The organism is Nostoc sp. UIC 10890, assembly GCF_054786515.1.
In genome coordinates this window covers 7,163,444-7,214,152 of the sequence record NZ_JBSGKF010000001.1, presented here as the reverse complement: position 1 = coordinate 7,214,152, position 50,709 = coordinate 7,163,444, and the positions used below count along the sequence as shown (strand labels likewise).

The window sequence follows — 50,709 nt, the reverse complement described above, 5'->3', positions numbered from 1 at the left end:
GGCTACGGTGTACACACATCTTTGCTATAAAACCAAAATTGTTGTAGATCCCCCTAAATCCCCCTTAAAAAGGGGGACTTTGAGAGCTTTTTGCCCCCCTTTTTAAGGGGGGTTGGGGGGATCAAAAGGCTGTGGCGCAACTCTAGAAGACTTGTGTATACACCGTAGCTCCCTCATCTACCCCCTGCTCCCTGTTGTGCTGTTAAGATTTCTTACCAAATTACGAATTACGAATTACGAATTACGAATTACCTTAAAGCATTTGCTGTAAATATTGCTCATAGCCTAGTTGTTCTAGTTTTGCTTGCTTTGCAATTACTGATTCACATAGGGTTTGACGATATTGTTGCACTTTTTCTAACAATTCTGGTTGGTGAGTTGCGAGGATTTGTACTGCTAAAAGTCCGGCATTTTTGGCATTACCGATCGCCACTGTTGCCACAGGAATACCAGCAGGCATCTGTAAAATAGAATACAAAGAATCTACACCTTGTAAATTCCGGGTGGGTACAGGAACACCGATCACAGGAAGGGGAGTTAAAGACGCTACCATTCCAGGGAGATGGGCAGCACCACCAGCGCCAGCAATAATTACCTTAATACCGCGTTGGTGTGCAAGTTGAGCATATTGCACCATGCGTTCTGGGGTACGATGAGCCGAAACGATCGCCACTTCGCTCTCTACGCCAAATTCTTCACAAACTGCGATCGCATCTTTCATAGTGGGCAAATCGGAATCGCTGCCCATGATAATACCAACTAAGGGAGTCATAATAATTCAAAATTTAAAATTCAAAATTCAAAATTATTTGAGCTAGCTTATGGAAGCTAGATAATGCCAATAATCATCTCATCTATTGGCGTTGTTTGAATTGATTTATTGATATTGGTTGCATTTAAAATCAGATTTAGCTATCTTCTCGTCAGTGTGATGACCCAAGCAACACAAAATCCTGTAGATATTATCAATGCTAGAGTGCCTGGTTACAAAGATTTGCAGATGCTCTTGGTCAATCAAGAAGGCATAATTGAGCAAATCTTGCCAATGGGTACGGTAGGAATACACGGATGTGTGTCCCTACTAAATGTAGGAGGTGACTGGATTTCTCTAGGCGGCGTTGATTTGCAAATTAACGGTGCTTTGGGATTGGCATTTCCTGATTTGACGGCTGAAAATGCTCATATACTCCAGAAAATAACGAAATTTTTGTGGGATGTCGGGGTAGATGGATTTTTGCCGACACTTGTAACAACTTCAGTAGAAAAGATTCAGCGATCGCTTGGAGTCATTGCTGATATTATCCCTAGTCAACAAGCAGGTGCCAAGATTCTCGGAGTACATCTAGAAGGCCCATTTTTGAATTTTCAAAAGCGCGGCGCACACCCGGCAGAGTACTTGTTACCCTTAACAATTGACGAGGTAAAGCGGGTTTTGGGAGATTATGCCCACATTGTAAAAGTTATCACCTTAGCGCCGGAATTAGATCCCACAGGCGAAGTAATTCCATATTTGCGTTCTTTGGGGATTACCGTTAGTTTAGGACATTCTCAGGCAACATTTGCCCAAGCGCAACTTGCTTTTGAACTCGGTGCAACGATGGTAACTCATGCTTTCAATGCCATGCCACCATTACATCACCGCGAACCAGGATTATTAGGGGCAGCAATTACCCATCCTAATGTGATGTGTGGCTTTATTGCTGATGGTGAACACGTTTCGCCGACGATGCTGCAAATTTTGCTTCGCGCTAGCTATCAAGATAAAGGGCTGTTTCTTGTGAGTGATGCCCTTTCACCTCTGGGGCTACCCGATGGGGTATATCCTTGGGACAGTCGGGAAATTGAAGTTAAAAACGGTACGGCGCGACTGGCTGATGGCACTTTATCGGGGACGACTTTACCCTTATTAGTGGGAGTGCAGAATTTGGTTAAGTGGGGGATTTGTGACGTAGAAACAGCCATTTTATTGGCTACCAATGCACCTAGACAAGCGATTGGTTTGCCTGAAATTGTCAAGAATCAACCCGCTAATTTATTGCGCTGGCATTGGGATGAAGCGACACAAGAACTAACTTGGCAACGATTATTGGGGTAAATTCAACAGCAGTAGAACCCACTACTTCTCGGTTAATCACTTTTAACTCTGAATCTGGTTTGGGGAAAAGGTTAAAGGTTAAGGGGTAAAGGTTTTTTCTTTTCCCTTTCCCATTCCCCTTTCCCCCAAAACCCGACAAGTATTGCAGTAGAACCAGCCCTTTCAAGAGACCTCTTGCAAAAATATGTTTTTGCACTCTTAGGGAAAAGGGTAAAGGTTAAAGGGAAAGGATTTTGAGTTTCTTTACCCTTTACCCCTTACCCTTTACCCCGACTTTTGCAAGAAGTCTAAGGTGTCTGTTTTTAGGTATTATTTTTGGGATAGAATTTTAGCTGTAGAAACATGGGGTAGTCTGGAAGGACGAGCAGCCACCGCTGCCCCAAAAACCTTAGAATAAGTAGGGTGTATTTAAATCTGTAACAAATATTTATGCCTCCTCGTTGGCCTCGCAAACCCGATCGCAAAGACCCTGATTACCGCAAGATCGATGACCGGATGAATTTTGCCGTGCATGTAGCGATCGCTGCTACTGTTAATTCTGGGTTATGGTTTTTCCACATCTTGAAAGGCACCACCTGGGAGTGGCTGCCGTTGTTGACTGCAAGTTGGACAGGAATAGTTTTGGTGCATCTGATTTATATTAGTGCGATCGCTAACTACAGCGAAACTCCACCCAAATCCACCTGAAGACGGACAGCTGATGCTGGGGTTATTGTAACCTGTGGTAGTAGAATCAGCCTTTTAAGTGAGCGATAATGTAAAAAAGCCTGAGATTTCGCACACTTTCTTAATGTAGGGTTATTTTTATGGCTAAGACTAACACCACGGAATTACTAGAAGCCCTAGCAGCTGAAATTGGCGAAAATGTCTACATAGACATTGCCAAATGGCATCTTTATTTATCTAATGCCAAACTGCATACCCTTGTTGCTGAACAGTTGTATCCTTTAATTACTTCCAACAATGTAAATGAAGACCAAGTTATCAAAGTCTTAGAATCAATTCCAGTAAAAATTGGCGGCGGTAGAAGTGAACTTCCTTTAATCGATTTCCTGCCACTGCAATGCCAAGTCACTCTAGTAGATATTTTGGAAAAATATCAACGCGAAATCTAATCTCTAAAACCAAGATTATTTGAATTAAACAATTTTCTCGGTCAGCATTCCCTAATTAGATTTAGAGTGCTAAATTGAGAATTTGTTTGCTGTGTCAATTTTATAAAAATAAAAACCACAGATACACATAAATGGATCTCGTGTCATTTGTGTGTGGATATCTGGTAAAAATTTCCTTTAACGATTAAGGAATCTCAACGTTCTAAATCGGTTGAGAGGTGAGTGAGTTTATTTTGAAACTCGCTTCCAATTTTCATGCAAACTTATTGAGGCAATTTCGATGCTTTTACAAATCAAAAATTCTGGCGAATTGGTAAAAATTCTGGAAATTCAAGAACTGCTTGACCCGAATAGCGATGTTGTTCACGGACGAGAACAAGAAGGTGAAGAAGAACAGCCACCTGATACTTTTAAAAAAGAAAATCTTGTTTTTCCTTCTGGTGAAGTTCTACCACGCTGTTGGTTAGATGCCGACTATAGACACGACAACAGTTAATGATTTTCAAATTAGGTAATAGGTAATGGTAGTAAATTATTGCCTATTATTACCTAATATGATTAGGGGCGCAATACTTGTCGGGTTTTGGGGAAAAGGGTAAGGGGTAAGGGGAAAGAAAAAACCTTTAACCTTTACCCTTTAACCTTTTCCCAAAACCCAATTCCGAGTTCAAAATGCTGATCCCAGAAGTATTGAGTAGGGGCGCACAGATGTGCGCCTCTAATACTATGTGCCAGGTGATGATACTTCTTGTTCTGCTACTGTCGCCGTTTCATTCTGCTGAAATTTGGGAAAAAATGTCTTAGTAATCCAGTCAGTCAAGATGTGAGATAGTAATCCTAAAGGCCCAGCAAACAAACACAAAGCCAGGGAGTGAATTGTCCAAGTACCTGTTTTCTGCCCTTCCCAATAAATCCACCGACCGACAAATAAATCCATCACTAAAAAATGAATCCAACCCGTTGCAGCGACTTTTTCATCTGCAAAAAGTCGGGCAACATCAGCTAATTGTATATTCGAGAAATCTTGGGCATTTTCTGGCGTAATGCTGTTGACAAATAAATACACATAGGCTCCAGCTAACAGCAAAAAGGGTAGATATGATGACATTATCTGTCGTGTAACTTTCCAGTTTGGCAATAAAATCATCAATGCCCAAAATGGCAATACGAAAAGATTAGCAATGTTAAATAGTTGAGAGATTGTCATATTTTTGTAAAGTAATTTTTTTCGCGCCACTTGCGGGCAAGGTTTGAAACCAATATTCATTACCCAGTCGTACAGAATTCAATTCTGAATTCTGACTCCTGAGTTCTGAATTCTTCTTATAAAGCTACAAGTTGTGATTCAATTTCTGAAGACTTCAAATCACGACCGATGAAAACTAAGCGCGTTTGTCTGGCTTCTTCTGGTTTCCAGGGGCGATCGTAAAATTTCTCAAATCGGGTTCCCACGCCCTGCATCACTAAGCGCATGGATTTATTTGGCACTGCCACAAAGCCTTTAATCCGGTAAATTTCTTGTTGTTGTGCCAATGTTTGCAACTGCTGTTGCAGCTTTTCTGGGTCAAAGGTACGATCCAAAATTAAATTAGCTGAGGTAATTTCTTCATCGTGGTTGTGATCTTCTTCGGTGTCGTGATGACTGGGACGAGAATCTAAATTGTCTTCCACTGCGGCTTGAAATCCTAATAAAATAGATGCATCGAGTTGAGAACAATCGCTCTCGACAATCTTCACCACTCTGGGCAACTCTTGCTTAATCAATTCCTCAACTCTGGCTTTTGTCTCGGCATCTACCAAGTCAATTTTATTCAACACCACCAAGTCTGCACAAGCAAGTTGGTCTTCAAACAGTTCTTGCAAGGGTGTTTCATGTTCTAGATTATCATCTGCTTGCCGCTGGGCTGCGATCGCTTCTGGATCGCTAGCAAATGTCCCCGCTGCTACCGCCGCACAATCTACCACGGTAATCACCGCATCCACAGTGGCGGCGTTGCGAATTTCTTGCCAGCGAAAAGCCTTCACCAATGGTTTTGGTAAGGCTAAACCAGAGGTTTCAATCAAAATGCAGTCGATGCTGTCTCGCCGCTTGATTAACTCTTGCATCATCGGGTAAAACTCTTCCTGCACCGTACAGCATAAGCAGCCGTTGGTTAATTCAAAGATATTAGTGTCACCCTCGCCATCTTCCGGGCAAATTTGACAGGATTTCAATAATTCGCCATCAATACCGAGTTCGCCAAATTCATTGACTACAACGGCAATGCGGCGTCCTTGGTTGTTTTGTAGTAGGTGGCGAATTAGGCTGGTTTTTCCACTACCTAAGAAGCCTGTGATCACTGTGACAGGAATTTTCGTAGCCATATTTTTGCCTGATTTACTCAGTATGGTAAGTTTTACGGGTTACAAACTTAAATACTGAGATTAAGCTTGGTTTGAAGATTTACTTAGTTATTTTAAGCTGAAAGTCTATGAGAAGCCTGAAAATATTGCCGTTGGTGTTGAGTTTAGGTTTGGCGTTGGCTCCTCAAATCAGTGTGGCACAAACAGTGGAGGAGTTGGAACAAAAAGCGACATCTGCCGAAGAAGTGAAAAATTATGAAGAAGCCGCTAATATTTGGCGGAGTTTCATTCAGAAGGATGCCAAAAACAGTTACGCTTACGTCAAGCTGGCAGATGTTTTGTCTTCCCAAGGCAAGATTGCAGAGACGATCGCTACTTATCGCCAAGCGTTGCAATTAACTCCCGATTCGGCAATTTACCTCAAATTAGGGAATTTCCTGGTAGAGAAAGGACGAACCACAGAAGCGATCGCAGCTTACCGTCAAGCCATCAAACTTGATCCTAAAAATGATAGCAACTACATTATTTTAGCCAGGAATTTGCAGCAAGTTGGCAGCACAGAGGAAGCATTAGTAGCTTACCGTCAAGCAGTTAAACTGAGTCCTGATTCCAGTAATTACTACTATTTAGCCGAGACTCTATTCAAAATAGGCAAACGAGAAGAAGCGATCGCAGCTTACCGCGAAGCCATTAAACTCGATGAGAGTGGTTATCTTTGGTCTGACAACGCTTATGATAAGTTGGGTGAAATCTTGGAATATTCAGAAGCAGTAGCTATCTATCGCCAATTAACTAAAGATGACCCCAATAGCAAGGTTTTTTATAAAAAGTTGGCTGAACTTTCATTAAAGCGCGGCTTTGTGAACGAAGCGATCGCAGCCTACCGCCAACAAATTAAAATCGAGCCTGACGCTTCAACATATACAGAACTGGCCGATGTGCTGATGACACAAGAAAAACACCAAGAAGCGATCGCTCTTTACCGCCAAGCTGTTACCAAAGAACCTACAGATTATTATTACAGTCAACTAACCGAAGCACTAGCTCAACAAGAGAATCTAGATGAAGCTCTGGCAATTTGCCAAAATGTGGTAAAAACTGGTGAAGGCAGTTATGAAACCTGCTCCAATATAAATTTGCCACTTTACAAGCAAAAAGGCTTTACTGCTGTCATGGCTTTTTATCAGCCACTAGCGAATATGATTCCACGTCGCAAAATGGCTGAACTTTACATCAAACTTGGCCGAGATATTTCCTATGGTGAATCTGGTGATGGCTCAAAACAAGAGGCGGCGGCAGTTTTTCGGGAAGCGCTGCAAATAGATCCAGAAAACACTGATGCTAAAGATGCTCTCAAGAATTTAATCGCTAATTAAACATAATTGAGGGGCAATTTCCCCATGCTTGCTTTCACAAATAAAAAGCAGTCACAAGGCTATTGCCCCTAAATATTTTGAGCGTTGTTCGCTCTTTCTCCAGAAACATCTATGAATTATCCTTCATTAGGCTGTCTGGACTGATGATTCCACACACCATACTCCGCACTCATTACTCAGCACTTATTACTCAGCAGTGACAAGTTCAGTACTACCGCGTGTACGACGCCGTGTGAGGCTGTTGAACAGCATTACACCGATTGCTTTGATTAAATTACCTTCCAATTCTTGGAACATTTTCATGTTCGTACCAAAGGCGGCGTTAGCTTCATCAACGATGCGATCGGTTGTCGCTTCGTCAAGAGGTAATTCATCCAAATTTTGGCGATATTTCGCTTTGAATGCCTTCTCGTCAGGAATCTCTGGAAACTCATAAAAAGCTGTTCCTTGCCCTTCCGATAAATTCATTGCCGTTACAGCAATATTTTTGAGAATTTGTCCCCCCGATAAGTCGCCCAAGTAACGAGTGTATGAATGAGCGATTAACAATTCCGGTTCTGTGGCAGATATTTCTCGGATGCGCTGTACATAAGCTTCACCTGCGGGAGATAGTTTAATTTGCTCTCTCCAATTAGCACCAAAGTAATAAGCTAGGTCTTGCTCTAAGGTATACTTGCGGTTTAGCTGGGGAAAGTTAATTTTAGAAAGAATTGGGTGCTGGCTATGCTTTTCCATTTCTTCTTCCATCGCTGAGTAGACGAAGTAGAAGTTAGCAACTAGTTTCCGGTAAGAGTTTTTCTCGACGACTCCTCTTAAAAAGCACTTGACAAAACCTACATTTTCTGCCATTGTGTGGGCTTTCTTAGTGCCTACACGTAATTTGGTTGCTAAATTGCTGCTCATATCTAAAATTCTCAACTTTAAAAAGTTAACTGCCGGAGTTTTGATTCACTAACGGCTAAAAAAGCCATTAAAAGGTTACCTTAAAACTATTTGATGAGAATTTATATTAAAATTTTTTAAGCCGCGATGATTTTGTAGTTTTTTACACAGCAACAAGGCTATGAAAATAGAACTTTAGATTTTGGTTTTTGGTTCTTATTAGCTTAATTTTGCTTTCATTCTCAGCTTTCCTGAAAAAAGCTTGTGATGAAATTAGGGTAATATTTATTACATATTTTTTTGGTTATTAAGATTGCCAAGTGTAAACTAATACAGATAAAAATCAAGACTAAAGTTGAGGGCATAAAGGGAATAATTAGCTAAAATGTGGAAACTTTGTTAATAATGTAAAAACCAATACTGACTTTATGAAAGATTTACATTTCAAGAGGCAAAGCTTAAGTATTATTACGTAAGCTAGCCGAATCTAGAATGAATTTCTTAAAGAGAAAAAGCATGTCGAAATTGCTGAATAAAGTCTTAAGTGCTATTTTCCAGTGTGATTGTGTGGAGTGTTTAAAAATATGGTTTCATCTATAACTCGGACATCGGGCATTTCTGGGGGTTCTGCTTCTGAAAGTGAGGGATTGGGGAAAGGGATTGAGAGCAGTTTTGGGCTGAATTTAATCCCACTACCAGCAAATCCGTTATTTGGTACAGATGGGATTCGCGGACGAGTCGGAGAATTACTGAGTGCGCCCCTAGCATTGCAAGTTGGTTTTTGGACGGGGATTGTTTTACGTAACCATGCTACTCAAGTAGGGCCAGTCATTCTCGGACAGGATTCTAGAAACTCCAGCGATATGCTGGCAATGGCTTTGAGTGCAGGGTTAACAGCAGCAGGGTTAGAGGTTTGGTATTTGGGATTGTGTCCCACTCCTTGCGTTGCCTATCTCACCAGCATTACTGATGCCATCGGCGGAGTGATGATTTCTGCCAGTCACAATCCCCCAGAAGACAATGGCATTAAAGTTTTTAGTGCCAATGGTGGGAAGTTACCGCAAATATTGCAGGCAGAAATAGAAGCGGGACTGCGTGGGAAGATATCACCGATTGCTAGAGTCAGTAATTGCGGACGGCATCACTCACGTTTTGAGTTAGTGGGGCATTATAGCTCGGCGTTGAAAAAACCCTTGAACAGTGCCTTAAATCTTCAGGGAATGAAGATTGTTTTAGACTTGGCGTGGGGAGCAGCAGTCGGGTTAGCACCATCAGTATTTACAGAAATGGGGGCAGAGGTAATCTGCTTGCATAATGAAGCAGATGGCGATCGCATTAATGTCAACTGCGGCTCTACCCATTTAGATATTCTTGCAGCCACCGTACAAGAACACAACGCCAATATCGGCTTTGCCTTTGATGGCGATGCCGATCGCGTCTTAGCAGTAGACAATACAGGAAGGCAAGTTAACGGCGATTACATTCTCTACCTGTGGGGACGCCACTTACAACAAAACCAACAATTACCAGACAACCTGATTGTATCTACAGTCATGGCCAACTTAGGCTTTGAGAAAGCTTGGCAGCAAATTGGTGGTAACTTAATTCGTACCGCAGTTGGTGACCAATATGTGCAAGCCGAAATGTTGCGGACTGGGGGAATGCTAGGCGGAGAACAATCTGGTCATATTCTTTGCCGTCATTATGCTGTGACTGGAGATGGCTTGCTAACAGCATTACATATCGCAGCTTTGGTGAAAGAAGCGGGTGTTTCCTTGAGCGAATTAGTAGATCAAAGTTTCCAGACCTATCCACAATTATTGCGGAACGTGCGAGTTGTCGATCGCGATCGCCGTTTAGGATGGCAAGATTGCGAACCAGTACAAAAAGCGATCGCTCTTGCTGAAGCCGCAATGGGTGATTCTGGCAGAATTTTGGTTCGCGCCTCTGGTACAGAACCAGTCATCAGAGTAATGGTGGAAGCAGCCAATGCCGAACTCGCCAACCACTGGACAAATGAATTAGTCTCGCAAGTCCAACAACATCTTATGGACTAAATTAGCTGAACATCTCAGCTTTTAAAAAACGTCAAATCTTATCACAGCTTCTACAAATTAACCAGCCTGGGTTATGTGTAGAAGCTGTGACATTTGTATCTGCATAGTCATACAAGAGTGTTATACCAATTCTGTATGAAGATGCACATCATAATACCCCCCTGTAGTCCCCCCAAGGCATCGGGGGGACGGCGATAGCCGGGGGGTGAATTATATGCAGCTTCACAAAGAAACGGTATTAGTTATAACATCAGTCTGAATATGTTATTATTTGCTTCGAGATTATTAGTTATTTCTTCTGACAAAACACAGTGCTTGTTTTTGTGATTCCACTCAAAAGTGCAAAAGTTTCCAATTCCTGGGAACGTGTCACACAATTATTTGAAAGATGCATTAAATCAGTTTGCAATCAAACCTCACCTAACTTTCACGTTATTGTTGTTTGTCACGAAAAGCCCAAAATAGAATTCACTCATCCTCATATTACATACATTACAGTTGATTTCTCTCCTCCAAATGAGACTAACCCTGTAGCAAAAGGAGACACAGATAAAGGGCGTAAAATATTCAAAGGATTGATTTATGCTCGTCAATTTTCTCCCACCCACACTATGACTGTTGATGCTGACGATTGTGTTAGTAAAAAGTTAGCCAAATTTGTTCAACAACACCCAGATTCTAATGGATGGTTTATAAATAAAGGTTATAAATATCAGGAAGGCAGTAATTATATATATATTAAAAGAAATAATTTTTATAAGATGTGCGGCAGTTGTAACATCATTCGATATGATTTGAATTATTTGCCCGAAACAGCAGAATATAATCGTGGCTATGGATACTATAGATATTATATAGACCATGCCAAAGTCAGAGAGATTTTAAACAACAAAGCAAAAGCTATTAAATCATTACCATTTCCAGGCGCAGTTTATATTTTAGAAACAGGAGAAAATCTTTTTAATAATTCCAAAAGATTAAGATTTAGCATTTTTAATCGCAAATTATTAAATCAATCAGTTAAAGATGAATTCGGATTGTACTACTTACAGCAATCCAAAGAAATTTGTCAACTATAATAGATTCTCCGAGGCTGATAGACGACAGCACCACTATGCCAAAACTAAAGTCAAAATCTAAGCAATCTAAAAACTCGAAAAAACAGACTAAAAATGGAAATTCTGCCCTTAACCTCAAAGAACAGTTAGCCCAAAAGCGCAAAACAGCCCAAGCACGTAAAGAACTCACTAGCTTACTCACCACCGCCACCTTTAGCGGTGTTTTTGTTGGCATTCTGCTTTTTTTCGTAGCTGGAATTAAAGTAGCAGTCCCAGGAGTCTTGGGAATAATAGTCATATCCCTTTCCTACAAATACCCACGCCAAGCGCTATATGCCTTCATCATTTATGTACCTATTGGGGGTACTATCACCTACTACTTGGGCAATAGTCCCGTACTTCAATTAGCTAAAGATGCTTTTTATGTTCCAGCCCTAATTGGACTTTGGCAGACTTGCCGTAAACAGGGGCTACCCTTAATTATCCCCCAAGGTATTAAAATCCCACTTTATATTGTTTTGGGTTGTAGTCTGCTAACGCTGTTATTTGTTAATGGTGGACAGCAGTTTAACCCGCCTAGCGTCGGACTATTAGAAAAAGCAGCCAAAGAACTACCTTTAGGTATGGGCATTCTGGGACTGAAAGTATTTTTAGGCTATGTCCCTTTGATTGGTTGTGCCTACTATCTAATTCGCGATAAGCGGGATTTTCTATTTTTATCGCGCCTCCAGATTGTCCTGATACTGATTTGCTGTGTGCTGGGATGTATTCAATATCTGTTACTACTAACTGGTATATGTCAAGGCACTAGAGGTCTGGAAGGAAATGCCCTATTTGTCACATCACTAGAAGCTCGGTGTTATTTTGGTGGAGCGCTCTTATATAGTCCTGAAGAAGGGGTTATTCGCTTACCAGGGACATTTGTAGCCCCTTGGCAGTGGGCATGGTTCTTAATTTCCAGCACCTTTTTTACCTTTGCTACCGGCTTCACCGACCCTTCCATAGTATGGCGGGTAATCGGTTTAAGTTCTTTAGTGACAGTCTTTATCAATGCTGTAATTTCTGGACAGAGAATTGCCCTAGCTTTAGTACCAATCTGCTTCGGGATTTTGCTATTGCTCACTGGACAACTTGGCAACCTTAAACGATTTATCCCTATAGGGATAGGACTTGCTCTAGTTCTGGGAATTGCGATGGTGAGCAACCCTGCTGTCGTGCAAGAGAGAACCGAGAGTTTTACCAGTCGTTGGGAAGCTTCACCACCTCAAGATTTTATCGTCCAGCAATTTGAAGAAAATTGGAAAAACGTAGACGGCCCATTGGGAAGTGGCTTAGGACGAGCAACTAACTCTGCCCGTGCGATGGGTAAAACTAAGCTTGTGGAAACTTATTACCCCAAAGTACTTTTTGAGGTTGGAATTCTTGGGGTACTAGCCTTTCTGGGCTTGGTAACAAGTTTAACAATTATTAGCTTTAAAACCTATCGCTCCATAAAAAACCGTAATTTCCGCAGTTACGGAGCAGCTTTATGGGTGTTTATATTGTTTATTAGCTACAACACCTACTACTATCCTCTGGATGTTGATCCTGTTGCTGTCTATTATTGGTTTTTTGCGGGAGTTCTTTTTAAATTGCCAGAATTGGAGAAACAAGATAAAGAAGATGCCAACCCTCAGCTAAAAAACAAGAAAAAACGTCTCAAAACAATTTAAATGAAATAAAAATGGCAAAAGTTATCATAGGAGGTCAAAAACACCTCAGCATTCCCAACCTACCTCGAAATTCTCGGCATACACTCATCCGCCCTAAACCTTTTCCCGCAGGCAGATATCCGATAGAAAAAATTTGGTATCCTTTAGCTAGCTTTATTGCGTGGCAACCTGTATGGGAAAGATACCAAGCAATTCATTCTTTCAACAGAATTTTATATACAAATAAACCTTGGTTTCTCACCTTTGAGGATCATCGTGTTTTATATAGAAATCCTCAAAATCAAGCTGAAGCTGCAATTTATGAGTTATTAAATAATCGATTAGCACTAGAAAATTGCCAAAAAATTATCGCCATTTCAGATTACGCCAAGTTGAGATTAATTAAGCGGATAGAAGGTTGGAAGATAGAAGCAAAGATAAGTAAGAAAGTGGATGTAGTCCATCCCAACTTTCCGGTCAGAGTTAACCAATCAAAACTTTATCAGGAACAGCAAAATCTTCAGCTTGTATTTATTGGCAATCATATTGCCCGCAAAGGCGGAGTTGTTGCTTTAAGACTTGCAAAAAAAGCTGAAAAATTAGGTTTGCCTATTACTGTACATATAATTTCGGGACTGGAACATGGTTCAGGAGTTCCGACAGATTTTCCAGAACGCAGCAAATATGTAGAAGATTTAAAGTTACTTAATCTAAATAACGTTGTCTTTCATAAAAATATTCCTAATGACAAAGTTATTGAGCTATTATCGCAAAGTCATTTTCAACTAATGGCGACATTACATGATACTTATGGCTATAGTATCATCGAAGGATTTTCTGTTGCCACCCCTGCAATTACGACAAATATATGTGCATTACCAGAGTTTGTCCGTCATGGTGAAAATGGCTATCTTTTAGAATTACCAATTAATGAAATTAGGCACTGGAGTAATTGGCAGCACGGTGAAAAAACCAAAACTAATGAATATTGGGAAATTCTGAATAGTACTTACGATTATTTGGCAGAGCAAGCATTGCAACAAATAATCCAATTTCTTGATAGGAATGATAAACGAGAACATTATGAATTTTTAAGTGCAGGAGCATTAGCTCAAGCGCAAATTGTGCATAACTCCGAAAAGCAAAATGAGTTCTTTGATAATCTCTATGCAGCAGCACTATAGACCTCTTGCAAAAGTGCTTTTTGCAAGAGGGGAAAAGGGTAAAGGTTAAAGGGGAAGGGGGCAATACAGAACTTTTTCCCTTTCCCCTTTTCCCGACTTATGCAAGAAGTCTTATGAAGAGTGCTAAGTTCCGTTAGCTGGGCGTTGAGCAAGTGCTGAGTTTAGTAAACAATTGATTGAATGTGATTGAAAAATAATTCATAACTCAGAATTATTTTTCGATAAAAGCAATGGTAGCTTACTGAATTTCATGAAAATTAATTTTTACAAGGCTAATATAGAAGTAGTAAAATTACTGAATAGGAATCATGAATAATTGGCCATTAATTACTGTAGTAATCCCGACCTACGGACGGGAGGAAGCACTACGAGATAGCATTGTGGATGTCTTAAAACAGGACTATCCAAATTTTGAAGTTTTAGTTGTAGACCAAACCGCAAAACACCAACCAGAAATTCAAGCTTACTTAGAAGAGATGGCGGAGGCAGGTAAAATTAAATGGTTGCGTTTAGATTGGGCGAGTTTGCCAGGGGCGCGAAATTATGCTGTCCGGCGGTCATCTGGTGAAATAATATTATTTATTGATGATGACGTTCAGCTAACCCCTGGATTGTTAGCAGCCCATGCGAAAAATTATTTCCAAAATCCCGAAGTGGGGGCTGTCGCTGGTCGAGTATTTGACAGAATGAAATTGGGTGATTCTGGCGGAGATTTAGAGATTGAATATCTGCCTCCCCAAGCTATGGACCCAGGAATTGCTTGGTATCATATTGATTTAGTACATACCATCAAACCCCAGCAAGTGCTGACAGCGAGGGGTTGCAATATGTCTTTTCGCAGCGAAATTTTTACTAAGTATGGGCTGAGGTTTGATGAGAGGTTTCGCGGTAGTGCAGTACGCGAAGAGTCAGATTTTTGTTTGCGGGTGAGGCAAACAGGATATAAGATTTGGTACGACCCAGAAGCCCATTTGGTGCATTTAGGCGAAGAAACAGGTGGTTGTCATGATATTAGTATGCGATCGCTCCAATATCAACTCACCTTCTACCACAACCATTTCTTACTAGGGCTGAAAAACCTTACCGTGACTCAAGCCTTACGTTTATACGGCCGTTTATTCGACTGTCACGTACTGGGACGCCCACCTTGTAATAAAAGCGGTTCCCCCATCAAAATTGCCACTCGCGCTATTTTCTACACTTTGGGTTTTTTCAAAGCCTTGGGTACTGTCATCCAATCAATATGGAACGATGGTCAAATTTACAGTCGATTGGATAAACAAGTTTAGTCATTGGTAATTTGTCAATAACAAAGAATAAATTAAAAATGAAAATTTTAGTTGCTAGTCACACTTATATCGTAGACCTCAACTGTGAAAAATTACGTGCTTTATCTCAACTAGAACCCGATATTGAAGTGACAGTTGTAGTCCCAAAGCGCTGGAAACCAGGTGGTGTGCAAAATAGAATTATTGAAACTGAATACCGCGATGAAGGCACATTTAGAATAGTTCCAGTTTCTAATTTTAGCCAAAATCACCAGGGACTCCTTACCTTTGGTGCTGATTTGATATCTTTACTAAAACAATTTCGTCCCCAAATCATTCAGGTAGAACAAGGGTCTAGAGCCTTGGCTTATACTCAAATGATTACCTTAAATAAGCTATTAGGACTCAAGGCAAAAAATTTATTTTTTACCTGGTGGAATCTTCCATATAATCTGAAACCACCAATTGCTTTATTAGAAAAATATAACCTCAACCACAGCCACGGCATTATTTCTGGCAATCAGGATGGAGCGGAAGTTTTGCGACAACGAGGATATCAAGGTGCAATTAAAGTCATGCCGCAACTGGGTGTAGATGAAAGTCTATTCACGCCCAAAGCCCAACCAGAATTAGCAGCTAAATTAGGCATTGAGAAAGAAGATTTTGTGGTAGGTTTTGTTGGGCGATTTGTGCAGGAAAAGGGGTTGTTAACACTTTTAGAAGCCTTAATCAGTTTGAAAAATAAATCTTGGAAGTTACTGCTTCTGGGACGGGGAGAGCTACAAACTGAATTAATCAAAATAGCGTCAGAAAATAATATTAAAGAACGGTTGATTTTGGTAGAAAGTGTTCCTCATGACGAGGTTACAAACTATATTAATTTAATGAGTACTTTGGTACTGCCTTCAGAAACAACTTACAAGTTTAAAACCTTAACTTCTGCTGGCTGGAAAGAACAATTTGGTCATGTGCTAATTGAAGCAATGGCTTGCCAAGTGCCCGTGATTGGTTCTGATTCTGGTGAAATTCCCCATGTAATTGGCAATGCTGGTTTAGTATTTCCCGAAGGTGATGCTCAAGCCCTTGCTAATTGCTTAGTTCAATTAATAGATAAACCATATTTTGCTCACAGTCTGGGTGAAATGGGTTATCAAAAGGCATTGATTAAATACACAAATAAAGCTTTAGCGAAACAGCAATTAGAGTTTTATCAAGAATTGGTTAATAGTCATTAGTCATTGGTCATTAGTCATTGGTCATTGGTCATTGGTCATTGGTCATTGGTTATTAGTGAATAACAAAGGACAAAGGACAAATAACAAAGGACAAAGGACAAATAACAAAGGACAAAGGACAAATAACAAAGGACAAATAACAAATGACAAATCAGAAATGACAAAAAAATGAAAATATTACAAATTGTCCCCTCAATTTCTCTGATTTACGGCGGCCCTAGCCAAATGGTACTAGGATTAGCTCCTGCGTTGGTAAAAGAGGGAGTAGAAGTTACAATTCTCACAACTGATAGTAATGGCGATAATGGTCAGACACCTCTTGATGTTCCTTTAAATCGCCCAATTAAACAAGATGGCTATGAAATAATTTATTTTCGTTGTGCGCCGTTTCGTCGCTACAAATTTTCTCTAGATTTATTAAAATGGCTAAAACGTCATGCTCATGAGTTTGACATAGCACATATTCATGCTTTATTCTCGCCAATAATTAGTGCTGCTGCGATTGTGTGTCGTCAGCAAAAGCTACCTTATATTTTCCGTCCTTTGGGTACTCTCGATCCGGCTGATTTAAAGAAAAAAAAGCTATTAAAACAGCTTTATGTCGCAATTATAGAACGTCAAAACTTAGCGGGTGCGGCAGCAATTCATTTTACCAGCGATCAAGAAGCTAAAATATCAGAACGGTTTGGAGTATCTACACCAGATTTGGTGATTCCCTTGGGTGTAATTCCCCCTCAATCTTCTTTTAAAAATATATGTAGTCAGTTAGAAATACCAAAAGATGTGCCTTTAGTGCTGTTTATGTCACGAATTGATCCGAAAAAAGGGTTAAATTTGTTGATTCCGGCGCTAGAGAATCTATTAGGGATTGGTTATAAGTTTCATTTTGTCTTAGCTGGTACTAATCCTCAAGATCCAGATTACGAACAAAAGATAATATCCCAAATTCAAAATTCACCACTGCGATCGCACACTACAATTACTGGCTTTGTCACTGGTGAACTCAAAGTCAGTTTACTACAAGCTGCTGATTTATTTGTCTTGCCTTCCTACTATGAAAATTTTGGGATTGCTGTAGCTGAAGCGATGGTAGCAGGTGTACCCGTTGTCATTTCTGATCAAGTGCATATTTGTCAACAAATTCGTGATAGTGAGTCGGGTTGGGTGGGTGCAACAGATGTCCAAGCATTAGTAGAGTTACTGCAAGAAGCTTTGCAAAATCCCGCAGAACGCCAACGACGGGGATTAAACGCCCAAAAATATGCCTTGGAAAATTTTAGCTGGGATGCGATCGCAAGGCAAACAATCCAAACCTACCAGGAAATTCTGGCGAACAAATTAATTTAATAAGAGAGTGGGCGGAGTTTCAATACTTGTCGGGTTTTGGGGAAAAGGGGAAAGGGAAAGGGGAAAGAAAAAACCTTTAACCTTTTCCCCAAACCCAATTCCGAGTTAAAAATGCACAAAGCGTGCAGTATTGGGTGGAGTTTTTCATTAGTTTGCGATTTCTGCGTCATTCAAACCGACTAGTACAACACGGCGGAAATAAACCAATCATTCCAAATCAACGAAACCCTTATGCTGTATTCATTTTTAATTTTTAATTCCGCCTTGCGGTACTAGACCTTTTGCTGTTTTTGCTCAAATAACTCAATCATGAACCGTACCATCAGGCATATTTGCTCCCTGGAGATCGGTATTTGTGAGAATTGCCCCTGTTAAGTCCGCACCTTGCAGATTTGCTTTTCGCAGAATGGCACTATCTAGATTTGCATAACTCAAGTCTGCACCTTGCAAACTAGCCTCACTTAAATCCGCCGCTAAGTTACCCCACTGTATTGTTTTAGATAGATTAGCGCGACATAATTTTGCTTTATCTAAGTTGGCGTGATGCATGGAAACGGCTCTGAGATCGGCATAACTCAAATCTGCCCAACTCAAAACCACATATCCCAAATCTGTACGCTGGTCAGAACTGGGGCGTAAGTCTGCTTGAAATAACAGAGAACGAGATAAGTTTGCACCATGCAAATTAGCACCACATAAACTAGCTTTGATTAAATTTGTTTCTTCTAAGCGTGTCTTGATTAATTTTGCCCCCGTTAAATCAGCTTCTCGGAGAACAGCACGATATAAGTCTGCTTCACTCAAATCTATGCCCCAAAGAATAGATTCACTCAAGTCTGCTTCGTGTAAGCAAGCTCGGCTAAGATTAGTTCTACCAAGTCGTGTTTGACGTAAATCAGCATAGCTAAAATCTGCGCCTATGAGGTTGGCATTTGTTAATTCTGCTTCTTGCAGATTTAGTCTTTGAAAGTTTCTTGCTCCAGCAGCATAAGATTTAAGAATTTCATTTATATCCATGTTAAAAATTTTAAGTTTAGGAGAGGATCTTTCATGCGATCGCAGTGTGATTCTTCATACGGAGTTTGAGGATGCCGTTGCTTAATGCAAGCAAGAAATAACCAAAAGTTCTCTGAAGTCTATTAGCTGGAACAAATTCAGCTAAGTACGCACCGAAAATTGTTCCTACAATAGCAACCACAATGAAAGACAACATTAAGTTCCAATTTAAAGAAAGATATTGATCAAAATCTATAGCAAGCTTTGGTAAAAAATGAGACTTACCCCGATTAATGACGAATGCCAGTATAGATCGACCATTGATTTTTATGCAAGCAAATCACAGTTGTGTTAGTATTCAGATGAATCTCGGTTCTAGTGGGGAACAGCCGCTAGAGGAAACGGGGAAAGTCCGGTGTAAATCCGCCACTGTCCCGCAGCTGTAATCAAGGCTTGCCTTGTAAGTCAGAATGCCCGCCGAAGTTGACTTGTAATTTTGTACATCTGCGAGGCACAGATAAATATCTTTATGAAAATTTCTGCAACTAATCAGCTTTACGTTCTCATAGCCCCACATATCAAGACGCTACAGATTACAGCTTTCTATGAGAGTGTAGGCGGTTAATTTAGGGTACAAATTTTGTTTTTAGATGCTGCGATCGCTACTCCAGATGAGAGTATCGCTTGCGAATAGTGTGTATTAACTAACAGATAGAAGTTGTTCAAAACAGTTAATAAATGGCGTGTGTGACATACATATTCCTGTTCTAATACTGAACAAATGCTTTCCCAATTAGCATAAAAATTGCTAATTCACTAGACTAATACTTTAGTTAATCATCATGCCAAAATTCTATATTTACCGAGTTGGGAAAATTGCCACTGCTGTTCATCCCTTTGTCAAACAAACAGCTCTCTCCCAAGATAAACACAAGCCCAGTCTACTTCAAGGGAGAATTATTCAAGATGTTCAAAACATTGCAATTTCGATGTATAGGATGATTTATATTGCGTTAGCTCCGCTCATCGTAGGCAGCGAATCTGGTGGGCGATTACCACATGGCGCGTCTAATTCGCGACGAGCAGCAATGAGTAAACCGTTAGATCGACTCAAATAGTTGTACAGAAGGGTTCAAAAAAATGGCAACTTTATTATATTCTGTAATTGGTTTTCTTCTGATTTTGGTGATTGGAATTGCGGCTTATCTCCTGACCGCCCGCAAGTATGAATCCTCAGCCACAGTCGCCAATTCCTACGATCAATGGACTCTTGATGGCATCGTAGAGTTTTATTGGGGGGAACACATTCACCTCGGTCACTACGGTTCGCCGCCACGACGAAAGGATTTTTTGGCTGCTAAATCTGACTTTGTACATGAAATGGTTAAATGGGGTGGTTTAGATAAATTACCTTCTGGCACTACCGTCTTAGATGTTGGCTGTGGTATTGGCGGCAGCAGCCGGATTTTAGCGCGAGATTATGGGTTTGCGGTCACAGGGATTACAATCAGCCCACAGCAGGTAAAGCGTGCCCAGGAGTTAACACCCGACGGGCTAAACGTCCAGTTTGCGGTCGATGATGCAATGGCACTGTCGTTTCCAGATGCCAGTTTTGATGTGGTCTGGTCAATCGAAGCGGGCCCCCACATGCCAGATAAAAGCATCTTTGCTAGAGAATTAATGCGGGTGCTAAAGCCTGGTGGAGTTTTGGTTGTAGCTGACTGGAATCAGAGGGATGACCGTCAAAAACCCCTAAATTTTTGGGAGAAACCAGTAATGCGCCAACTTCTCGATCAGTGGTCTCATCCAGCTTTTTCCAGTATTGAAGGCTTTTCCGAACTTTTAGCAGAGACAGAATTAGTCGAGGGGGAGGTAATTACGGCAGACTGGACGGAACAAACGCTTCCTTCTTGGCTAGACTCCATCTGGCAAGGAGTGGCTCGACCACAGGGATTGGTGCGTTTTGGTCTATCTAGTTTCATTAAATCTCTGCGCGAGATGCCGACGTTTTTGCTGATGCGTTTGGCGTTTGGTGCAGGGCTGTGCCGATTTGGAATGTTCCGCGCTGTGCGGGCGAACGGGAGTACAGAATTGAGCGATAGAGACTTTGCCAAGCAAACTCCCTCAAGCTTGATTAGGTAGCGATCGCAGCTAGTGATAAATATTTGGATTTTACCACCTGCTGACTGCGTGATATCTGTGGTTAGAACTTCTTTCTGCACATCACAAAATTAACGATCAACAAACAAGATACTTTATATGCAAAAACTTCCAGATCAGGCATTGGAGCCAACTGTCCTAGTCAAACGCTTGCAAACATTGGTGCAACAGCAAGAAATTTATCGAATTAAGGGATTTGTAGCAGTTCCGAACAAAGCCATGCGTCTGGTATTACAGGGTGTTGGTAATCGATTTGACTACTTTTATGATCGTCTTTGGCAACCCCAGGAACCCCGTCAAACGCGATTAGTATTGATTGGACGGGATCTTGAGCAGGTTTGCATTGAGTCATTGGTGTTGGGGGAGGAAATAAATGCGACCATCTAATAGTGTTTGGCAAGGAAATTTCGGCTACTGGCAAAACAGCTTTATCCATAATAATCTGCTGGTAATCGGTTACACAGGATGGAAAGGATTTCAGTCATTTGGGCGGGGAGTTGTTATTTGTGATGTGGATACTAAAGTGACTCACCCTACAAATACAAGTCTTGATACAGTTCCCTTCACCCTGCAATTTCTCCCCTCTGATTTGATTGGGTTTTACTTGCGATCGCGTCAAGATAGCGGATTTATATCACAATCAATGTGTTCATCCATGATTTCATCAATTTTCCCTGCGATCGCAACATACAATCCCCATCAAGATATTCTTCTGGTGCTGAAAGCTGATCCTCAGATTGAGGTGAATTTTTTACACCAACTAAAAATTACTCCACCCGATTGCTACGAACAAGTTTGCAAGCGTTGGCCAGAATTTAAAGCAAGCTTAATGCCTTAGAAGATATACATGCTATTAACATTGCTATCTCTCTACCAAGTAGCTAAGTATATAAAAACAGGAAAAATATCCTGTTTGAGAAATAAATCAATGTAAGAGATACAAAGTAAAAAAAATTTTACTTCAGAAGGTTCCAATACGCTCAAAGATTAGAAGCGATCGCACTTGAATCTTTCTCAATGAGTGAGTTCAGAAATGTCCACAACTGCAAATCAGTAAAATCTGGTATTGCCATAAATGCACCGATTTCCTGCAAAACTTGGGGATTATGGGTAGACGCTATGCCAATGGTGCGGATATCTGCACTCACCGCTGAACGAATACCAGAAGGAGAGTCTTCTAAGGCGATCGCTTCTTCTGCTGTAATCCCCAACTTATTCAAAGCAACTTGGTAAGGTGCAGGGTCGGGTTTACCTGCAATACAATCATCCGCTAAAACAACTGTATGAAAAGCTTCTTTTATTCCCAAAACCTCTAGCATAAATTCTGCATTTAATCTCGGAGCATTAGTAACTAATGCACGTTTTAATTGATGTGTATCTGTCCAAGTTATTAGCTCAGAAAATCCATTCAAAGGTTTAAGATTTGGGGCAAGTTTGCGGAAAAGTTCTTCTTTTTCATCTGCAAATTTTTGCCCCTCTGCTGCTGATAATTGTGGCAGAATATCCTTAACAATTTCTGGATTTAGCCCCCCACTAATTCGGGTTTTATAAAATGTTTCGTCAATTTCTATGCTGTAATTTAACAGCATTTCCTGCCAAGCTAGGTAGTGTATAGGGTCAGTGTTGACAATAGTGCCATCTAGGTCAAAGAGAATTGCAGCCAGCATGATTTTTGGGTAAAATGTAAATAATTGTTAACTTAATTTAAATAGTTTACATTGTTTTTTTGTCCTTAGTGATTGTTCCTTGGTTAATACAGGGTAAAAAGTGACAAATAATCTGCTACATCCTAAAACTGTAAGGGCAGATAAGTAGAGCCTCAGGGCAAACTGCCGTATAATTAATAACCTTCCATGTAAGCAAATGCTAGCCGATCTAAACTTTTTTCGCGTTGATGATTTACTGGTGCAGATTTACAACTCTGAAGTCGAGATGGCCCAGGATGTTGCCGAAATCGCGCAAAAGTATTTACAGCAGGTTCTCAGCGAACAAGATACAGCTGCTGTATTGTTAGCAACAGGTAATTCCCAACTCAAATTTCTCGATGCTTTAATTGCATTGGGTGGTGTAGATTGGTCACGGATTATACTGTTCCATCTAGATGAATATTTGGGAATTACTGCTGACCATTCAGCCAGTTTCCGGCGCTATATGCGAGAACGTGTAGAGAAACGGGTTATTCCTAAAGAATTTCACTATCTAGAAGGTGATACATTGCAACCAGTGGCAGAGTGCGATCGCTACACTAAATTATTGCAAGCACAACCAATTGACTTATGCTGTCTTGGTGTTGGCGAAAATGGACATTTGGCTTTTAACGATCCAGCAGTAGCAAATTTTCAAGATCCTTACAGTGTGAAACTAGTGAAACTGGATACAGTGAACCGTCAGCAACAAGTTAGTACAGGTCACTTTCCAAATCTAGAAACTGTTCCACAATATGCTTTTACTGTCACCATCTCGGCGATTTGTTCAGCTAAAAAAATTATCTGTCTTGCTCCAGAAAAACGTAAAGCGAATGTGGTAAAAAAGATGTTGCAAGGAGCTATAACTACAGATTGTCCGGCTTCTATTCTCCGTCAACAATCCCAAGCGACGTTATTTTTGGACGTAAATTCTGCTAGTTTGCTTTCTTGAAAAGGGAGTAGAGAGTGGGGATTAGAGACTGGAAAGCAGGGGGAAATAACATAATGCAATGCGTAATTCCAGCAATTACACGATCGGTGAGATATAATCCTAGCAAACACGTACTGTTAGCAGTATTGAATGCTGCCATCAACAGAAAGTGCATCCTCCTACCAGCAATCAAAAAAACCCCAAGACCTTTTTTTAGTATGCGGACTCCAAAGTTTAGGGCAACATTGTGTTGAAGTTCTAAAAGAATACGATGTAAAAGTCAGCGCCATTAATGATGTGCAGCCTGAACATTGGGAAGTCCCAGAAGTACCTAGCTTACTAGAATAGTCATGGTGACGGAATACAAGATTGAAGATGGCGATACTCTCAACGGGTTGCTTTTATCTGAAATAGCCTATGGATACAGTGTTGTGCCGATTCTCTACCAGAAATATCAGCAAGACAATTACTCCTTGATGCCCTGGTATGATGTTAAGCTTGATGCTGGCGATCGCTTGATTGTTTTAGCCACAAGTAGTAGTTTGCAGCGAATTGAATGGGGTGAAATGCTGCCTCGCCTTTGGCAGGTGCAGATTGAAAAAGCTTTAACGACAAATGCCATTATGTATGGTGCTGAAGAGATACTTTTGATTACGGGATGTAGTTCTACTACTGCTAGGCAATGGATGAATAATTTGCCGAGAGTTTTGCCAATAGCACTTTATAAACATCAAGCTCAACGTCTCGTGTGCGAGTTAGCAAAAGTACAAGTTTTGGCCAATGTAATCTTCATTGGCCAACCTTGAACTTCCCATGACTATAATTTCATTTAATTTAATTTAAAATAAATAAGTAAAAACTTCTGACTTCTTACTCATTACTTATTACTTCTCCCCGGCACTTGCACAGGCTTTAAGAGGTGTGGTGAGAAATCCGGGATATAGCTTGCCCGTTGCGGTATTCCCTTGCGCTGAAAATCAATGCGCCGTGCATTTTTCTTGGTCAATATCGTTTGGTTTAGCAAGCCGTAGTTTGATTAAATCTCACATCTGAGAGTGTCATCGCAAAAAAAATCTGTTACCAAAAATGTTACGAGTGTATTGTACTTGAGCAGTTACTTTATCATGATATATAGTTAAGCTCCTCACACCACACGGAAAGCCGTGAAACAAACACTATGTTTCACGGTTTTTTCCTTTTCAGAAATAATTTAATTTACAGTGAAACACAACCTTTAGTGGTTTTCCATGCCTGACACTGTAGAAACCCAAGCGGTAAATTTCTTGTCCAGGGATCAGAAAATTACCGTCAATTTTTTCTAGTATGGCCTATGGGGATCTGATTCGGCTCTTTGCGAGGCACATTGTTCATCTTGCGGCGAAACTCAGACACCTTCTCGTAGATGAGCAGTCGCGATCGGTTCATCGAACCCAAGGGCCGATGTTCGGGTAAGGAATGCCAAGGCGTGAACGCGAGGTTCTCTGCCATCTCTACCCTACCGTTAGCGTCAATATCTTGCTTCGGGATGCGAATGATCGCGACCTGTTGAAAGGGAGACACCATTTCGTCCCACAGTTCCAGAGGATCTTCTACAGGCATCGTCATTGGATCGGCTTGGATCTGGACAGCAAACTCGTAATAAACGTCTTCTGATCCAACCTGTTTCTTCATGACTTCTCTCAGGAAGTCTGGCCCCATCGTCTTTGGCTGGCGGTTAGTGCTCCGGGAAATCGGGGTAGCTGAGAACTTAATCGCATTCGGCCCTAGCAAGTATGGCGTCTGACTCCAGTAGCGAATCTGGACGGGATTGAACAATGGCTGCGATCGCATGGACATGATCGCCTTGAGTTCCGTGGGTCGGCTCTCAAAAAACTTCTCGATCTGACCCTTCAACATTTCCTGATGCAAGAGTTCATAATCCTTGAGGTTTCTTACGAAGAAGGTTGGGAAATTGATCATCACGAAATCTTGCGTCTTAGCATCCTTTTCCGATGCAAGCAGTTTCTCGCCCTCGACTCCGAACAGTTTGATTGCCATTCCGGCAGCCTGTGGCACTCTGTCCTCTTGAACCTCGACATTCCCGGCAGAAAACCGGATCAGGGCATCAAACGTGCGCGGCGTCTTGAACACGCCGTAGCGCAATTCTTTTGGGAGATTATCGAGCACGATGAATTCGGCATATACCAAGCCGTGTGCTTTCGGATGCGCGTCGCGCAAGACTGGCCGAGTACCGGGTGGAAACTGGGTGTGCAGTCGTGCCAGCGACGCGTTGAGGATCGAATCAATGAGATCCTTTTCACCCGGCTCGATGGATTCTTGGGCTAGAGCAGGGACGGCTGGCTTTGGCGCCGATACCTCCTTGGGTACGCCGTCGTCAGTGCCTGGGTTTTTGACGTGGAAGAACGTCTTATCTTGCCAAGCACGAATAGGATCTTTCGTCCCGCCAAATGGAGTGATCTGTCGGGGTTGGTTAGAGAAGGAAGGGAGCGTCAACGCCAGTGCAATCATCCCACTGGCTAGCACCAGAAGAACGATTCTTATCAGCTTGCTCATTAATCCCTCCTAAAGGTGACAATTTCGCCTGGGTTGATCGATTCTTGGGCTAGAGCAGGCTTTGTCGTTGAAGCAGGTGACAACTGGGGTGCGCCGTTGTAAGTGCCTGGGTTTTTGACGTGGAAAAACGTCTTATCTTGCCAAGCACGAATAGGATCTTTTGGCCCACCAAATGGAGCAATCTGTCGGGACTGGTTCGGGATGGACTTCATGTACTCGACCAATGCCCAGCGCTCATCCTCAGTCAGCAGTCGTCCGATAACCCCTTTCCCGGTAGGTCTGTTCTCAAACGAATGTCCAGCGTTGGAATTGCCGACCAGCGAGGTGTCAAATAGGAACTTCCCAGATTTCCCAGACGTGTCCACGCCGACCTTCACCGGATCGAACTCTCGCCCGATGAAGAACGTTTTAGACCGCTCATTGTCTGGAAGCAGCAATTCGTAGAGATTCGGCACTGAGCCATTGTGTAAGAAGGGCGGTGAGGCCCACATACCTTCAGGCGGGTTAGCCTTGTAGCCGATCGCCGGAATCGGATCGGGCGGCTCTGGATAAGAAGCCCGATAGCCGTGTGCCGAGACGAGTTCCTCATCGCTGAGTTTGAGCTTGGCTACTGCCTTGTCAAAGATCCCACGCTGTATCGCCTGGAAAACAACGGGCGGTGGAGCGATCGCAGCTCCAGTGTCCGGCGCCGGCAGATACTCACTCATCCGTCCAGTCTTGACCGTCGGGTTACTCTCGAACTGCGGACTTGAGAACTGCCCCGGATCGGTGCCGATAACATCGACGGAGACGATCGCATTCTCGATAAATCGCTTGCCTTGCTTTTTGGGTTCGCTCCAACGATGCGGCCAGCTGGAGTGGCATCCGGCGCAGTTTTGCGCGAACAGTTGCGCTCCCTTGGCGGCCTTCTCTCGATCAATCTTGCCGAGAACACCTTCGGGCCATTGAGGTGGTGCAAGTCTCCGTAGGAGAGCCTCGCTGGCAATTTGGCCCTTAAGGTCTACGGTAGAGTCGAACAGCCCTAACTTCGGTGTCTCCGACGTTAAGTCCATCCTCGCAAACACCCCCAGAGATTCACCCTGATTGCGAAGGATGGGATCAAACAAGACACCACTCCACTGCGCCCAGGCTGACTGCGGTATGTTCCAGACGAAAGACGGCTTGACTGGTGCGATCGGCGCTACCCAGTTTTGCGGAATATCGAGCCAACGGGACTGCACCTGATTGTGAATCAGGCGAAGTGCATCCATGCGTCCCGGGCCAACAACGGTCGGTGTTACCGCAAGGATGCCGCGATAGCCATGAACTGCCGCCGCCTCCTCTTCCAGACGCTTGCGTAACGCTTCTTTACCAGCATCATCGCGCTGTCCCAGGTTCTCTGCTAGCCGAGCGAACTTTTGCGGATCGGCTGCCGTTGCCGCCAGGGTATCATCCAGTCCCTCAATGAAGGCATGAACATCGAGTGTGGTGTTGTTACCGCCCGAAATACTGATCTTGGTTCCCTTGTGTTCGATCTGTCCGTTATGACACGCGGCACACGTCAATCCGACCCACTTGCCTTTCCATCGTCCGTCCGTTACCACCGTCCTGGTTATGCCGATGGGTAGCCCGTTCGGGTTGTATTTGGAATCGGCGGGTTGGGGGACGAATCCATACCTGGCGAGATTATCGTCGGCACGGAACAGCCCCTGATTATTCGCCGCCTCAAGGTTTAGGAAGATATCGTAAGACATCGCAGCCGAACCCTGTGAGGTGTAGTAATAGCGTAGCCGATCCTCTTGAGACCAACCTTGATCCAGGTAGACGACTTTTGCCTTTGTCGGTCGGTCTTGGGCAAACGAGGCGAGCGTGAACGCCAGTGCCATCACCACACCGGCTAGCGCGAGAAGAACGATTCTCATCAGCTTTCTCATCGGTTTCTCCTAAACGTGATGATTGAACCATCTCCCTGCGGCGGAAACGAGTAGAACTATGTCTCTGGCTCTCTTATTACCCCCAGTTATGAGAGTTTTACTTCAATCTCTTTTAAGTTTTATTTTTTTATTTAATTGCTTTTAATCTCTTAAGTTCTCATCCTACAAGAGGTCTCTTGCAAAAAAAATTTGCGGTATATTAAGAAGTTTACCTACTGTAAATTTAATCGTGCGATGTACAAGCGTGCCCGAAAACTATCTAGTACAACACGGCGGAAATAGACCAATCATTCCAAATCAACGAAACCCTTATGCTGTATTCATTTTTAATTTTTAATTCCACTTTGCGTTACTAGCCGCTTTCTTCAAACGATACGTGGGTATTGCTCTGTGTCTAATGTTCATGCCCAATTCCCAGTTCCTTGTATTTGCAGGTTGTGTAAAAGGGACTGGGGATTAGGGATTGGAGAGTGAGTGTAAAATCGAAAAATTATGGTGGTTGCTCTGCCCAAATCGCCCAGTCGATATTCAATTGGATATCCGGCGTTGCTGAATCAAGGGATGATTCTTGTAGGGTGGGCCGAAAAGCCACTGGTGTCAACTTCAGCCAAAAATAGCGTACTGATTGGGTGTTGTTCACCCGCCAGGGATTGTAAATCCCTGACTAATTGCTCAAGTCTACTGAAGTAGACTGAAAATTTTTGCAATCTTTAGTCCTCTTCAGAGGACTTTAGCTATGAGACAGGGATTTACAATCCCTGGCGGACTGGCGGACGTGCGGTTTCGCGTTAAGTTGACACCAATGGCTTTTCGGCCCATCCCACAAAACTAGCAAAATCATCCCGCAAATATGCAACGCCCATTTTTTTTAAAATAACTCATCCTATCATCAATACCTTCGCCAAAAAAAGAGGATGAAGGGAGAGAGATGGTGTAGTAGAGTTATTGTCTTCCACAACGACAACTCAAGAGTTACAAACAGCCCATGTTCGACATACTAGCACTGTTGTCTTCTACCGCAGATCAACGCCACGACAATGCACCAAATGAACAGCTCTACAAACAGGCCCCAAGCAAGCGGGTCTTTTGTTCTCCATTAGTTTTTGTAACACAACCTAATTCTGAGCTTTAACAGAGTGATCGCCACCTCTGTCTTTCCCTGGAGAACGCGAATTATTATGACTATCTTGAGGGTCAGTTGAATTTGGAAGAACTGGCTGCTCTATAATATTAGTATCAACGGATGTATTATCTAATACTTCGGCTTCCAAAGCTTTTTTAGCTTCTTCGTTATTCATATTTAGTATTTCAACCAAATTTTGTAACAATTAGTTATTTTGTCAAAATCATAACATTAAATTCATCTCTCTACTGCTCCTAGGGCTATCAGTGTGTTTCTTTGAGATGTTGTTAAACCAATTGCGTTTTTAATGTTCATCCCTTCATAGGGTCTATCAACTCTCATTGTTTTCAGGCATTCGCCTGTTTCAATATCCCAAAGCTTGATGGTTTCGTCTTCGCTGCTGCTAACAAACATGGGGGCATTGGGACTAAACGCAATTGACCGTACTGCTTTGTGGTGTCCTTGAAATGTTTTGAGACTAGCACCTGTATTAACATCCCATAGTTTCACTGTTTGATCGTCACTGCCACTGACTAAAGTCTTGCCACTTGGGCTAAAGACGATTGTTCTGACTCGATATGTATGACCTTGAAATGTTTGTAAACATTCCCCTGTAGAAACATCCCACAGCTTAATCATCTGGTCTCCACTAGCACTAGCAAGGATGTCTGCACAGGGACTGAACACAATAGATAAAACCCAATCATCATGTCCTTGAAACGTTTGCAGACAAATTCCCGTACTTACATCCCAAAGCTTGATAGTGTTGTCATCACTGCCACTCGCCAGTTTAGTCCCTTGAGAGCTAAAGGCAATTGTTTTTACTTTCTGAATATGTCCTTCTAAGGTGTGCAGGCATTCTCCTGTATGCCAATCCCAAAGTTTTACCGTTTGGTCACTACTGCCACTTGCCAGAATTCGTCCATCTGGGCTGAAAGTGACTGAATTTACCCAACTACTGTGTCCCCAAAGTGTTTGAAAACACTCACCCGTATTTACATTCCAAAGCTTTACGGTTGTGTCATCACTACCACTAGCAAGAATCTGACTTTTTTGCAGCTTCCGAGTCTCTTCATCTAAGGTTACGCGTTTGCCTACTTTGCGAACATCTATGTTTTGGGAATCAAAAGTGACTGATGAGACCAAGTTAGTATGTCCCTGTAAGGTTCGCAAGCATTTTCCTGTAGCAATATCCCATAATCTTACTGTTTGGTCTTCGCTACTACTTGCTAATATTTGACCATCTGGGCTAAAAGCGACAGATAACACCCAATTACTGTAACCTTCCAGTGTTCTCAAGCATTTTCCAGTATGAATATCCCATAGCTTCATTGTTTGGCTTTCGCTGGCACTCATCAAAGTTTGTCCATCTGGATTGAAGGCAACTAACCAAACGCGATCGCTATGCTCATGTAAAGTTTGCAGACATTCTCCTCTAACAATATCCCATAACTTGACTGTTTTATCTTCACTTCCCGTTGCCAGTATTTGACCATTTGGGCTGAAAGCAACTGCCCATATATGACTGTTGTAGTCTGGTAAAGTTCTAATGCACTCACCGTTGACTAAATCCCAAAATTTTACCGTTGTACCATTACTCGCAATTACTAATGTTTGTCCGTCTGGGCTAAGAGCAATAGATTGCACCCAATTGATATGAGTCGGAAAAATTCGCAGACATTCCCCGGTGTCAACATCCCAGACTCTAACAGTTTGGTCTTCACTAGCACTAACCAAAGTCAGCCTATTTGGATTAAATGCCACAAAAATAACCCGACTCGTATGCCCTAGCATCATTTTCACGCACTGCCCAGTGTTAACATTCCATAACCTCACCGTTTGGTCGTTGCTGCCACTAGCTAAAATTTGTCCATCAGGACTAAAGCTCAGAGATTCTACACCACTAGTATGACCTTGTAGAGTTTTGAGGCATTGTCCAGTGTTAACATTCCACAGCCTTACCGTTTGATCGTTGCTGCCACTAGCTAAAATTTGTCCATCAGGATTAAAGTTAAGAGATCGTACTGAGGCAGTATGACCATTACAGGTAATAAATTGTTTGAACTTTGCAACTTCCCACAAACAAATTTCATGATCAAGGGATGTTGCCAGCAGCTTTCCATCAGGGCTAAAGGTTGCTGATAAGACACCTCCCTGGGTTCGAGTCAAAGCAGACTTGCTCAGATCCGAGTTAGCAAAATTTACTTGATGCAAATTCATGCTTTGTAAGTAAGCTTGCCAAACAATTAAGTTGGAAAAGTCATAGCCACTAATATCCAGATGCAGCTGCCAGAGTAAATTAAGAAGATTACCAGCCGCATATCCTGGTTTGCGGAGGTAAAACGACCTCAGTTTTAATAAAAGCTGATTCAAGGAGTTTTGAACATTTTCTTGACTGCCAAAATGGTTTAACAGTTTATCTGCAATTGGCTGGAGGATCAGCCGAATTTGTGCATTTCTTACGTAATCTTTGGCTTGAGCTTTGATTAATGCACAACTATCAAATAGTGATATTTCTCCAGCTTGAATTTCTTGGTAAACTTGTTCGATTAATCGGTCAATAACATACTCCATTACTACTGGCTGCTGGGTAAAATTGCCGGATTTTTTTTCAATTAGTGAACGTAATTGGAGAGATTCTAACGTTTCTAACAAAGCTTTTAGTGAGATAGCAGGAATAATATCACCTTGTAACTCTGTGAACGATACCCATTCTCGATTAATCGTCAGCCAGTACATCACTTGTTGTTCTAAAGTTGACAAACGATTAAACTGCTGCCCTAATAAATCTGAAATATCTCCAAATACAATAGTGCCTTGTTGTAAAAACTGAGCAGTATTACCATCAAATAAGTCTTCAATAGTAGTTGCAACAATCTTCAAGGCCAAAGGATTGCCTGCATAATACTCCACAAGTACTTGACATTGGTCTTCTGATACACAACAGCCTTTTTCTGCCAGAATTGTCTGACCTTCTACCTGCGTTAAACCAGACAACTTCAGCGAACGAATAGGAGAATTTTTACCTTCTTTGATGTTAATTCCTCTAGGTTTTTCTCGGCTGGTCAATACCAGACAACTCTGATGGTTAGTCTCTCCTAAGCATCTGAGAAGTTGTCCATATCCTTCATATCCTTGTCGATAAGATCCTGCACGTTCGTCACTACATAAAATTGACTCAGCATTATCTAGCACTAACAAACAGCGTGAAGAACGCAGATATTCAATTAGTCGAGAGATTTTACGGTCTAAGATTTCTGCCACAACAGTTTCTTGCTGTTGAGAAAAAAAGCTAATTAGATCGGTCAGCAGTTCTTCAACTGGTGGAGCATTACGAAGACTTCGCCAAATTAGGAACTCAAATTGATCTTGCAAAAGCTGTGCTACCTTCACAGACAAAGCAGTTTTGCCAATCCCACCCATGCCAATTAAAGCGATTAATCGGCAATTATCGCTCACAATCCATTGCCTTAAGGTCGCTAGTTCTTGCTTGCGACCGTAGAAAATTGAGACATCAATCGCCTCTCCCCAGTTCTGGCGTTTATTGCTACTTTTTTTCTGAGCATCTTTACTTATAGCTTTGGAGGAAGCCTCAAAATTTAAGTCGGCGATTTCTTTCCAGTCTAGCGCCAATCTGTGACAGAGTTCTTCAAACGTCGCATGGTCAACAGGTTTACCAGTCAAGAAGTTGCTGACTGTCGCTAAAGCCAGTCCTACATCCTCAGCCAAGGCTTTTTGGCTGGCAAAGCCGTTACGCCTAATTGCCAGTTTTACTTTCCCAACGTATTCCTGACGAACTGTGAGCGATCGAGGCATACCTTCTCCGACAGAAACCACACTGATTATAAACAGCAAAAGTCAGTATAAACCAGAAATAAGTCAGTCTTTCTCAGGCTGGAACTTAGTAAGCAATGAAGTTTGATTAATTTATAAGGCAAGCAAACAAGCGAAACATGATGTTCAAAAAAGCTCTATTTTTTAAAGTAAAAAATAGCATCTTGGTAGATTTTATCCACCAATTAAGCCAGAAAGTTAACTTGTCAATTTGTACCTATCTTCTTTATCTACTTTTTTAATTTATGAGTGCTAAATCCTTTCATATCAATCCTAGTAAGTCGAAAGCACCAGATCAGAATAATCCTGTAAATTATGAATCTGGCTCTGGTATTTCAACTTTAACTCAGTCATCTTTAAGCCCCCCACCTATTACCAATATCCAACCAAACACACAGTTGGATGTTGTACCTGTTTCGGTGGCTTCTGCAATAGTTAAGATTCTGGAAGAACTCGGAGTGCAATATGCATTTGGTGTATCAGGGGGAGCAATTGTACCTTTGTGGCACGCTCTGCAATATAGTTCTATTCAGGTGCTTCATTTTCGACATGAAGCGGGAGCAGCTTTTGCAGCCACTGAAGCATACTTTGTTAGCGATCGCCCCGTCGTGGTGTTTGCTACAACAGGGCCAGGGATTACCAATGCTTTGACAGGTTTATTTGCTGCCCGCTGGGAGGGCGCAAAAATAATTTTTATATCAGCTTCTACCTCAGCATCCCAACGGGGACGGTGGGCCTGCCAAGAAACCAGTACTTACACGATGCCCAGTACGGGAATTTTTACCTCAGGATCTCTGTTTGATTATGCAACTAGCCTCGAATCTAGTGATGAACTTCCAGAGGTCTATCGACGGCTTGCTCTGGGTTTAGCTCAACCAGGTGGCTTTGTCGCACATATAAGTATCCCCACCAATATCCAAGCAGGTTTAACTAAGACATCACTTTCACAAGTGGCTCTCTCATTTGCTCCTGCAACCGCAAGTGAGGAAACAATTTCAAAATGTGCGCGGTTGTTGTCGCCGGGAACATTTGCCATCTGGGTTGGCTTTGGTGCAAGAGGTGCAGCAGCAGAAATTCGTCAGCTTGCTGAGAGGACAGGGGCGGCTGTCATCTGTTCGCCACGTGGCAAAGGTATTTTTCCAGAGAATCATCCTCAATTTGTGGGGGTCACGGGCTTTGCTGGACATGGATCAGTTTTAACTTATATGCAAAAGCACCGACCTCTGCGAATGTTAGTACTCGGAACGCGCCTTGGTGAACTTACCTCATTCTGGAATCCCGCCATGATTCCTTTGCAAGGTTTTGTGCATGTTGATATCGACCCGGAGGTACCGGGGACTGCATATCCATCTGTCGATACGTTAGCCATTCAGTCCGATATACAAGTGTTTGTGAAGGCGCTGCTAAAACACTTTCCTAAGGCCCAAAATCAAGCATCCATGCTGGCATTGCCTCGCCCTGAGCTTAAACAAATCAATCTACAGATGAAAGGTTTGGTACGACCAAAAGTACTCATGGATGCAATTCAACAGGTGATTGTTGAAGGGAGCAATGCCATAGTGATGACCGAGGCTGGTAACTCACTGGCATGGGGAAATCACTTGTTGCAATTTACTCAACCGGGTCGTTACCGAGCTAGTACCGGATTCGGTTCTTTGGGTCATTTCGTCACGGGTGTTGTAGGTGCAGCACTGGTACGCAATACAAAAGCAGTGGCCATTGTTGGGGATGGTGCAATGCTCATGAACAGTGAAGTTAGCACGGCTGTGAGATACCAGATTCCTGCTGTTTGGATTATCCTCAACGATGGATGTTACAACATGTGCGGTCAGGGATCTGCGTTACAAGGTTTCACCGATATGGATGTAGAGATTCCGCAAGTGGATTTTGTTAAAGTTGCTTGCGCTATGGGAGCCGATGGTATTCGTGTGGAAAATGAGTCTGATATCCGAACAGCCCTAGAGAAAGCGATCGCTTCTGCGACTCCCTTCATCGTTGATGTGGTTATCGATCCGACAGAAGTTGTCCCAATTGAAGGTCGGATTGACAGTTTGATTTCTCAAGGTGTGACAAATTTATAGGAAGTATTTGTGATGAAAAATTATCCAGTAGGCATTCGCTCCTTAGCATTGAGCTTTCCCAGTATGATCTGTACGAATGATTACTACCGCCAGAAGTACCCAGAACTAGTTTCTCAGTCCGAACAAAAAAGTTTGGCAAGACTATTTTCACTTGCTGACTCTATTCCCAGCAACGAATTTGACCAAGAGATGATGCCTTATTTACAAGATCCCTTCCGGGGTGCTATTGAGCGACGGATACTTGCTCCAGGTGAGTCATCCTTAACTCTGGAGTCTCGTGCGGCACGAGATGCCCTGGAGGCAGGAAATTTTTCTGTAGAAGATATCGATTTAGCGATCGTTACCTCTTTCGGTACTGAGGAAATTGTAGCTGGCAATGCGGCTTTTCTCGTCAATCAAGTTGGCTTGCGCTGTGCTGCTTGGAATCTTAATTCCATGTGTTCAAGTGCTATGGTTGCGCTGCAAACTGCTAGTACATTGGTGCGAGCAGGAGACTACCGCAATATTCTGGTAGTTACTTCTTGTGCATATTCTCGTCTACTTGATGAAAGAGATACTATTTCGTGGATAACTGGTGATGGTGCTGGAGCCTTTATAGTTAGCAAACTGAAAGCTAACCAAGGAATTCTCGGCAGTAAAACCGTTCATTCAGCAGAGACTTGTGGCACATTCCACACTGAAATTACAGAGGATTTTCAGGGCAAGCTACGATTATTTATGAAGACGGGCAAGGGAGCAAATCGAGCCATTAGCAACACAGCTGCCGATTTTGTTCTGAGATGCTGCGAGGGTGCTACCGCAGCAGCCAACGTCACAATCGACCAAATCGACTTCTTTATTTTTAATACCCCAACTGCCTGGTTTGCCAAATTTGGCGCTCGGATACTAGGCATTAACCTAGAACGCACAATCAATCTCTATCCTCAGTATGGCAACATCGGGCCTGTACTTCCCCTGGCTAATATGTATCATGCCGCGCGATCGCATAAGATTCATGAAAATGACCTAGTTCTTGTCTATTCCTTCGGTGCATCAGCAAATGCCACTGCAACTGTGATGCGTTGGGGTAATGTAGCCTTAGGCCCTGCTCCTTCCTTCAAAGAATCTAGCGTTGAATTAGTATAAATCTCTACAGCATTTTTTGCAGAGATGGGAGTGCAAGGAGAGTTTTTTCTTTCCAGTCCCGTCTCTGAGAACCGAACGCAACTTTGTATCAGCAGGAAGATGAACATAAAAGATTTTTTGGCTCTAAGAGAAATTTTTCACTCAGGAAAAAAATGATATGGATTTGCAATTGAAAGGAAAACGTGCTTTTGTCACTGGTAGTAACTCTGGTATTGGTGAAGGTATCGCTAAGGCACTGGCACAAGAGGGGGCAACGGTAATTGTGCATGGTCGTAATGAAAAAGAAGCCTGTCGTGTTGTTCAAGAGATTGCAGCAGATGGTGGAAAAGCGTTTATTGCCATTGGTGATTTAGCTACTGATATAGAGGCAGAGCAAGTATTAGATAGGGTTTTATCAACTCTTGGGGCTGTGGATATTTTGGTTAATAATGCTGGTGCTTATCTAATGCGTGACTGGATGAACTCAACACCCAGTCAATGGCTAGAACTTTATAATATCAATGTTGTTTCTATAGTGCGTACAACTCTGCTATTAGTACCGCAAATGCGAAAACTGAGTTGGGGACGCATCATCAACATATCTAGTAGTGTCGCAACCCAACCAATGTCTACGGCAGACTATTCGGCAACTAAAGCTGCCATCCTCAACTTGACAGTAAGTTTGGCAAAAGAATTAGCTGGAACTGGGATCACAGTGAATGCGATAAGTCCAGGTACAATTATCACGCCGGGTTTGAACGCAATCATGCTTCAGATAGGTGCAGCGCAAGGATGGGGTACAGATTTAGAGGAGATTAAGCACCATCTGTTGAAAGGGATGATGAGCAATCCCACTGGTAGACTAGGAACTGTTGAAGATGTAGCGCATTTAGTCAGCTTTGTTGCTAGTCCTCTTGCTGGTTATATTAACGGTGCAAACTTGCGTGTGGATGGCGCTTGGGTACCAACGATTAACTAGAAAAAGAAGAAATCATTTTTGACGATCGCTAACAAGGCTGTCACTCTCTGCGATCGCTTGCAGATGATTTTTCAAATTTCCCATCAAATTAGTAGACAATATCATAGGATTCCGACACCAAAAAATTGCATTTTGGAAGTCCCTTGCTAAAGCAGATAAAGCATACACTTATCACCAATAGTTCAACCCATATATGAACATTAGGTGAACATTAGGTGAACTTTTCAGACTTTATCTGTATCGACAACCATAAATGACCTTCATATACTGAGGTTTAGATTTGCCCTGCTTAGTCAGCAAGTTAATAGCATAAAAAGACAAATATCTATTTGTTATCGCTAAACATCAAATTGCTGTCAGAATTCCGAAATCTTTACTTGTCAAGTTGAATAATTATGTAGAGCAAAATCGGACATCAATTTTGGACGTAATACATAGTATGCATAGTTATGAATAGAACTACCCAAATCGCCGATATTATTCAGAAACGCCAACCATTGGCACAGAGAATCGAAGGGGTAGAGGAAAATCTCACCTCTATTTATTCTGCATTTCGCTATCTGGAAGACTACCGCAATCAGTTATTAACAACAGTTGATGACCCAAAAGTTACCGGACGCTTGAAAGAGATTGATTTTGCCAAGATTCAGTTGAGTATTGCAGCTGAGTTAGAAGCTTTAAGTAAGCTTAAAATCCGCTTCTTGCGAAACACACTTAATATTGGTGTGATTGGACGAGCCAGACAAGGAAAAAGTCGTTTATTGCAAAGTTTAACCGGATTGACAGCGGCAGAAATTCCTGATGGTAGTGGTCAACACTGTACAGGAGTCCGTAGCACAATTCACCATAATCCAGCTTTTGAAACCTTTGGTGAAGTCACATTTCATACAGAGCGGTCTTTCTTGGATGAAGTGATTTCTCCGTATTATGAACAGTTGAAATTAGGAGCTAAACCAATTACTCTGGGAGAGTTTGGTTCTCAACCACTGCCTTCCCTACCTAGTAACGTTGCAGGTGCTGAGGTTGGCGCAAAATATGAACATCTTCGCAAATATCATAAGAATTTTGATAAATGTCGTCACCTGTTTCGGGAAATTTCTCCTCGTCGGATTACTAGAGATGAAATTAGAGAATATGTGGCACAAGACAACCTCCAAGGTGAACGTATTTATTTCAATTATCTCGCGGTGAAAGAGGTAAAAATTGTCTGTCAATTTCCCAATGATGATGTTGGGCAGATTGCTCTAGTTGATTTACCGGGATTAGGAGATACAGGTATTGGTGATGAAGAAAGAATAGTCAGAACTATTGGTCAAGACATTGATGCTGTTCTCTTTGTCAGAATGCCCAAAGCTTCTGGAGATTTCTGGGGAGATGTTGATGTCAAACTTTATGACACTGCTCGCGCAGCTCTAGTTGATTTACCAATCGAGCAGTGGTCTTTTATGGTTCTCAACTGCACAAACAAAAGCTCAAACTACGGTGATAACTTTCTTCTGTGCCAGCAACTTACACAAGATATTACCGACAAACATATCAAAGTTATAGAGAGTGTGGTGGCAAACTGTGCTGATACTGATGAGGCCAATACCAAAGTTCTAGACCGGGTAGTTAATTATTTAGCTGCTCATATTACCACTCTAGATAAACAATACGCTTCCTCTTGCCAAGAGCGGCTTAATCAACTCCAGAGTGCTGTGAGTACTGAGTTAGACAAAGCCCGAACAGCATTAGGACAACCCATGCAGTCTGCTGAGACAGGGAAGTTTGAGGTATTGTTCAAACTGCTTTGGGAGAAACTAGCTAGCGGACTTGTGGATTTACTTAAAGAACTTAGTGAACAGATGGATCGGCAGGATCGTGACTTCAAAGAATCAGTAGAGACAGCTATAAAAGCTTGCTACCAAGATACCAAACTTCCATCATCGTTGGAAGAAATTGAAGTCAGGCGTAATAAGAGCAATGCATACGAAATCGCCTATAACGAGTACTTAAATGAAGTTCGCGCTCATTTATCAAAACATTTCCTTGGTTTAGATGATGGTTTGAAAAATTCCCTGAATCGGGTCAAATCTCAAGTATCAAGGGTGTTAATTGAGCAAGGTCGTTTAGGAGAATTAACAGAAGCCAGAGGATCTGATTTTATTCAGGCGATCGCCAAGTTACTACCTGAAGAACTTATAGAAGGGCAACCTTGTAGAATAAAATTCGGTTTCCAAATTCTTTCGGAATTTGAGCTTTCTTATCGTGGTATGGTTCAACATAGAATTCGCAAATGCCTTAATGATTTAACTCCTGATAAAACGACCCTGAAACTTCCCCAAAATCCTAATTCTCAACAAGTTATGAGCAATCTGAAAGCGCTTCATGACGAAGCTGTTTATCAATGCAACACAGCTTTAGAAGAATTACTCAGCGAACCCTCTCAAGCAGGTTTTGCCATAGTAGAAGAATTTCTTGATCGTGTACTTCGTGCAGAGGATGTCGAAATAGAGTGGCGAATCTTTTTAAGAGAAGAACGCACTTCAATATGGCCTGATGAATTTGAGTTACTGGGTGAACGTACTAGGCTCAGACGAGAGTGGCTGGAAGCAGTAGAAAAGGCAGCAACCGCCAATCAATTAAACTCTATGAAATTTCTCAATTAATTCAGGAAAATACAATGACCTCAGAACTTAAGATTACAATGCTAGGACAAAGAGGTGTGGGGAAGACTAGTATCTTAACTGCTATGTATGAGCAGTTTGAGAGTACTATCGGTGAAACTGGTCTTCAACTCACACCTGATGCAGAAAGCTCGGCGCTGCTATCAAAACGTTTAGGTGAATTAAAAGCTCTGTTAAATGATTTTGAAGCAGCAGGAGGACTGGAGGGAACTGAAGAACCACAATCTTTTACATTTGGCCTTGGTAAAATTGGAAGCAAACCAAATATACAACTAATTTTTCAAGATTTTCCTGGTGGCTATCTCCAAAACCATTTGGAATTTGTAGATAATATTGTGAAAGAATGTGCCGCTGTTTTGATTGCGATTGACACTCCAGCACTCATGGAAAACAAAGGCAGATGGCATGATTTGATGAATAACCCTAAGCAAATTACTGATTTTTTTAAAAGGACGTATGCAGATTTAGAAGAACCAAAACTGGTTCTTCTTGTACCAGTTCGGTGTGAAAAATATGTCCAAAATGAAAAAGATGCAAAAGAGCTAGTAGAGCGCATCAAAGATAAATATAGTGGTTTATTGCGTTTGTTCGGCAGTGAAAATTTGCTAACTAAGGTGACTTGTATAGTTACACCTGTTCAAACTGTAGGAACTGTATTCTTTTCTCAGATTAAAGAAATCGATGGCAGACCGCATTTTTACTTCCGTAAAATCGATCATAATGCCGAGTATACCCCCCAAGATAGCGATCAGCCACTACGATATCTCTTACGTTTCATACTCAAGCTTCATTTAGATGCTAAACGAGGGTGGTTTAGCCGCGTTCGTCGTTGGTTCGGTTGGGATGAATATCTCAAAGAAGCTGCCCGTAAATCTGCTGAAAAGTGCAAATATACTGGTGGATTTGAGATTTTACAAGGTCAAGACAGGCTGGATATTAAAAAATAGGAGTTAGAAATGGAAATTTACGTTCAAAGCGCTGGTGTTTCTCAAGAACATGATTATTCTTGGCAGAAAATCACAGATAATGGTCAAACACCGACAAACGAACCTAGTCAGATCAAAAAATTTAAATACTTGCTCGAAAATGAATCACCTTCTCTTCTTTTAGCACGTGATGCTGGGAAATTAATTTTACTTGTCACGGGTATGAAAGCAAGTCAAAGAAAAGATTATCGAGGTCGTACTATCCGCAATACTGTTGCTTGGATTTGTCAAGATGCTGAAGAAAATGAGCAAAAATTACGAGGAATCGCTGCTCTTTCACTACAGGGGGAATTAGACAATAAAATTGACAATGCTGTTATCAATGCGGGGGAATATGGATTTGAGGTTTCGTATAATGAACTGAGAAATCTCAAAGTACCTATAACACAAAATAGTTACCCTACAGAACATTGGATGCTGGCCGAAAATTCTAATTCCAACAGAGAAAAATTAGCAAAAGTTCTTCTATCAGAAAGTTTACCTAAGACAGAACATGATACAGAAGTATTGGTAGTTGTCACTGGAATCAAAGCAGAAAATACTTTAAAAGAAGCGAGAGTCTGGCGAGGGCTATCAACTCTTGTACAAAACAAAGGTTTTATGCGATATCCTCTACCTAATATATATAAAAAAAGTCCTGAGAGTGCTCAGACAAATCAAGGAAACAACATCCGAATAGTGTTAATACTACTAGCTTCTATTGGCTTGCTGGCATTAGTTTCTCTGTTTTTTTTTCGGCCTTTTCTATTAAGTCAAAGATTTACCCCTAAACCACAGACTTCTGTTGCTTTAGCTGTTATTAGCCAAGGCGGTCAATATATTGTTAGTAATAACACCAATGGAAATTTGTTGGTGAAGAATCTAACGGACACAACAACTATTAGTCTTGACTCAGAGGCTAAGACCGCAGTTAAAATCTCATCTCTTGCCATCAGTTTTGATGGCAAGACCATCATTGGTGGTGATACCGATGGGCAAGTATGGTTGTGGAAGAAAGAGGATAACAAATTCAATGGCAAGCCCTTCAACAAAAAGCACCAAGCTGAGGTTTTATCAGTTGCCATTAGTGAAAATGGAGAGCAAATTATTAGTAGCAGTGCCGATGGAACAGTGTTATTGTGGGATAAACAAGGGAATTATCAAACTATAAAAAAATGAACTAATACTGAGTAGCAATCTTTAAAAAGAAAGAAGTTGCTAGTATTAGCATAGGCATGAATTAGGCTGAGGTCATGTACTATATAATAACCAGCTTTGATTTTTGAAATTATTGACTTAGGCAGGCGGTAGAGAGAAAGTTTCGATGTGAGCATTCAGATGAAGTGGAATAGGGAATCAGCCTTTTCGATCTGAGGGCTTGTTTTTTCACGCAATCATATAAGATTCCTATATCACTTGATTAAATTAAAATAGAAATCAGCAGGATGTAGAGATGTTCTTTGGTATGTGCAATCCAAAAATAACTTTCTTAAACGAGAAAATTCACTTTTTTGTAGAGAGCAATTTGCTAATTATATGACTAACTACTCGTTCTTCAAGAAAAAAGCAGACAAATTGCTTGCTCAAGGAATTCAGCTATTTCATACCAGTCAATTTTCAGATGCTTTCGAGGCTTGGCAAGAGTCGCTGAGTATCTATCAAGCAATTGGAGATCGTCAAGGTGAAGTCAACTCAGTTAGTAATTTAGGTAACGTTTTCTACTATCAAGGGGAATATCAAAAAGCGATTGATTATTATCAGCAGTCGTTGGTCATTTTTCAAGAAATAGGCGATCGCCAAGGTGAAGCCGCCTGTCTAGGCAATTTGGGTAATGTTTATGGCTCTCAAGGACAATATCAGCAAGGAATTGATTATCATCAACAGGCTTTGACTATTGCACGGGAAATAGCTGCTCGTGAAAGTCAAGCTGCTTCACTCTGCGGTTTGGGTAATTTTTACAGTAGTTTAGGACAATATCAAGAAGCAATAAATTACCATTCCCAATCTCTGGAAATAGCACAGGAGATAGGCTCTAGTCAAGGGCAAGCTCTTGGTTTGCAGAATCTGGGTGCAGATTACAACTCTTTAGGAAAATACCAGCAAGCAATTGAATACTTTCAAAGGGCTTTAGATATTTTCTGCGATATGGGTGATCGTTACAACCAAGTCAGCACCTTAAATGATCTAGGTAAAGCTTTCTACATTCTAGGACAATACACGCAGGCCATTGAGTACCATCAGCAGGCTCTAGCCATTGCACAGGAAATAGGCGCTTGCAAGCAAGAAGCTGGTACATTAATCGGTTTGGGCAATGGTTTCTACTTTTTAGGACAATACCAGAAAGCCATTGAATGCTATCGGCAATCATTGACTATTTTTCAGGAAATAGGCGATCGCCAACATGAAGCTATTTGCCTCACCAATTTGGGTAATGTTTATGGTTCCCAAGGACAATACGAGCAAGCGATTGAGTACCATCAACAAGCTTTAGCCATTGTACGGGAAATAGGCGCTCCTTACGAACAAGCTTTGTGTTTAGCTAATCTGGGTAATGTTTATGACTCGCAAGCAGAATACCAAAAAGCGATTGATTTCCACCAGCAAGCTATAGCTATTGATCGGAATATACAAGATATTCGCGCAGAAGCAGGTTCCTTAATTAATCTAGGTAATATATACCGTTCTCAAGGAGAATATCACAAAGCGATTGAGTACTATCAGCAGTCATTGATGATCTCTGAGCAGATAGGCGATCTGCAAATTAAAACGAGTGCCCTATGCGGTTTTGGCAATGCTTATAACTCTTTAGCAGAATACCAGAAAGCTATTGAATACTATCAACAGTCTCTAGATATTGACAGGAGCATAGGTTATGGCAGTGGTGAAGCTACTTCCCTGAATAATCTCGGACTTGTTTACTACTCCCAAGGGCAATATCAGCAAGCAATTGAATACTATCAGCAGTCGTTGACTATTTTTCGTGAGTTAGGTAATCCTAAAGGAGAAGCTTCTTGTTTAGGTCATCTAGGGAGTGCTTATGATTCCCAAGGGCAATATCAGCAAGCAATTGAGTACTATCAGCAGCAACTAAAGATCGCACGCCAGATTGGCGATCGGCGAGGAGAAGCCAATGCTCTGGGCGATTTGGGCATTGTTTACCAAAATTTAGGAGAACCCCAGGAAGCGATTAAGTATTCTCAACAGTCTCTAGAGATAGCCTGTAAGATTGGCGATCGCCAAGGGGAAGCCCTTTCTCGAAATCATTTGGGTAATCTTTACAATGGCTTAGGGCAATATGAGCAAGGAATTCAATACCTGGAACAATCTTTAAGCATCCATCGTGAAATTGGCGATCGCGATGGCGAAGCTTCGGTTCTGAACCATTTGGGTGGTGTTTGCTATGCCTTGGGGCAATACGACCAAGCGATTGAGAATTTAAAGCAGCAACTAGCCATTGCAAGGGAAATAGGCGATCGTGACGAAGAAGCCATTTCTCTAGCTAATTTGGGACTTGTTTACGATTATCAAGAAAAATACCAGCAAGCGATTGAGAACTTACAACAGGCGCTAGGTATTGCTCAGGAAATAGGCGATCGCGCTGGACAAGCTAAATGTTTAACCAATTTAGGCTCTACTCTTTTTAACTCTCAGCAGCTTGAAGAGTCAAAGAAGACACTCTATGACGCGATCGAGGTTCAAGAATCTCTAAGAGTGGGATTAGAGGATACCCATAAGGTATCAATTTTTGACAAGCAAGCAGATACTTATACGTGGTTGCAAAAAGTTTTGGTCGCCCTGAATAAACCTAACGATGCACTGGAAATAGCTGAACGAGGGCGTGCGCGTGCTTTTGTGGAGTTACTGACTAAAAGACTAGATGCTAGTGCCAAGGAGCAATTTACCATTACTCGATTGGCTCTGGAAGGAATTCAACAAATTGCCAAGGCTCAAAATGCAACTCTAATTGAATATTCGATTATTTCTGGTTTCTTTAAAATCGAAGGGAAACAAGAATTTAACGAATCAGAACTTTATATTTGGGTAATCAAGCCTACAGGTGATGTTATATTTCGCCAATTTGACCTCAAACCTTTGTGGCAGCAGCAAAATACTTCTTTAGAGAAGATTGTTACCCTCAGCCGCACTGAATCTATTGGTGTAGCGCGTGATGCTCATTGGGTCAGCACAGCTAATGATTCTCCAGCAGACAATCGCTATTTACAACAACTTTATGAAATATTAATTCAACCGATTGCAGATATTCTGCCCAGTAATTCTAACGATCGCGTTATCTTCGCTCCTCAAGGTTCTCTGTTCTTAGTTCCATTTCCCGCCTTACAAGATAGCTCTGGTCAATATCTGATTGAGCGACACACTATTCTGACGACTCCTTCAATTGAACTATTAAATTTAACACAAAAGCAACGAGAAAAAGTTCAGCAAGCAGCTCTCCATGAGGTGGTAGTTGTGGGAAATCCCAATATGCCGAGTTTGCCTCCTCAATTTAGTGATACATCTTTTGAATTAAAACCTCTTGTTGGTGCCGAAAAGGAAGCTCAAGCGATCGCTTCATTGTTGAATACTAAGGCTATTATCGGCTCCCAAGCTACTGAAGCATTTATCGTGCAGCAGATGCCGAAAGCCAGGATTATTCACTTAGCAACTCATGGCTTACTAGATGATGTCCGGGGATTAAGAAGTGCGATCGCTTTAGCTTCTTGTGGCGAGAATGACGGTTGGTTAACAGCAGAAGAAATTCTCAAACTCGAACTCCACGCTGAATTAGTTGTTTTGAGCGCTTGTGATACCGGTCGAGGTCGAATTACAGGTGATGGAGTAGTAGGATTATCTCGCTCGTTTATTTCTGCGGGTGTGTCTAGTATTTTGGTATCTCTTTGGTCAGTACCAGATGATTCTACAGCGTTCTTAATGACTGAGTTTTATCGCAATTTTCAGGAGCGCAAACAGGATAAAGCTGCTGCATTGCGAAGTGCAATGCTCAGGACGATGGAAGAATACCCAAACAAGCCCAGAGCTTGGGCAGCTTTTACACTCATTGGCGAAGCTGATTAAAAGGGAACAGGGAAATATTGATTTCAAATTAAATTGCAAGAGGTAAATTCATGGTAAACAATAATAAATGGGCATTGTTAATAGGTATTAATAAATACCCTAACTTGCCTCCTCATAGGCAACTAAGCGGTTGTGTAAACGATGTCAAATTAATCAATAAAGTTCTGGAAGAAAACTTCAGCTTTGCAGAAAAGAATATCACTTGCTTGCTTGATGAACAAGCCACTCGACAAGGCATATTAACGGCTTTACAAGAGTTAATTGACCGCGTAAACCGCGACGATATTGTAGTTATTCATTACAGTGGACATGGTTCCTGGATGACCGATCGCGAGGGAGACAAACCAGACGGCAAGGACGAAACTATCATGCCTTACGATACTGGACGCGCTCCCCATGAAAACCGGGATATTACCGACGATGAACTCTACGAATGGTTGTTGCGTTTGAGCGAAAAGACCCGGTACATAACCCTGATTTTTGACTCTTGTCATTCAGGAGGAATTGTCCGCGATCCCTTTGGAGCTAGCGATCGCTGGGTTGAACCTGACACTCGTCCGATTGAACAACTTCCGCCATCGCCAGTGTCTACGACTCGCAGTAATGCAGGAACACGGGATATCGGTTCTAGCGGCTGGTTACCGATGAGCGATCGCTATGTTCTCATTGCTGGCTGTACTGCTACAGAGTCATCTTGGGAATACTGCAAACGAGAAGGTAATGGTGAAATTCCTCACGGCGCTCTGACGTACTTCTTATGCAAAGAATTACGCTCAGTTCAGTCAGGCACCACTTACCGAGATATTTTTCAACGTGTCAGCATCCAAGTGACGGCATATAAATCCGTTCAGCACCCACAAATGGAGGGAGCGGAGGATCGGGAGTTGTTCAATGTGCATGATATTGAACCTATGCGGTTTGTATCCATTGGCGATCGCAAAGATAACAAGGTGATTTTACGTGCTGGCGCGGCTCATGGCATGACTGAGAAATCAGAATGGGCAATTTACCCTGAAGCAACCAAGCAAATTGACAAACAAACTCCGAAACTAGGCAAGGTAAAAATTACTGCTGTTCGTGCTGTCACATCTGATGCTGAGATCCTGGAAGAAAATTCACTCGGTGTGATTACTATAGGAAGTCGGGCAACAGAAGAAGCTCATTTTTACTGGGAAATGCACCTAAAAGTGAACATCCAAGTGCCGACTGACTATGATGCGGCTAAAGAAAAGTTGATTGAGCAAATTAAAGAGTCGAAATTACTACGCTTTGCTCAAGATGATGAAACTGCTGATGTAATGGTATATATTATCGCACCTCGAACCGAAGTCAGTTCTGATGCTCCTGTGCCTCAGTTGGGAGTAGTAAATCAACCGACTTGGGTTGTAGTAGGTAACAGTGGTCAGGCGATCATGCCAACTCGTCCTGTAGATGAGGTTGGCGCTACAATTAAGCTGCGAGAAAACTTAGAAAACATTGTGCGATATAAGTCAGTATTAGCTTTAGAGAATGCCAACTCCGAAAGCTTGCTCAATAACAAAGTGAAACTGACTCTGAAGCGACAAACTCCTGATGGCAGCTGGGTAGAAGCTCAACCAGATAATCATAGTGGACAAATTGTTTTTGAAGATGGCGATCGCGTGATTTTAGAGGTCGAAAATCTTCATAAAGATCCCATCTATATCTATATCCTGGACTTAGGATTAGCTTCTGGTGTGACTCAGTTATACCCTATTAAGGGTGCTAATCAAGAGTTTAAACCCGGTAAACACAACATTGGTATACGCGAAGGCGAATACATAGAACTGTACCTGCCAGAAAAATTCCCCTATGTCCCATCTTCTAACGATAGTTCCCTAGTGGGAGGAATTGAAACTTTCAAACTTTTTGCCACAACCTACCGTACTGACTTCAGTTGGTTGCTAAATGAAGGTGTGCGCCAGGGGTTTGGGGAGCAGCCACCGAATATCAACAAGCCCTTGGAACAGTTACTAGATATAGCACTGACTGGGAATGGGAATCGGGAGGCGCGGGTGGTCACTATACCAGCAGATGAAGAATGGACTACGGTACAAAGTTCCTTCTGGCTGCGGGGCAAAATGTTCTAGTCTGAACATGCAAGCGTTTTGGCTTTTCTTCGTGTCATTCGGTTCTGGATAGCTATCTCAATTATTTGGTTTACCAGCGATGGGGCGTGTAAACAATACCAGAACTTTTGGGGAACTTTTAGGTAACTTTTAGGCATTGCAAATATCAAGTTTTGGTGGAATACTTGTTGTGATAAATGATTTGCTAACAATTAAAATACTGTGAAATAAAAAGATTAAAAATAAATTTTACAGAAAATGTAAATGAGTATTTCTCTTTGATAATAAATAAAGAATATTTGATAAATACTCAGTTCAGGTTGATCCAGGTACAGTAAATATTAGGTGAAATAGTTAGGGTTTTCTTATATTTAACTAATCTCGGAATTTTACTGTAAATGCTACATAATTGAAAATAGGAATATCAGTATATGCTAGAAGATCGTGACTATACTTTAATAATTGATAAGAGTGGTAGTATGGCTACCAAAGATCAAAAAGATGGTAAAAGTAGATGGTTGGCAATGCAGGAGTCAACTTTTGCATTGGCTAGTAAATGTGAACAGTTTGATCCGGATGGCATTACTATTTATTTATTTTCTAGCCGATATAAACGCTACGATAATGTTACCTCAAGTAAAGTAATACAAATTTTTCAAGAAAATGATCCTGTGGGTAGTACTGATATGGCAAGTGTACTAAAACATGCAATAAATAACTACTTTGAGCGTAAGTCCGAGGGTCTAACTAAGCCTAATGGTGAAACTATTTTGGTGGTGACAGATGGTGAGCCAGACGATAGCGACGCGGTGGAAAAAGTGATTATTGCAGCTTCTGGTCGGATACAAAAAGATGAAGAGCTGGCAATTTCTTTTATTCAAGTTGGACAGGATATGCAGGCAACTCAGTTTCTGAAGCGACTGGATGATGAACTACAAAAGAAGGGAGCAAAGTTTGATATATGCGACACAATTACAATAGCAGACATAGAAGATATGAGCCTGTCCGAAGTGCTGCTCAATGCAATTATTGACTGAAATAGTATTTACTACATATCCAAAAAAAGACAATATGTAGGGCGATCGATATAAGTTTCAGTTTTTTTCATCCACAACTAAGATTGGTAAAATCGAGGGTAAAAATCAATGAATATAGTAGATAAAGCCTGGGAAATACTCAAAAAATTTGAACCAAATTTAACTCTAGATGTTTTTCTAGAAAAACTAAAACCCACTTTTGAACAGAACAGCAATTTATCTAAAAATGACATTGTGATCAAAATGCTTGAGTACATCAAAAACGACAAACCCTTTGGAGAAATGATAGCGACATCTGCTGAACAAGCTTTAAGCAGGCAAGTTTCAGTAGAGCAAGCTAGCAATAATATCGAAAAGTACGAGCTAACAAATAACAAAGAGAATCCGACAAGTGAAATCAGCACTAAAAAAGAGTCGATAGCGGAGTAGCTATAGTTGTAAAACGCTTGCTAAAATTCAGTAAAAACAACCATTTTATGTAGATAGGTGAAAAATATGTGGGGCATTGTAATTGATGTTGTAGTTTTCTTAGTCGCGTGGGCTGTAGAATTATTTTCCTCAAAGTAACAAGTAGTTTTCTGCTGTTTTTGGATGAAGTAATCTAGACAAAATTAGATAGGCTTGCTAAATAAACCTGTTTTGTCATTTCTAAAAATACAATAATTGTCGGGTTTGTGGGCTTTAATTTCATTTTTGTATTTCTTATATGTTAGAAAACATAATTTAAAACTTAATGAAATTAAAGCCTCATTTTTTTGCTTATCTTGGTGTTTGAAAGTGGAATTAAAACTTTTTCTTAGCTATGAACACTGATCAAGTTAGCTCTAATAAACTTGAAGAACTTATTTCACAATTGGCTCAACAGAAACTCAAGCAAACGGATATCACACCTTTAGTAGTTTTTTTGACAAATTTGGTGGTTATATTGTTTAGCGTAATCAAAGTTAATCGCTCTGTAGAAGATGTCAAGATAGAACAGATCAGAAAAGCTCTGAATCAATTTGATAATTCAGCCAATTATGCTTATCAATTACTACATTTAGTATTTGAAACTTTGCAAAAAAATCCTGTTATTGCCAATGATTTTACCAAAGCGGGGCGAGTGGCAATTTTAACAGATTTGCACTCCCAATCAGAAAAGCTATTATTGATTGGTCTTTGCCATAAAATTCTAGCAGACAATGGAATAATGCATGAGCGTCAGAAAGCCAAATTGTGGCAACTTGCTGACTGGATAAGAATTAAACCGGAACATCTAGAAGTTTTGAAGGCAGGGTTGAGACTTCAAGAAACTACAGTGTCAGGGGAAACAACGTTAGGTAAGGAGAAGTTTTCAGTTGAAACATTAGCTGAGGTCGAATCTTTGCTTAAAGATCCATTCGAGAGTTTAGGTAGTTTATTTGTCGAAGCTGCTTCTGAGATGATGGCAGTTATATCTACTAAATTAAAGCCTTTAAAGGTTTCTCATCCTCCTCAACAGCCTCAGTTGTTAAAAGAAATTTCCCCAAATGCCAAACCTAGCGATATTTTTAAATGGGAACCATCCAAATCAAAAGATACCCCAAAATTGCTAAATGGAGTTTCGTATGAAGACCGTACAGGCATAGCATATCTATAGAATGAGCGACTATGGAATTACCTGAATTACCTTACAATAAATGCAAAAGTGAACTGCGGGATCTTTTACTCTCAGAATATCCTCTAATATTTTTACGTTCTCCAGAAGAAAGTCGAGCCATCAAGTGCGCGATCGAGGCTCACCAATCCTTGATATCTAATTCAGACGTTACAAGCGTTACAAGTGGTGAACTTTTCAAATGGAGTAGTCTCAAAGGCTTTGAGAAAGTCTCCACCGAACCAACCGATCCCAG

Annotated in this window: 42 protein-coding genes, 1 pseudogene and 1 riboswitch (1 of these 44 running past the window's edge); of the genes and pseudogenes, 31 read left to right on the top strand and 12 right to left on the bottom strand. The window is 41.5% G+C overall.

Annotated elements, in window-relative coordinates; translation table 11 throughout:
• Positions 1-253: 253 nt before the first annotated feature.
• Positions 254-772: a 5-(carboxyamino)imidazole ribonucleotide mutase gene (purE, locus tag ACWATR_RS29945; protein WP_334766652.1), complete on the bottom strand. Its 519-nt coding sequence runs from the start codon at positions 770-772 to the stop codon at positions 254-256.
• 159 nt (positions 773-931) lie between these two features.
• Between purE and nagA the strand changes: the two genes are divergently transcribed.
• The 4 genes from nagA (at position 932) to ACWATR_RS29925 (ending at position 3,706) form a co-directional block, all read left to right on the top strand.
• On the top strand, positions 932-2,095 hold the full coding sequence (gene nagA, locus ACWATR_RS29940) for an N-acetylglucosamine-6-phosphate deacetylase (RefSeq protein WP_460340082.1): 1,164 nt from the start codon (positions 932-934) through the stop codon (positions 2,093-2,095).
• A 429-nt stretch (positions 2,096-2,524) separates the two neighbouring features.
• Positions 2,525-2,782, top strand: a complete 258-nt coding sequence (locus ACWATR_RS29935) for a hypothetical protein (protein WP_435025173.1) — start codon at positions 2,525-2,527, stop codon at positions 2,780-2,782.
• Between the two features lie 119 nt (positions 2,783-2,901).
• Entirely contained in the window at positions 2,902-3,210 is a 309-nt protein-coding gene (locus tag ACWATR_RS29930) for a DUF3181 family protein (protein WP_069070801.1), read from the top strand.
• A gap of 280 nt (positions 3,211-3,490) precedes the next feature.
• Positions 3,491-3,706: an acetyltransferase gene (locus ACWATR_RS29925; RefSeq protein ID WP_460340078.1), complete on the top strand. Its 216-nt coding sequence runs from the start codon at positions 3,491-3,493 to the stop codon at positions 3,704-3,706.
• A gap of 228 nt (positions 3,707-3,934) precedes the next feature.
• Here the strand turns inward: ACWATR_RS29925 and ACWATR_RS29920 are convergent, their stop codons facing one another.
• Both ACWATR_RS29920 and cobW read right to left on the bottom strand, forming a co-directional pair.
• Positions 3,935-4,417, bottom strand: a complete 483-nt coding sequence (locus ACWATR_RS29920) for an ABA4-like family protein (protein ID WP_460340074.1) — start codon at positions 4,415-4,417, stop codon at positions 3,935-3,937.
• 116 nt (positions 4,418-4,533) lie between these two features.
• Positions 4,534-5,574 (bottom strand): cobalamin biosynthesis protein CobW, encoded by a 1,041-nt coding sequence (cobW, locus tag ACWATR_RS29915; RefSeq protein ID WP_460340071.1) that lies wholly within the window; start codon positions 5,572-5,574, stop codon positions 4,534-4,536.
• 107 nt (positions 5,575-5,681) lie between these two features.
• Here cobW and ACWATR_RS29910 point away from each other — a divergent pair, with 107 nt between their 5' ends.
• Positions 5,682-6,929 (top strand): tetratricopeptide repeat protein, encoded by a 1,248-nt coding sequence (locus ACWATR_RS29910; protein WP_460340068.1) that lies wholly within the window; start codon positions 5,682-5,684, stop codon positions 6,927-6,929.
• Positions 6,930-7,115: 186 nt separating this feature from the next.
• Here ACWATR_RS29910 and ACWATR_RS29905 read toward each other — a convergent pair whose 3' ends face one another.
• Positions 7,116-7,832, bottom strand: a complete 717-nt coding sequence (locus tag ACWATR_RS29905) for a biliverdin-producing heme oxygenase (protein ID WP_460340064.1) — start codon at positions 7,830-7,832, stop codon at positions 7,116-7,118.
• A 563-nt stretch (positions 7,833-8,395) separates the two neighbouring features.
• On the opposite strand from ACWATR_RS29905, the gene glmM reads away from it, so the two are divergent.
• The 7 genes from glmM to hpsP all read left to right on the top strand — a co-directional run bounded on the left by glmM (position 8,396) and on the right by hpsP (position 17,651).
• Positions 8,396-9,868 (top strand): phosphoglucosamine mutase, encoded by a 1,473-nt coding sequence (glmM, locus tag ACWATR_RS29900; protein ID WP_460340061.1) that lies wholly within the window; start codon positions 8,396-8,398, stop codon positions 9,866-9,868.
• A 311-nt stretch (positions 9,869-10,179) separates the two neighbouring features.
• Positions 10,180-10,947, top strand: a complete 768-nt coding sequence (locus ACWATR_RS29895) for a glycosyltransferase family A protein (RefSeq protein WP_460340057.1) — start codon at positions 10,180-10,182, stop codon at positions 10,945-10,947.
• Between the two features lie 35 nt (positions 10,948-10,982).
• On the top strand, positions 10,983-12,638 hold the full coding sequence (gene hpsL, locus ACWATR_RS29890) for a hormogonium polysaccharide biosynthesis protein HpsL (protein ID WP_460340054.1): 1,656 nt from the start codon (positions 10,983-10,985) through the stop codon (positions 12,636-12,638).
• Between the two features lie 11 nt (positions 12,639-12,649).
• Positions 12,650-13,801: a glycosyltransferase family 4 protein gene (locus ACWATR_RS29885; RefSeq protein ID WP_460340051.1), complete on the top strand. Its 1,152-nt coding sequence runs from the start codon at positions 12,650-12,652 to the stop codon at positions 13,799-13,801.
• Between the two features lie 308 nt (positions 13,802-14,109).
• Positions 14,110-15,090 (top strand): hormogonium polysaccharide biosynthesis glycosyltransferase HpsN, encoded by a 981-nt coding sequence (gene hpsN / locus ACWATR_RS29880; protein WP_460340048.1) that lies wholly within the window; start codon positions 14,110-14,112, stop codon positions 15,088-15,090.
• A gap of 38 nt (positions 15,091-15,128) precedes the next feature.
• Positions 15,129-16,304, top strand: a complete 1,176-nt coding sequence (hpsO, locus tag ACWATR_RS29875) for a hormogonium polysaccharide biosynthesis glycosyltransferase HpsO (protein WP_460340045.1) — start codon at positions 15,129-15,131, stop codon at positions 16,302-16,304.
• A gap of 168 nt (positions 16,305-16,472) precedes the next feature.
• Positions 16,473-17,651, top strand: a complete 1,179-nt coding sequence (gene hpsP, locus ACWATR_RS29870) for a hormogonium polysaccharide biosynthesis glycosyltransferase HpsP (protein ID WP_460340042.1) — start codon at positions 16,473-16,475, stop codon at positions 17,649-17,651.
• Between the two features lie 303 nt (positions 17,652-17,954).
• Here the strand turns inward: hpsP and hetL are convergent, their stop codons facing one another.
• Together hetL and ACWATR_RS29860 are read right to left on the bottom strand one after the other, a co-directional pair.
• The gene (gene hetL, locus ACWATR_RS29865; RefSeq protein ID WP_460340039.1) at positions 17,955-18,668 is read right to left on the bottom strand and encodes a heterocyst differentiation pentapeptide repeat protein HetL; all 714 of its coding nucleotides are present in this window, start codon (positions 18,666-18,668) and stop codon (positions 17,955-17,957) included.
• 31 nt (positions 18,669-18,699) lie between these two features.
• Positions 18,700-18,864, bottom strand: coding sequence for a hypothetical protein (locus ACWATR_RS29860; RefSeq protein WP_460340036.1), 165 nt, complete (start codon positions 18,862-18,864; stop codon positions 18,700-18,702).
• A 136-nt stretch (positions 18,865-19,000) separates the two neighbouring features.
• A riboswitch (cobalamin riboswitch) is annotated at positions 19,001-19,143 on the top strand.
• A 346-nt stretch (positions 19,144-19,489) separates the two neighbouring features.
• Here ACWATR_RS29860 and ACWATR_RS29855 point away from each other — a divergent pair.
• The 4 genes and pseudogenes from ACWATR_RS29855 (at position 19,490) to ACWATR_RS29840 (ending at position 21,645) form a co-directional block, all read left to right on the top strand.
• The gene (locus tag ACWATR_RS29855) at positions 19,490-19,765 is read left to right on the top strand and encodes a hypothetical protein (protein WP_460340033.1); all 276 of its coding nucleotides are present in this window, start codon (positions 19,490-19,492) and stop codon (positions 19,763-19,765) included.
• A gap of 22 nt (positions 19,766-19,787) precedes the next feature.
• Positions 19,788-20,789, top strand: a complete 1,002-nt coding sequence (locus tag ACWATR_RS29850; protein WP_460340030.1) for a methyltransferase domain-containing protein — start codon at positions 19,788-19,790, stop codon at positions 20,787-20,789.
• Between the two features lie 132 nt (positions 20,790-20,921).
• Positions 20,922-21,194: pseudogene (locus tag ACWATR_RS29845) on the top strand (CobW C-terminal domain-containing protein); the annotation flags it as partial.
• The gene (locus tag ACWATR_RS29840; RefSeq protein ID WP_460340027.1) at positions 21,181-21,645 is read left to right on the top strand and encodes a hypothetical protein; all 465 of its coding nucleotides are present in this window, start codon (positions 21,181-21,183) and stop codon (positions 21,643-21,645) included. The pseudogene ACWATR_RS29845 and the gene ACWATR_RS29840, both read left to right, overlap by 14 nt.
• A 142-nt stretch (positions 21,646-21,787) precedes the next feature.
• On the opposite strand, the gene ACWATR_RS29835 is transcribed toward ACWATR_RS29840, so the two are convergent.
• Complete coding sequence (locus ACWATR_RS29835) at positions 21,788-22,474, bottom strand: HAD family hydrolase (RefSeq protein WP_460340024.1); 687 nt, start codon at positions 22,472-22,474, stop codon at positions 21,788-21,790.
• A 196-nt stretch (positions 22,475-22,670) separates the two neighbouring features.
• On the opposite strand from ACWATR_RS29835, the gene ACWATR_RS29830 reads away from it, so the two are divergent.
• The 3 genes from ACWATR_RS29830 to ACWATR_RS29820 all read left to right on the top strand — a co-directional run bounded on the left by ACWATR_RS29830 (position 22,671) and on the right by ACWATR_RS29820 (position 24,229).
• Entirely contained in the window at positions 22,671-23,444 is a 774-nt protein-coding gene (locus tag ACWATR_RS29830) for a glucosamine-6-phosphate deaminase (protein WP_460340021.1), read from the top strand.
• Between the two features lie 129 nt (positions 23,445-23,573).
• Positions 23,574-23,771, top strand: a complete 198-nt coding sequence (locus ACWATR_RS29825; protein WP_460340018.1) for a hypothetical protein — start codon at positions 23,574-23,576, stop codon at positions 23,769-23,771.
• Between the two features lie 2 nt (positions 23,772-23,773).
• Positions 23,774-24,229 carry a hypothetical protein gene (locus ACWATR_RS29820; RefSeq protein ID WP_460340015.1) on the top strand — a complete coding sequence of 152 codons (456 nt, stop codon included), beginning with the start codon at positions 23,774-23,776 and terminating at the stop codon, positions 24,227-24,229.
• Positions 24,230-24,731: 502 nt separating this feature from the next.
• On the opposite strand, the gene ACWATR_RS29815 is transcribed toward ACWATR_RS29820, so the two are convergent.
• The 5 genes from ACWATR_RS29815 to ACWATR_RS29795 all read right to left on the bottom strand — a co-directional run bounded on the left by ACWATR_RS29815 (position 24,732) and on the right by ACWATR_RS29795 (position 32,828).
• Entirely contained in the window at positions 24,732-25,976 is a 1,245-nt protein-coding gene (locus tag ACWATR_RS29815; protein WP_460340011.1) for a catalase family protein, read from the bottom strand.
• Positions 25,976-27,889, bottom strand: coding sequence for a di-heme-cytochrome C peroxidase (locus ACWATR_RS29810; protein ID WP_460340008.1), 1,914 nt, complete (start codon positions 27,887-27,889; stop codon positions 25,976-25,978). Before ACWATR_RS29810 ends, ACWATR_RS29815 begins: the two co-directional genes overlap by 1 nt.
• 490 nt (positions 27,890-28,379) lie before the next feature.
• Positions 28,380-28,529 carry a hypothetical protein gene (locus tag ACWATR_RS29805; RefSeq protein ID WP_460340005.1) on the bottom strand — a complete coding sequence of 50 codons (150 nt, stop codon included), beginning with the start codon at positions 28,527-28,529 and terminating at the stop codon, positions 28,380-28,382.
• Positions 28,530-29,004: 475 nt separating this feature from the next.
• Positions 29,005-29,187, bottom strand: coding sequence for a hypothetical protein (locus tag ACWATR_RS29800; protein WP_228676327.1), 183 nt, complete (start codon positions 29,185-29,187; stop codon positions 29,005-29,007).
• A gap of 62 nt (positions 29,188-29,249) precedes the next feature.
• Entirely contained in the window at positions 29,250-32,828 is a 3,579-nt protein-coding gene (locus ACWATR_RS29795) for a WD40 domain-containing protein (RefSeq protein ID WP_460340001.1), read from the bottom strand.
• Between the two features lie 263 nt (positions 32,829-33,091).
• Here ACWATR_RS29795 and ACWATR_RS29790 point away from each other — a divergent pair, with 263 nt between their 5' ends.
• The 12 genes from ACWATR_RS29790 to ACWATR_RS29735 all read left to right on the top strand — a co-directional run.
• Entirely contained in the window at positions 33,092-34,927 is a 1,836-nt protein-coding gene (locus tag ACWATR_RS29790; RefSeq protein ID WP_460339998.1) for a ScyA-related TPP-binding enzyme, read from the top strand.
• 12 nt (positions 34,928-34,939) lie between these two features.
• A complete protein-coding gene (locus ACWATR_RS29785; protein WP_460339996.1) occupies positions 34,940-36,052 on the top strand; it encodes a 3-oxoacyl-ACP synthase III family protein in 1,113 nt (370 codons plus the stop codon).
• 157 nt (positions 36,053-36,209) lie between these two features.
• Positions 36,210-37,010: an SDR family NAD(P)-dependent oxidoreductase gene (locus tag ACWATR_RS29780; protein WP_460339993.1), complete on the top strand. Its 801-nt coding sequence runs from the start codon at positions 36,210-36,212 to the stop codon at positions 37,008-37,010.
• A gap of 449 nt (positions 37,011-37,459) precedes the next feature.
• Positions 37,460-39,658, top strand: a complete 2,199-nt coding sequence (locus ACWATR_RS29775; RefSeq protein WP_460339990.1) for a hypothetical protein — start codon at positions 37,460-37,462, stop codon at positions 39,656-39,658.
• A gap of 14 nt (positions 39,659-39,672) precedes the next feature.
• Positions 39,673-40,623 carry a hypothetical protein gene (locus ACWATR_RS29770; protein WP_460339987.1) on the top strand — a complete coding sequence of 317 codons (951 nt, stop codon included), beginning with the start codon at positions 39,673-39,675 and terminating at the stop codon, positions 40,621-40,623.
• Between the two features lie 9 nt (positions 40,624-40,632).
• Positions 40,633-41,820: a WD40 repeat domain-containing protein gene (locus tag ACWATR_RS29765; RefSeq protein ID WP_460339985.1), complete on the top strand. Its 1,188-nt coding sequence runs from the start codon at positions 40,633-40,635 to the stop codon at positions 41,818-41,820.
• Between the two features lie 357 nt (positions 41,821-42,177).
• Positions 42,178-45,714: a CHAT domain-containing protein gene (locus ACWATR_RS29760; protein WP_460339982.1), complete on the top strand. Its 3,537-nt coding sequence runs from the start codon at positions 42,178-42,180 to the stop codon at positions 45,712-45,714.
• A gap of 50 nt (positions 45,715-45,764) precedes the next feature.
• Entirely contained in the window at positions 45,765-47,822 is a 2,058-nt protein-coding gene (locus ACWATR_RS29755; RefSeq protein ID WP_460339979.1) for a caspase family protein, read from the top strand.
• Between the two features lie 410 nt (positions 47,823-48,232).
• Entirely contained in the window at positions 48,233-48,838 is a 606-nt protein-coding gene (locus ACWATR_RS29750) for a vWA domain-containing protein (RefSeq protein ID WP_460339976.1), read from the top strand.
• 108 nt (positions 48,839-48,946) lie between these two features.
• Positions 48,947-49,267: a hypothetical protein gene (locus ACWATR_RS29745; protein WP_460339973.1), complete on the top strand. Its 321-nt coding sequence runs from the start codon at positions 48,947-48,949 to the stop codon at positions 49,265-49,267.
• Positions 49,268-49,640: 373 nt separating this feature from the next.
• Positions 49,641-50,456 carry a tellurite resistance TerB family protein gene (locus ACWATR_RS29740; RefSeq protein ID WP_460339970.1) on the top strand — a complete coding sequence of 272 codons (816 nt, stop codon included), beginning with the start codon at positions 49,641-49,643 and terminating at the stop codon, positions 50,454-50,456.
• Positions 50,457-50,467: 11 nt separating this feature from the next.
• Positions 50,468-50,709: the 5' end (the start) of an ATP-binding protein gene (locus ACWATR_RS29735; RefSeq protein ID WP_460339967.1), read on the top strand. The gene runs 1,441 nt beyond the window's last position; only the first 242 of its 1,683 coding nucleotides appear in the window; its start codon is at positions 50,468-50,470; its stop codon lies beyond the right edge, outside the window.

Coding starts and splice junctions, on each gene's coding strand:
- purE (WP_334766652.1), bottom strand. CDS start 772: ATGACTCCCTTAGTTGGTATTATCATGGGCAGCGATTCCGATTTGCCC.
- nagA (WP_460340082.1), top strand. CDS start 932: ATGACCCAAGCAACACAAAATCCTGTAGATATTATCAATGCTAGAGTG.
- ACWATR_RS29935 (WP_435025173.1), top strand. CDS start 2,525: ATGCCTCCTCGTTGGCCTCGCAAACCCGATCGCAAAGACCCTGATTAC.
- ACWATR_RS29930 (WP_069070801.1), top strand. CDS start 2,902: ATGGCTAAGACTAACACCACGGAATTACTAGAAGCCCTAGCAGCTGAA.
- ACWATR_RS29925 (WP_460340078.1), top strand. CDS start 3,491: ATGCTTTTACAAATCAAAAATTCTGGCGAATTGGTAAAAATTCTGGAA.
- ACWATR_RS29920 (WP_460340074.1), bottom strand. CDS start 4,417: ATGACAATCTCTCAACTATTTAACATTGCTAATCTTTTCGTATTGCCA.
- cobW (WP_460340071.1), bottom strand. CDS start 5,574: ATGGCTACGAAAATTCCTGTCACAGTGATCACAGGCTTCTTAGGTAGT.
- ACWATR_RS29910 (WP_460340068.1), top strand. CDS start 5,682: ATGAGAAGCCTGAAAATATTGCCGTTGGTGTTGAGTTTAGGTTTGGCG.
- ACWATR_RS29905 (WP_460340064.1), bottom strand. CDS start 7,832: ATGAGCAGCAATTTAGCAACCAAATTACGTGTAGGCACTAAGAAAGCC.
- glmM (WP_460340061.1), top strand. CDS start 8,396: ATGGTTTCATCTATAACTCGGACATCGGGCATTTCTGGGGGTTCTGCT.
- hpsL (WP_460340054.1), top strand. CDS start 10,983: ATGCCAAAACTAAAGTCAAAATCTAAGCAATCTAAAAACTCGAAAAAA.
- ACWATR_RS29885 (WP_460340051.1), top strand. CDS start 12,650: ATGGCAAAAGTTATCATAGGAGGTCAAAAACACCTCAGCATTCCCAAC.
- hpsN (WP_460340048.1), top strand. CDS start 14,110: ATGAATAATTGGCCATTAATTACTGTAGTAATCCCGACCTACGGACGG.
- hpsO (WP_460340045.1), top strand. CDS start 15,129: ATGAAAATTTTAGTTGCTAGTCACACTTATATCGTAGACCTCAACTGT.
- hpsP (WP_460340042.1), top strand. CDS start 16,473: ATGAAAATATTACAAATTGTCCCCTCAATTTCTCTGATTTACGGCGGC.
- hetL (WP_460340039.1), bottom strand. CDS start 18,668: ATGGATATAAATGAAATTCTTAAATCTTATGCTGCTGGAGCAAGAAAC.
- ACWATR_RS29860 (WP_460340036.1), bottom strand. CDS start 18,864: ATGTTGTCTTTCATTGTGGTTGCTATTGTAGGAACAATTTTCGGTGCG.
- ACWATR_RS29855 (WP_460340033.1), top strand. CDS start 19,490: ATGCCAAAATTCTATATTTACCGAGTTGGGAAAATTGCCACTGCTGTT.
- ACWATR_RS29850 (WP_460340030.1), top strand. CDS start 19,788: ATGGCAACTTTATTATATTCTGTAATTGGTTTTCTTCTGATTTTGGTG.
- ACWATR_RS29840 (WP_460340027.1), top strand. CDS start 21,181: ATGCGACCATCTAATAGTGTTTGGCAAGGAAATTTCGGCTACTGGCAA.
- ACWATR_RS29835 (WP_460340024.1), bottom strand. CDS start 22,474: ATGCTGGCTGCAATTCTCTTTGACCTAGATGGCACTATTGTCAACACT.
- ACWATR_RS29830 (WP_460340021.1), top strand. CDS start 22,671: ATGCTAGCCGATCTAAACTTTTTTCGCGTTGATGATTTACTGGTGCAG.
- ACWATR_RS29825 (WP_460340018.1), top strand. CDS start 23,574: ATGCTGCCATCAACAGAAAGTGCATCCTCCTACCAGCAATCAAAAAAA.
- ACWATR_RS29820 (WP_460340015.1), top strand. CDS start 23,774: ATGGTGACGGAATACAAGATTGAAGATGGCGATACTCTCAACGGGTTG.
- ACWATR_RS29815 (WP_460340011.1), bottom strand. CDS start 25,976: ATGAGCAAGCTGATAAGAATCGTTCTTCTGGTGCTAGCCAGTGGGATG.
- ACWATR_RS29810 (WP_460340008.1), bottom strand. CDS start 27,889: ATGAGAAAGCTGATGAGAATCGTTCTTCTCGCGCTAGCCGGTGTGGTG.
- ACWATR_RS29800 (WP_228676327.1), bottom strand. CDS start 29,187: ATGAATAACGAAGAAGCTAAAAAAGCTTTGGAAGCCGAAGTATTAGAT.
- ACWATR_RS29795 (WP_460340001.1), bottom strand. CDS start 32,828: ATGCCTCGATCGCTCACAGTTCGTCAGGAATACGTTGGGAAAGTAAAA.
- ACWATR_RS29790 (WP_460339998.1), top strand. CDS start 33,092: ATGAGTGCTAAATCCTTTCATATCAATCCTAGTAAGTCGAAAGCACCA.
- ACWATR_RS29785 (WP_460339996.1), top strand. CDS start 34,940: ATGAAAAATTATCCAGTAGGCATTCGCTCCTTAGCATTGAGCTTTCCC.
- ACWATR_RS29780 (WP_460339993.1), top strand. CDS start 36,210: ATGGATTTGCAATTGAAAGGAAAACGTGCTTTTGTCACTGGTAGTAAC.
- ACWATR_RS29775 (WP_460339990.1), top strand. CDS start 37,460: ATGAATAGAACTACCCAAATCGCCGATATTATTCAGAAACGCCAACCA.
- ACWATR_RS29770 (WP_460339987.1), top strand. CDS start 39,673: ATGACCTCAGAACTTAAGATTACAATGCTAGGACAAAGAGGTGTGGGG.
- ACWATR_RS29765 (WP_460339985.1), top strand. CDS start 40,633: ATGGAAATTTACGTTCAAAGCGCTGGTGTTTCTCAAGAACATGATTAT.
- ACWATR_RS29760 (WP_460339982.1), top strand. CDS start 42,178: ATGACTAACTACTCGTTCTTCAAGAAAAAAGCAGACAAATTGCTTGCT.
- ACWATR_RS29755 (WP_460339979.1), top strand. CDS start 45,765: ATGGTAAACAATAATAAATGGGCATTGTTAATAGGTATTAATAAATAC.
- ACWATR_RS29750 (WP_460339976.1), top strand. CDS start 48,233: ATGCTAGAAGATCGTGACTATACTTTAATAATTGATAAGAGTGGTAGT.
- ACWATR_RS29745 (WP_460339973.1), top strand. CDS start 48,947: ATGAATATAGTAGATAAAGCCTGGGAAATACTCAAAAAATTTGAACCA.
- ACWATR_RS29740 (WP_460339970.1), top strand. CDS start 49,641: ATGAACACTGATCAAGTTAGCTCTAATAAACTTGAAGAACTTATTTCA.